The organism is Leptospira sp. B5-022 (assembly GCF_000347035.1).
In the GTDB taxonomy this organism is placed as follows: domain Bacteria; phylum Spirochaetota; class Leptospiria; order Leptospirales; family Leptospiraceae; genus Leptospira_B; species Leptospira_B cinconiae.
On the sequence record NZ_ANIJ01000039.1, the window covers coordinates 1 to 51783 of the forward strand.

General features: G+C 40.3%; 39 protein-coding genes. 22 read left to right on the top strand and 17 right to left on the bottom strand.

The window, feature by feature from the left end:
* The 3 genes from LEP1GSC192_RS15725 to LEP1GSC192_RS19825 all read right to left on the bottom strand — a co-directional run.
* A partial coding sequence (locus LEP1GSC192_RS15725; protein WP_369750235.1) for a SpvB/TcaC N-terminal domain-containing protein occupies positions 1-6286 on the bottom strand: 6286 nt, incomplete at its 3' end.
* A 61-nt stretch (positions 6287-6347) separates the two neighbouring features.
* Positions 6348-10631, bottom strand: coding sequence for an LIC12048 family lipoprotein (locus tag LEP1GSC192_RS15730; protein WP_020770995.1), 4284 nt, complete (start codon positions 10629-10631; stop codon positions 6348-6350).
* Between the two features lie 464 nt (positions 10632-11095).
* Positions 11096-12211 carry a hypothetical protein gene (locus LEP1GSC192_RS19825; protein WP_157186922.1) on the bottom strand — a complete coding sequence of 372 codons (1116 nt, stop codon included), beginning with the start codon at positions 12209-12211 and terminating at the stop codon, positions 11096-11098.
* A 1457-nt stretch (positions 12212-13668) separates the two neighbouring features.
* On the opposite strand from LEP1GSC192_RS19825, the gene LEP1GSC192_RS15740 reads away from it, so the two are divergent.
* On the top strand, positions 13669-15180 hold the full coding sequence (locus LEP1GSC192_RS15740; RefSeq protein WP_020771016.1) for a DUF2079 domain-containing protein: 1512 nt from the start codon (positions 13669-13671) through the stop codon (positions 15178-15180).
* Here LEP1GSC192_RS15740 and LEP1GSC192_RS19830 read toward each other — a convergent pair.
* The 5 genes from LEP1GSC192_RS19830 to LEP1GSC192_RS15765 all read right to left on the bottom strand — a co-directional run bounded on the left by LEP1GSC192_RS19830 (position 15175) and on the right by LEP1GSC192_RS15765 (position 23910).
* The gene (locus tag LEP1GSC192_RS19830) at positions 15175-16731 is read right to left on the bottom strand and encodes a hypothetical protein (RefSeq protein ID WP_157186923.1); all 1557 of its coding nucleotides are present in this window, start codon (positions 16729-16731) and stop codon (positions 15175-15177) included. The two genes, LEP1GSC192_RS15740 and LEP1GSC192_RS19830, sit on opposite strands and share 6 nt — an antisense overlap.
* Positions 16732-17737: 1006 nt before the next feature.
* Positions 17738-18355: a TetR/AcrR family transcriptional regulator gene (locus LEP1GSC192_RS15750; RefSeq protein WP_020771009.1), complete on the bottom strand. Its 618-nt coding sequence runs from the start codon at positions 18353-18355 to the stop codon at positions 17738-17740.
* Positions 18356-18395: 40 nt separating this feature from the next.
* Entirely contained in the window at positions 18396-18995 is a 600-nt protein-coding gene (locus tag LEP1GSC192_RS15755) for a TetR/AcrR family transcriptional regulator (protein ID WP_020770998.1), read from the bottom strand.
* A 5-nt stretch (positions 18996-19000) separates the two neighbouring features.
* Positions 19001-22306 carry an efflux RND transporter permease subunit gene (locus LEP1GSC192_RS15760; RefSeq protein WP_020771013.1) on the bottom strand — a complete coding sequence of 1102 codons (3306 nt, stop codon included), beginning with the start codon at positions 22304-22306 and terminating at the stop codon, positions 19001-19003.
* Positions 22303-23910 carry a TolC family protein gene (locus LEP1GSC192_RS15765; RefSeq protein ID WP_036090581.1) on the bottom strand — a complete coding sequence of 536 codons (1608 nt, stop codon included), beginning with the start codon at positions 23908-23910 and terminating at the stop codon, positions 22303-22305. Before LEP1GSC192_RS15765 ends, LEP1GSC192_RS15760 begins: the two co-directional genes overlap by 4 nt.
* Positions 23911-24011: 101 nt before the next feature.
* Here LEP1GSC192_RS15765 and LEP1GSC192_RS15770 point away from each other — a divergent pair, with 101 nt between their 5' ends.
* From LEP1GSC192_RS15770 to LEP1GSC192_RS15785, 4 genes are all read left to right on the top strand, one after another.
* On the top strand, positions 24012-24197 hold the full coding sequence (locus LEP1GSC192_RS15770) for a hypothetical protein (RefSeq protein WP_020770986.1): 186 nt from the start codon (positions 24012-24014) through the stop codon (positions 24195-24197).
* Positions 24198-24512: 315 nt separating this feature from the next.
* The gene (locus tag LEP1GSC192_RS20100) at positions 24513-24719 is read left to right on the top strand and encodes a response regulator (protein ID WP_020770982.1); all 207 of its coding nucleotides are present in this window, start codon (positions 24513-24515) and stop codon (positions 24717-24719) included.
* Between the two features lie 27 nt (positions 24720-24746).
* Complete coding sequence (locus LEP1GSC192_RS15780) at positions 24747-25718, top strand: YheT family hydrolase (protein ID WP_020771012.1); 972 nt, start codon at positions 24747-24749, stop codon at positions 25716-25718.
* Between the two features lie 113 nt (positions 25719-25831).
* Positions 25832-27043 (top strand): acetyl-CoA C-acetyltransferase, encoded by a 1212-nt coding sequence (locus LEP1GSC192_RS15785; RefSeq protein WP_020770996.1) that lies wholly within the window; start codon positions 25832-25834, stop codon positions 27041-27043.
* Positions 27044-27169: 126 nt separating this feature from the next.
* Here the strand turns inward: LEP1GSC192_RS15785 and LEP1GSC192_RS15790 are convergent, their stop codons facing one another.
* A complete protein-coding gene (locus LEP1GSC192_RS15790) occupies positions 27170-28336 on the bottom strand; it encodes an acyltransferase family protein (protein WP_081603615.1) in 1167 nt (388 codons plus the stop codon).
* Positions 28296-29318 (bottom strand): DUF2804 domain-containing protein, encoded by a 1023-nt coding sequence (locus LEP1GSC192_RS15795; protein WP_020770993.1) that lies wholly within the window; start codon positions 29316-29318, stop codon positions 28296-28298. Before LEP1GSC192_RS15795 ends, LEP1GSC192_RS15790 begins: the two co-directional genes overlap by 41 nt.
* A 138-nt stretch (positions 29319-29456) precedes the next feature.
* Between LEP1GSC192_RS15795 and LEP1GSC192_RS15800 the strand changes: the two genes are divergently transcribed.
* The gene (locus LEP1GSC192_RS15800) at positions 29457-30344 is read left to right on the top strand and encodes a hypothetical protein (RefSeq protein WP_020770988.1); all 888 of its coding nucleotides are present in this window, start codon (positions 29457-29459) and stop codon (positions 30342-30344) included.
* Positions 30345-30384: 40 nt separating this feature from the next.
* Positions 30385-32172, top strand: coding sequence for a transglutaminase family protein (locus LEP1GSC192_RS15805; protein WP_020770992.1), 1788 nt, complete (start codon positions 30385-30387; stop codon positions 32170-32172).
* A 51-nt stretch (positions 32173-32223) separates the two neighbouring features.
* On the opposite strand, the gene LEP1GSC192_RS15810 is transcribed toward LEP1GSC192_RS15805, so the two are convergent.
* On the bottom strand, positions 32224-32817 hold the full coding sequence (locus tag LEP1GSC192_RS15810; RefSeq protein ID WP_020771005.1) for a hypothetical protein: 594 nt from the start codon (positions 32815-32817) through the stop codon (positions 32224-32226).
* A gap of 29 nt (positions 32818-32846) precedes the next feature.
* Here LEP1GSC192_RS15810 and LEP1GSC192_RS15815 point away from each other — a divergent pair, with 29 nt between their 5' ends.
* From LEP1GSC192_RS15815 to LEP1GSC192_RS15845, 7 genes are all read left to right on the top strand, one after another.
* Complete coding sequence (locus LEP1GSC192_RS15815; RefSeq protein ID WP_036090585.1) at positions 32847-34196, top strand: hypothetical protein; 1350 nt, start codon at positions 32847-32849, stop codon at positions 34194-34196.
* A gap of 60 nt (positions 34197-34256) precedes the next feature.
* Positions 34257-35078, top strand: coding sequence for an aldo/keto reductase (locus LEP1GSC192_RS15820; protein WP_036090587.1), 822 nt, complete (start codon positions 34257-34259; stop codon positions 35076-35078).
* A gap of 81 nt (positions 35079-35159) precedes the next feature.
* On the top strand, positions 35160-35609 hold the full coding sequence (locus tag LEP1GSC192_RS15825) for a MarR family winged helix-turn-helix transcriptional regulator (RefSeq protein WP_020771002.1): 450 nt from the start codon (positions 35160-35162) through the stop codon (positions 35607-35609).
* 103 nt (positions 35610-35712) lie between these two features.
* Positions 35713-36150: a DoxX family protein gene (locus LEP1GSC192_RS15830; RefSeq protein WP_020771010.1), complete on the top strand. Its 438-nt coding sequence runs from the start codon at positions 35713-35715 to the stop codon at positions 36148-36150.
* A gap of 324 nt (positions 36151-36474) precedes the next feature.
* Positions 36475-37830 carry a sensor histidine kinase gene (locus LEP1GSC192_RS15835; RefSeq protein ID WP_020771007.1) on the top strand — a complete coding sequence of 452 codons (1356 nt, stop codon included), beginning with the start codon at positions 36475-36477 and terminating at the stop codon, positions 37828-37830.
* A gap of 64 nt (positions 37831-37894) precedes the next feature.
* Complete coding sequence (locus tag LEP1GSC192_RS15840; RefSeq protein ID WP_020770987.1) at positions 37895-38176, top strand: GNAT family N-acetyltransferase; 282 nt, start codon at positions 37895-37897, stop codon at positions 38174-38176.
* Positions 38173-38514, top strand: a complete 342-nt coding sequence (locus LEP1GSC192_RS15845; protein ID WP_020770994.1) for a VOC family protein — start codon at positions 38173-38175, stop codon at positions 38512-38514. The genes LEP1GSC192_RS15840 and LEP1GSC192_RS15845 overlap by 4 nt, the downstream gene beginning before the upstream one ends.
* Here LEP1GSC192_RS15845 and LEP1GSC192_RS15850 read toward each other — a convergent pair.
* Together LEP1GSC192_RS15850 and LEP1GSC192_RS15855 are read right to left on the bottom strand one after the other, a co-directional pair.
* The gene (locus tag LEP1GSC192_RS15850) at positions 38511-39749 is read right to left on the bottom strand and encodes an NAD(P)/FAD-dependent oxidoreductase (protein ID WP_020771000.1); all 1239 of its coding nucleotides are present in this window, start codon (positions 39747-39749) and stop codon (positions 38511-38513) included. The genes LEP1GSC192_RS15845 and LEP1GSC192_RS15850 overlap by 4 nt on opposite strands.
* A gap of 10 nt (positions 39750-39759) precedes the next feature.
* Complete coding sequence (locus tag LEP1GSC192_RS15855; RefSeq protein ID WP_020771018.1) at positions 39760-40626, bottom strand: pirin family protein; 867 nt, start codon at positions 40624-40626, stop codon at positions 39760-39762.
* A gap of 75 nt (positions 40627-40701) precedes the next feature.
* Between LEP1GSC192_RS15855 and LEP1GSC192_RS15860 the strand changes: the two genes are divergently transcribed.
* Together LEP1GSC192_RS15860 and LEP1GSC192_RS15865 are read left to right on the top strand one after the other, a co-directional pair.
* Positions 40702-41172 (top strand): SRPBCC family protein, encoded by a 471-nt coding sequence (locus LEP1GSC192_RS15860; RefSeq protein WP_036090591.1) that lies wholly within the window; start codon positions 40702-40704, stop codon positions 41170-41172.
* Between the two features lie 102 nt (positions 41173-41274).
* The gene (locus LEP1GSC192_RS15865) at positions 41275-42978 is read left to right on the top strand and encodes a response regulator (RefSeq protein WP_020770990.1); all 1704 of its coding nucleotides are present in this window, start codon (positions 41275-41277) and stop codon (positions 42976-42978) included.
* A gap of 58 nt (positions 42979-43036) precedes the next feature.
* Here LEP1GSC192_RS15865 and LEP1GSC192_RS15870 read toward each other — a convergent pair whose 3' ends face one another.
* The 3 genes from LEP1GSC192_RS15870 to ilvB all read right to left on the bottom strand — a co-directional run bounded on the left by LEP1GSC192_RS15870 (position 43037) and on the right by ilvB (position 46980).
* Positions 43037-43627, bottom strand: coding sequence for an aminodeoxychorismate/anthranilate synthase component II (locus LEP1GSC192_RS15870; RefSeq protein WP_020770985.1), 591 nt, complete (start codon positions 43625-43627; stop codon positions 43037-43039).
* A complete protein-coding gene (locus LEP1GSC192_RS15875; protein ID WP_020770991.1) occupies positions 43624-45042 on the bottom strand; it encodes an anthranilate synthase component I family protein in 1419 nt (472 codons plus the stop codon). Before LEP1GSC192_RS15875 ends, LEP1GSC192_RS15870 begins: the two co-directional genes overlap by 4 nt.
* 210 nt (positions 45043-45252) lie before the next feature.
* Complete coding sequence (gene ilvB, locus LEP1GSC192_RS15880) at positions 45253-46980, bottom strand: biosynthetic-type acetolactate synthase large subunit (RefSeq protein WP_020771015.1); 1728 nt, start codon at positions 46978-46980, stop codon at positions 45253-45255.
* 349 nt (positions 46981-47329) lie between these two features.
* On the opposite strand from ilvB, the gene tpx reads away from it, so the two are divergent.
* The 6 genes from tpx (at position 47330) to LEP1GSC192_RS15910 (ending at position 51202) form a co-directional block, all read left to right on the top strand.
* Entirely contained in the window at positions 47330-47845 is a 516-nt protein-coding gene (gene tpx / locus LEP1GSC192_RS15885; RefSeq protein WP_020771011.1) for a thiol peroxidase, read from the top strand.
* Between the two features lie 30 nt (positions 47846-47875).
* Complete coding sequence (locus LEP1GSC192_RS15890) at positions 47876-48532, top strand: SGNH/GDSL hydrolase family protein (RefSeq protein ID WP_157186924.1); 657 nt, start codon at positions 47876-47878, stop codon at positions 48530-48532.
* Positions 48533-48632: 100 nt separating this feature from the next.
* Positions 48633-49349: a hypothetical protein gene (locus tag LEP1GSC192_RS15895; RefSeq protein WP_232421066.1), complete on the top strand. Its 717-nt coding sequence runs from the start codon at positions 48633-48635 to the stop codon at positions 49347-49349.
* A gap of 164 nt (positions 49350-49513) precedes the next feature.
* Positions 49514-50233, top strand: a complete 720-nt coding sequence (locus tag LEP1GSC192_RS15900) for a sterol desaturase family protein (protein ID WP_020770989.1) — start codon at positions 49514-49516, stop codon at positions 50231-50233.
* Positions 50234-50242: 9 nt separating this feature from the next.
* On the top strand, positions 50243-50668 hold the full coding sequence (locus LEP1GSC192_RS15905) for a DUF3995 domain-containing protein (protein ID WP_020771003.1): 426 nt from the start codon (positions 50243-50245) through the stop codon (positions 50666-50668).
* A 105-nt stretch (positions 50669-50773) separates the two neighbouring features.
* A complete protein-coding gene (locus LEP1GSC192_RS15910) occupies positions 50774-51202 on the top strand; it encodes a thioesterase family protein (protein ID WP_020771008.1) in 429 nt (142 codons plus the stop codon).
* Between the two features lie 157 nt (positions 51203-51359).
* On the opposite strand, the gene LEP1GSC192_RS20105 is transcribed toward LEP1GSC192_RS15910, so the two are convergent.
* Positions 51360-51783, bottom strand: a 424-nt coding sequence (locus LEP1GSC192_RS20105) for a hypothetical protein (protein ID WP_036090595.1), incomplete at its 5' end; no start/stop codon positions are given.

Sequence of the window (51783 nt, forward strand, 5' to 3'; positions counted from 1 at the left end):
CACTTTGTGTGGAATCTATATGGGTGACTTGGTGGTTGGAATATTGGTAATTCCACTCGTCTATAAGGGTATTATCGTTAAAGTTATGATTACGCTTCGCGAGAAGGTTTCCATTCTTCGCATAAGCAAAACTTTGGCGGAAAGTTTTCGTATAATTGTCTGCAGATTCTTGGTATTGTCCATCTGCAGCGACAAGCCTATTTAGGCCGTCGTAGCTGTAATTATATGCAGTTGTATATTCGGAAGAATTGTTTGTAATACCTGTAATATTATTTTGGCTATTGAATGCATACACTGCATCTTGTAAGGTTTTTGTGGTCCCATCCACATCACCTACGGAGTTGATCCGAACGAGTCTCTGTTTAACATCATAGGTATAATTTGTTTGGACCCCGTTTCCGAGTCCGAATCCTAAAGTTTGCCCGAATTCGTTATAGGTAATGTTCTCAACAATAGTTTTGCTACAGGATCCGGGGAGAATTCCATTTGTATTCACTTGGACCGAAATCCCTGTGATATAACCCGCAGTTCCATAAGTATAACAAGCCTTCATCCTTGTGTGGCTTACTGGATGTTCCGGATAATCTATGGAGGTGACTCTGCCTAATAGATCATATTTATAATCCGTAATATAGGGTCCGTCTGCCATAGCTATCGTTAGGTTTTTAATATTTCTCGTTTCTTTTTTAGTACGTCCTAGCTTATCATAGCTGAAAGTTTTGACCTGGGCAGAATCTTCCACTCTTACCAATTTACCCAGAGCATTTTCACTTCCAAAGCCGGCATCATAATCAAAATGGACGGTTCCTTCTGGAATATCTTTTGTGATCATTCTTCCCAGAGAATCATATGTGAAACTAGTAGTTATTCCTCTTGCATCGATAGCTTGGGTAGTGTCTCCAAATGCATTATAAGTCGCTGTGCTTACACCGAAATCGGGATCGCTGTTTTTTTTCAGTCTTCCGAAAGCATCATATAACCAATACGCTTGGTTTTTTCCGGAAGTGTCCTTTGCACTGATTCCGCTTGTATCGCAGGACAATGCGCCCCCATCATTCAAATCTGATTTTTTAATCAACTTTCCTGCAAGGTCAAAACAGAAACCGATCTTTGCTTGAGTTCCATCTGAGCCAAAATCTTCAATGTAAAGAACCTGGCCTCTTCCGTCTTTTATTGTTCTTTTACTTGTTCCCCCACTATGAGTTTCCACGGTTTCAAATGGATCGTTATAGATGTTGGTTAAAGTAGTAGCCTCTGTTTCACCCTGTGCGACAGGCAAAATTGCCTTTTTAGTCCTGCCGATCGCATCATATTCAAAATAAGTAGGATTTTTTTCTTGTGTAACTACAGTAAACGTTTCTAACTCACTTGCATTTGCCCAATCCGGTTGTCCCATGCGAGAAACCTGTCCATTCCCATTATAGGCAATCTTTCCGGAGTGAACATACTGTCCGTTGGATGCTGTTTTTACTGTCTGAACAACACGTCCCATTCCGTCTTTGTAAGACCTGTTCGCAAAATCGGGATCTCCATTGCCGGAAGGAAAGACAGTCTTGGCACTTAAAGGAAAATCAGCGGAATAAGAATAAGTAGCTAAAGTTTTAATCCCTGAATCCGTATCTGCGCTAGATTCGACTAGTCTTCCATAATCATCGTAGTCGAAGTAAGCTTTGTTTCCATTTGGATCCGTCGAATCATCTGCAGACCCGAATGCTTTTCCATAATTTGTTGTGTATCTAGTCTTAAGTTGAATAGAACCGCCAAAACTGGTTTTTTCCTTTATGAATTGGTGAAGCTGATCATCGTACGCATAGGATGTCCCACGGGCCGGACTTGCGCTTACATTTCTTTCTTCGGTTCTATTTCCATAAATATCATATTCATATTCTACGATACTTGCTGGGACAGCCGGAAGTCCGCTTCCAGTATATGTTACCGAATTACGGATCAGATTCCCTTGGGAATCATAAGTAAGATTACTTGTGGTTTCATGAGAAGAACCGGATAAAGAAACGGCTTTCTTAGGCCTAGTTTGGTTCGTCGTAGAATCCGTTTCAAAATCGGTTACAGAAGTGAATGTCTGAGAAACATGGGCGGAATCAGCATAATGATCTGTATGTACATCCGTCTTTTTCGTTAAATTATATCCGTTAAAAATTACAGAACTTTCAGATGTTGTAGTAGGCGTTCCATTGATATAATTCTGAGTCTTACTTAAGCGAGCTAAGTAGCTGATCTTGCCCGCAACGGTTTCAATCTGTTGGATTTCGTAAGTTTTTTTAGAGAAGCCGTAATCTTGATTATCAGAACCTATGATATGAACTTCCTTTTCTGCCCCACCTAAAGCGCGATTGTGCATAAAATTAGAATAAGGTTGGCTAAAATAAGAATGAACTGTTCTAGAATGGGTCGCATCCGTTACTGTGAATTCGGTAAATCCGAAAGCATCTGTTTCTTTTTTGCCATTGATAAATGCAGAGAATGACACTCCATTTTTGTAAGAATACTCTTTTGGAATTTTATTCCCAAGTCCGTCATCTAAAGTGATTTTAGTACAAACTCTGTAATTAATGGACAGATCTGGAATATTATCCCCGCCATTATTATCAAACTTTGTAGAATTATCGTATTCTAAAGTATAAGTTCCACCGATCCCGTTCTTGATCTCTTCCACTACATCAGGAACACTTCCGGTCGACATCGCAAAATACCAACTTGGTTCTTTGAGATGTATAATACCTATATCCGTAAGCCCGTCTCCATTATAATCCCCTTGGATCCAATCAAATGGATATACTTTGCTGATTAGATCGGGGCGAGTCAGAGACAAATTGAAAACAGGAGAAGCAACGGAAACGATTTTATTTTGAGAAAGATCAAATATCTTATTTTCTCCATCGGAAATCACAATTGGATTTCCTCGATGATCAAATAGATTAGAAAATCCAACGAGTCCGGGACTATACGTCGTTCGAGTAAATGAATAAGTAGAAGTAATCTTTACCTTGGAAAATATGATAGTAGATATATCGCTTGGATCTTCGAAAACTATAGAATTTCCGACTGTTTCCGGATATAGGGTATATGGAATTCCGGCAGAGTTTATTTTATTATAAACTGCTAAAGTGACAGGAAGATTTACAGTTCCAGGTATAAGTTTAAATGAAATGGAAGAAGTCCCGATGGTTCCCAAATACCATTTATGAGTCGTATTTCTACGATCTACAATTAAGATCTGAGCCTTTCCGCTCCCGATAAAATCTCCCGAAAAGATACTAAAATTATTTCGGTTACTCCTATTCGGAGAATCTCCCGCTATTTGGAAAAGATTCGGAAAATATGCGTCGGATAAATCGGGGGTTGTAGCTACAGATAAATACTTAGTCGATGTCCCACTAGGCCCTGTTAGGAAAAACCTTTGGGAAGGATTACTTGTTTGATCATTTAAAACTAATAAAGATTTAGCACTTGTTGAATCGAAATTATCGATTGCGTACCCGCTGGAATTGATATCAAAATTAACAACTTGAGAATCTGCAACACTTGCAAAATCTGTTCTTTTAAATGCAGTTCCACTATCATGAGTTACTACAAAAAACTTACTAGTAGTTCCGAAATCTCCGAAAAATAAAACTTCATCTCTTGAATTTACGGTATAACGATCGGGCTTTCCATTATTGATAGCTACTATTCCATTAGTTTCCGGATTAAAGCCGGTAAGAACTGCTTCCGTATATGTAGAACCCTTCTTAAAATCAAAAACTCCCGTTTTTCGATCATATAACAAAAGTTCCAGAGAAGAAGAGCAATCATTCTGAGTAAAACATCCTGCATATGGGATCTCTCCCTTTCCTGGGTTAGAGTTTCCATCATATTGGTAATCCAATAAAATTGTTTTGTTTTCTGAAGCAGCGGAGAAGACACCAAAACCTTGAGTTAACTTAACTTCTTCCAAAGGAAGAGGAGTTTGCATAACTCTTCCCTGATCCGGGCCATAGCTCATATCACTATAAATTCTATAGCGGAAACCTTCTGATGTAGCTTCTCCAATCCAAAATTTCCCATCACTCGCAGAGAAAAAACCTATATCAGTTCGACCATCCCCGTTAAAGTCACCTTGTAACCAACGAGTGATTGTCTTGAATTGTGGAACTTTTGACCAAACCTTAAAATTAATGGTTTGATTTTGAGTCGCTCCTAATACCCATTCCCCGGAAGAACGATCGAATAATAAGAAGTCGGAAGTTCCATCTCCGTTAAAATCCCCACTAAACTCATCATTAGAGAATAAAGTTTGTTCCGGGGCAGTAAATGTTTTGTAAAGAACCCAATTGGTTTTAAAATAGATTGGATCCGCTTTATCTGGATTTCTTAGATTTTCCCCAACAATCCATTTTCCGGTTCTAGCATCATAGAGAGAAATATCAGTCAATCCATCGGAATTATAATCTCCGATTAAGAGTTTAACCTTACTTCTATCCTTTCCTTCCGAACTCGTATCATTCGTATTTGCGCTATCTAAATTTCCATTTGGAGAATAATCCCCTCTAAAGACATTTTGAAATTTTTTGCCTATCTTTAAGAATTCGAAACTTCCACCCTTATTTAACATTAAGGTCCAAAGACCTGTAGGTTCGTCGAAGAGTAGAGAATCCGATAATCCGTTTCCGTCATAATCGCCAGGGAACCATTCCATGCGAAATATATCCGGGATTCCGCTCATCAATCGTCCATAATTACGAAATTGGAATACTTGTCCGTTATGTTCTGCTACGATAAGATCTCTTGTTTCAGGAAGATAGAAAGCGATATCGGATCTTCCGTCTCCATTAAAGTCTCCGCTTACATTTCCTTTGAAAAAGCGGATCTTAGAAGGACCATCATAGTTTTTATAACGATTTGCGTAGGTTTTAAAATTATATCCGCCTTCTTTTCTTCCTTCCGCTGCTTTCCAATTTCCTGTTTGAGGATTAAAGAATACGATATCTGAAATCGCATCCCCATTAAAATCTCCTTCAAAATACTGCGTGGATTCAGGAAGAAGTTCCGGCTCGCTGGAAGCTTGGTTTGCAATATTTTGCCAAACTAATACCCTTGAGGTAGAACTATATTTAAATTCAGGCTTAGTCGTATGACGATCCGATTCTACTGTTTTAAGAATTGGTCTGCCAGAATCGAAGGACGTATCATATACAAGAGAATAGGTCCAAAGCTTACCGCCGGTCCAACCTACTTCAATCTTATCTAATAGCCGATCCATAACCATGGTAAAACCGGGAGCTTTACTAACATAAGAATCTCCTCTATTCTTTGTAATAAAACGAACATACTGTTTTGCGGGGACTCCACTCCTGCTATTCCCGGTATATTTTATTTCTTGGATATATAAATTTCGTTTTTCCGAGTATTGTGAAGTATCATAAACCACTTCCATATAATTGCCGTTTCGATCTTCCATTTTAGAAAGATACCAACTATATGTTTTAGAAATTTGACTTGGATCGTAGATCCGTTTATAAGAAGTATCTCCATAAATAGTTTTGGTTCCCGAAGAGTCCAAAACTTCCCAGGTTCCACCAGTTTCTATATTCGTTAATTTTAATAATGCGAAATCTTCTTCAGTGATCTCCGGTCTATAAATTCCGTTTTCATTAGAAGCAGAACCCGAAACTTTAATTAATCTTTTTCCATTCCAAGTAAATGTATCTCTGGCATCGTAAAACAAGGCTCCAAATTCCGGGGTTCTCGTAATTGCCCCAAGTCCTATATTCCAGCCAATCCCGGTCCAACCGTCTCCTCCTGTGGAAGAATAGGATAACGCAAGTGTCGGCTGAATCCCAGCTCTACCGAGTGGGACTTGAATTGGATAGTTCAAAGAAACTGCACCGAAATGGTTTGGTTCTGGAGGGGCTATAAATGCAGCGCCAGATAATGCATCTGCTTTTGTCGCTGGATCGTCAATTGCTTGGCTATAGTTTGTTGAAATAGAAAAAAGATCACTTCCTTCCGGCGCAGGCGCTGACCCTGGAGAAGGAAGTGATATCCCTTGAGGAAAACCTCCGAATAGACCAAATAACTGAGAAAAAGGATTTCCCCCACTGCCGAAACAGGAAGTAAGAAAAAAGAATGAAGAAAGTAATAGTATTCTAATTTTCTTTTTTTGTTTTTTTCTAATCTCAAAAAAACTGATTGCAAAAGATTTAGAACATTTACGTTCAAATTCTCTATCTTTATACAAAAGTCCCTGAGATTGCATGACCGGATTAATCCTTCGTTCGGTTATCATTGATTAAAATGGAGGAGTTCTTTATTTAAAAAAGAACTCCTCTCATTTCAAATTTGTTAGACTAGAAAAGGATTTTACCTTTGACCGTATAATCTCTTTCAATGAGCGGAGCTACAAAGAAATTGTTCAGACCGTATTGGATAGAACCGGGATTCGTTAGATCAAACAAGAAGGATCGGAATCGGGCTCTGTCTGCATCTTGAGATAACCAGACTGCTAATGCCACGTTATTCATTATTTGAATAGTCGATCCTGTCTGATTACCTTGGTTTGTCGTACTCAAGAAAAATTCACCGCTACCCATAGCAGTAAAATTCGAAAAATCAATAATTCTTCCTCGAATTGTCTTGATGGAACCCTCTCCATGTTCCCAGACTGAAATTGCGCTATTTCCGCTTACCGCAGTATAACCGACAGATTTCGATGTTGCAGTCGCGGAAGTATCCAAGAATAATGCGTTTGGTGAAGTGAGGGCACCTGACACGAAGGACAGTCGATTTAGTTTAATACGATTTCCTGCAACATACGAAACCAACGCAACATCACCCGAAGCAGTCACTTTAAAATTTGACAAAGTTGCTCCTGTTGAGAGAGGAATAATAGAAGTCAAGGTACCAGTAATAGCATTCACCCCCCTAGCAAATAACTTATCTAAATAGCCATAAACAATCAGTGCGCTACCATTCGCCACTTTAACAGTAATCTTCCGATCAGCCCAAACAGAGTAAGTATCCACACTTGTAACAGATCCTTTTGTAGCCGTACTAAGCTGATACGTCATTGTGTGAAATTTAAGGCCTATCGCGTGACCTCCAGTCACAGAAGCAATAACAGCAGAATCCCCAGTAGCATCAGCTGCCACAGTCATTCTTCCTGTCGAACCGCTTCCAGCTGAAATAGTATAGAGAGTGGATACAGAGTTTAAACTAGTCCCATCACTATTTTGATATAACCGGCCGCGGAAATTATGAGTACCACAATCATTGCAAGCTACGTTTTCATTCCAAACAATCAAAGTTCTATTATCGCCCATGGCCACGTCCAAACTTAAATCGTTGATGGAAACAATCATGTAACTGCGAGTTGCAACCAGACTTTCTGTTCCAATTAATGCTTTGGTATTCATATCCAAAAAGCGAACATACACTTGCGCTCCATTTTCCCAGGCAACGACCACCTTACCATTCTGCACTTTTGCTACAAAATCTTCGCCAATTGGCTGGGTATTTACTGTTATATCCCCAGGAGTGGTAGATAGAACGCCAGTCGATACATCAAAGAAACGAGCTTTTATAAGCGTTCCTTGTTTCCAGATCATGACCCCATTACTGCCCTCACTCAAAGTAACAGGATTTGCCAATGTAACTGCCGAACCCGGATCATAAAACACACCATCGGAAGAAATAGTCTCAAATCTAAATAAGCGAGATGTGCTCGTCGCAAGGCTTGGCAATCCCGAGGCCAGAAAGCTTAAAAAATAACCACCATCTGACCATGAGTTCCAGCTAATTGCACCTTTATTGTAACTGCCCATCCAATTAATTACATTAAAATCTACAGGGAAACCTAAACATCCATATGGATGAAAAAGATTCGCTCCAGAACAAGTGATCGTACTGCTAGTAACGAGAGGCACAAATTGGTTGGTCGTATATGAAGTAGGGGTTGCAGCGTATTGAGCATTCCAATCCGATATAAAATTATTATCCATCGCTAATCGGATTTCCGACGAAGTAAGCGTTCCTGGAACATAAACTTCAGTTGTTCTATCCGCTGCTTTTCCAATGGCACTTGAAATTGTGATAGTCACAATATTGTTAGCATCCGGAGTTGATGGCGGTAAACTTACGACGTAACCATTACTATCACCAGCTAAATATATAGTATCTCCTTGCTGGATATTCCCGTAAAGACTGTCTATCTTAAGATTAACATCACCTACCTTAGCTTGAACGGCTAACTTAGCTCTCAGTTTGCGGACATTCTGGTAAGGCAAAGGCCAAACAGTATTTCTATATGCAGTATTATATGCGGGACGCAAGAAAACCTTTAATGGAGTCTTACTGATATCGTACAAAGGATGAGCGGAAGGTAATTGTATACATCTCACAAAAACTTGGTTTTGGTAATCCGGGTAACTTCCGCAATCTTGTATTTTTTCAGCATTCCCGGGAGTTAAATCTTTTACTACATGGAACCAATCAGTTCTTAGTCCGGAAAACCCAAAACTTATCTCGAAATCCACCGCCTCTTCCATAGAAAAACGTTTTGTAGATACTGTCCGATTATATCCAAAATCTGTAAAATATTGAAAATTTCCTGAAAGCGCAGGAGATCCGAAAGATGGATTCAAGAACTGAGTTTTTTTCAATGAAATTGCAAGCTCAATTCTTTCACCGAAGGAGGCTTCTCCTAGATAGATTGAATTTATATCTGGGTCATAAGGATTATTCCCTAAAATTTCCTTATCCCATTTGGTATTAATACTAAAGACTTCTCCATTTTCTAGAGGGTTTTTTCCGAATGCTTCCATTTGCGCAAGATAATCTGCAATGGAGTAATATACGATATCAAAGTAATCCCCTGCCCATATTTTCGAATTTGCTCCTTGTAATACGACTGCACCAAGTGGGTCCGCAGGATCGAAAATAATTTTATTACTACCGTTCTTTACATAAGCAGTTGGATCATAATATTTCCCTTTCGAAAATACTACCCATATCCCAGCATTAGCCTTTTCGGCATCAGACCATTGACTGAGTGGTTTTTGTATACATGCAGTCCTTTGCTGACCATCCGAACCGATTTTAGTAGAATACTCGCATGGAACAGTCGAAACCCTACCCGCTACAGACTTGATAGTCCGAATAAATACTTTTGAGTCACCTAACTTCGGAGCTATCTCGGAGAAGTCTAAAACGTAATTGTCGAAGATGATCTCCATATTTGAACCGTTTACCGGCTGAGCACAATTTAAACGTTTCGTTGCATTTTCGAAAGTGATCCCTGGTGATAAATAATTGATATTCGAAGTTGCACAAGGGTCGGAAGATCCTCCTGTAGCTTCAAAGGCCGCAATTCGATACATCTCCCGAATTCCCTGGCCAAAGATCTTTATAAGGGCTGTCCTACTTTTGGCATTTTCCTCGATTATTTTCAAGTTAGAACCGGTAAAATTCAATAAACTAGAAGCGTAGTTTGAATTCGGAACATGCGACATTTCATAATCTACAATGAATATTTTCGGATTGTATCCTGCAGTGATTGCTTGTTCAATTTCAACTCGATTTAAGCCCGTCAATTCTACCACATAAGGACCAAATTCCGATCCCCCATAAACGGAAACTTCAAAGAGACTAAAATCGTCATTCCTCAGTCGAAAACTTTCAACAGGAATTAAATCGCCGGCTGCATTCTCAAACATCAATGAGCAAAGAATATTCGTTAATTTAACGGGCATATTTACGGATTCATTCGTAATATATAATGCAGCTCGCACATAACCAGCATTCGGCTTAATAGTGGTAGACGTAGAAGTTTTCTGCCTCTTATCCGTTCTGTAATTTCTGGAATTTTTGCCAGTAGAATCTGATTTTAAACTAGAAGCATCTCGATCTATATTATTTTTAAAAGGACGAGTGGCCCATTTGGTCACTGTTTGGCCAAGCGCTCCTTGCCAACTATTAGAATTCGTTTGTCCATAATTCAACCCGGCGCCGGAGGTGGCAGCCTGAGCCGGTGATCCTCCAATATTAAATCCACTGGAAGTACTAACCCCTCCTGATATGGAGAAAGAATCCTGGAATTGAACCGTTCTTAAATTGATTTCTTTTTGGTGAATTTTTTCCGTTCCAACATTCTTCGTATTCTCGATATCATCCGCATGAATCTCGCTTACTACATCAGTTACTTCGCCAGACGTTTCATTCAAAATCTCAATTTTCATTGTAACTGGCGGGGCAACTTTTGCGTTAATTTCTGGATAGTCTGCTACCCAAACATTTGTCGTGGTCTCGTTCGAGTTTAGTATACCGTCACCGTCAAAATCGTTTACAATCGTTGTTCCTGTAGAATCAATAGCACCACTAAAAGCAGAAACAGGGATTTTCGCACCAAGTGGTTGATTGAATAAATTACTTACAGGTGTAACAGTCCCACCGCTACCGACAGGAACTCCACCCTTATCCACCACTAATGGGACCTTCTCTGCAACGAGCCATGTGGCTTTTTTCAAATCCACATCTCCACCGCCAAAACCCCAATCGCTTAAACATCCCGCAACGGAAAACACAACCGTAGTTAAAAGAACTTTCCTAACAACAATCCTAACGACCAAATCGAACATCGAACGAACCTCCGGTTTCCCATCACTCAAGAGAACCAAATCCAAAATACAAAACATCCCGGACAAATTTTTCGACATGACTCGACTTTTTTGACTGAGTTCAAATTTTTACTCACAGTTTTGCCAGATTCGCCGCTGAATCAAAACAGAACTTGGACGTTTGAATGGACGTTTCAAAAAAGTTCCCATTTTTGTCTAATTTTTTGCGTGAAACTTAAAAAAAATTATAGAAACGTCGAGAAAATAAGCAGTTCTAAGCGAAAGTGGAACTAACGGAAAGATCTTCTGGAATTTTTTGTCTCAAATGGGATAACGCAGGAAAAATAGAACACATCCCATAACGGATGGATCTTCTCAAACGACTGTACTTCTTATGAACACAGAAATACTTATTGATGCAAGAATGACTAGTCGAGTTCTAAGTCTCTTTATATAACTAAATTACATTTATATTATACTTTGATCTAAAACTTACTTAATTCGATCGAAAGGACGGCCGCTTGAGAATTCTTCGTGACGAAAATCCGAAACTCGATTCTCTTTGATCCTTCTCTTGGTATTTTGAAATTTGAAGAGTAAACATTACCGTCGGCAGTAGTTTCAAGAGCAGGTATCTGAAACTTTCCGTCGTTATAAGTTATATCGAATTTAGCGCGATCCAGATTCCGGCCTTTTATTGTGAGTATATAATTCCCCTCGATTAAGTTTAAATAGGGCCCATACATCAAATAACCAGATTTTTTACCTGCAACCAACGTTCCATCACTCGTAAAAGAACCTTGTCTGGTATATACTCCAGAACCGTAAGGTGTCCAGAAAAGTTTTTTCGGAGAACCGGTGTCATCCAAAGCGATGTTATTTGTATATTGATATAGATAAAAATTATGACTTTTACTGTACAACACGTCCGGAAATGTCTCTATATTTTCGATCGGATATAGTCCATTTAAATTCAAATAAGAATGAAATTTTAACTTTTCCGAATACTTAGTCATTGGATAAGGATCCTGAGAGATAAGATAAACTCTACTCCCTAAACTTTCCACCCTATCGACTCTTTCTAAAAACATATCCACATCGGAAATTAAGTAGGTTTTCCTATCAAATATATAGCTCAATGGGGATGCAATTCGCTTATCCATGGTAAAATAAATGGCATTTTCGGAAGGCATCTTTTTGGATGCTTCGATATAACCGGAAAGATAACCTGATAACATCTTAACGTCATAAAATAGAATCAATTTCACAAAAATCTGATAAATGGCGACGGAGCCTATTCCGAATTTAAAAACAAAACTCAGCCATGTATTTCTATTCCCAATAAATTTTAGAGCCAGGGAAGAAACAACGATCGCAAAAGGAATCGAAAATAATACCCATCTGCGAGTCGCCCAAAAATGGTCCGGTGCGATACTAGGATTAATTAAATATCCTACAAAAAGTGCTATCCCCAGACATAACAATAAATTGTTATAAACAAAACTTCTTTCGAAAAGGAGTTTTGCAAAACCGAATGGAAATAAGAACAAAAGAACGATCGGCACATACCAACTAAATATTACTAAAGAATGTGAAGCCAAATATTCACTATTTCCCGATAAATTTAAACCCGAACCTAATTCCGGCCGAACAAAATACGCAAGTAATCCAGTTACAAAAAATATCGAAGAAAAAATAACCGTAAACTTTGATCTGTATTTTCGAATTATCGATTTTGAATTACTATTTAACCTTTTCCATGTTTTCGAATATGTGAATATCTCAAACAAAAACCAGAAAAAAATAGAAAAGAGACTAAAATAGGAAATATATTTCAAATGCCCCTTTTGCCAATGTACTATTAAATATGCGGTTGATTGGAAAATCGCGTAAAACACACTTAAAAAAGTAACAAATAGAAATCCAAAAAACAAAAATTTCCTTTGGGCGTACCTTCGCCCGCTTATGAAGCGAAGAGAAATCTGAAATAGTACCATTGCCGGTATATATAACAAGCTATCGACTCTATTGAATCCGGAGAGCCCCAACATCGCTCCTATACCAAAGAAAACCAAAGCCTTCCTTTTAAAACTATATGTTTGATATAAATATAATGTTACTAAAATTATCGTCTGCCCTAATAGTTCAGATACAGTGATTCTAACGTTCCAGAGTTGTGCAGGATTTAGAATCAAAGCTAACGTAATCAGATAAGCCCAGAAAATTCCGCAAATTCTCCTACTGATCAAAAAAATAAGTATGGAATTTATCACACCGAATATAGCATTTAACGTAAAAAAGGCGGAAAATCCAAACAAGTCGTAACCGAGAGCAAGGATTGCAGGGAACAAAAAGTAAGATTGAACTGATAGAGCTGAAAATGAATCCGACAATCCTAGTTCATGCTCGGAAAATATTCCTGGGTATCCAATAATCAGGGAGTCTCTGAGGATTTCATTTAACAGATTTAGCATCCAATCGTCAAAATTTATTCCTCCATATCTTGAGATATGACTTGCGGTGACCATATAAACACCAGGGTCCCGAAAACCGTCCAAATATTCCGTTCCGAAAGGAATATAAAGAATAGCTGCAAACAAAGCGATTGAGGCAGGAACAAATGCGGACACAGGAGAAAAAGATATCACTCTCAATTCATTAGATAACGATATATATCTGAACCTCCATATTAAAAACAAAGCCAAGTCGAGAAGTAGCAAAATAGTAACTAGAGAAATTAATGAATAAGAATCGAAGGGAATTAAGAAGACGATAATAATACCGCATAATAAGATTCCAATAATCAAAGAAATAAAATAGGAAATCCAATTTCCGCGTTCTCTTCGGAAATGCAGCAGAGGAGTGAGTAAAAAAACGAAAAGGAAGAATAAAGCAAAAAACGTTATTTTGGGCAACAATTTGGTTTTCCAATTTGCCGCCCAAATTAAAGTAAACTAACTTCAAGTCAAGCCATGATTTAATCCCTCCAAATTGTTTGACCCCCTGACCACATTCAGTAAAAATTCACTATAGTTATAATCAAAGCAGACCACCATATATGAAATTCAAGAAGGATATATTTGCTCTATTTACAATCAGCCTACTTCTGCTTAGCTCTATTTCCTCATTACAATATTTTAATCTATCTTATGAATGGCATGATTCAGGAACAATTCTGTATACTTTAGCTTCGCCCGCTGATATAGGAAATTTTAGGTCTTATGATTACGATATTTCATTTCTAGCCGATCATTTTTCTCCTTTATTTATTCTACTTTCCCCCATATTTCAATTTTATCCATTTCTGGAATTATGGCTGCTTATCCAAATTATAGTAATCAGTACAGGCATTTGTGTAATCTACGCAATATTCCTATACTTTAGTGAAGATCGAGTAAGTTCCTTTGGGGTAAGTATTGCCTTTTTAGTAAATCCGTATGTGATCCATACTCATTTATACCCTCATTACGAAGTATTTTATCTATTGTTCATTCCTTTATTTTTTTATTTTGTTATTAAAGAAAAATTTGAATTATCTATCTTATTTCTAATCGGCATTCTAATAACGAAAGAAGATGGATGGATTTATTCAATTGGAGCCTCCATTATTCTTTTAAGAAGATCTCGTTTAAAGTTTATATTAATCTGCATTAGTGCATCTTTATTATATTTCTTGATTGTAATAAAATTCGGAACAATATATATATTTCCCAATCAAGTTAATTCATTTTCAAATCGATGGGGAAAGACCCAATCCGAATATTTGAACGATTTGGTTTACAATCCGTATAAATATATAAAACTATTATGGTCCGGCCAAGGAAAATATCTACTTCTTAGCGTATTAGGACTTCCTTGGCTGTCCGGCTGGAGATCGCTGCCTGGCTGGGGAGTTTCTATCTTATGGATGAGCTCTGTCACCCTTGATCGAGCCTATCTTTCTTTCTATTACGGTTTACCTAGTATAATTTTATTATACATCTCGCTTCCAAACTCTTTGAGTAATTTGAAAAAAATAATTAGTATTCTTTTGGAATCTAAATTTTTTCCGAGACTTTTAACAAGTTTAAGGAAACTCGAAAATTACAGAATTGATATATCAAAAATAATTTGGACCTTTTCCTACGGATTTCCAACTCTCAGCTTGATCCTGGTGTCGATGACTATAACATTCTGGCCTGGAAATTACTTAACACGCGGTCCAAATGTTCCGCGACTGATCGAAGAATTAGATTCTTGGGACTCAAATAAAGTAAAAGTTTTAACTCTTCGAGAAATACGGGACCAATGCCCTAAAAGTTCTTTTGTTTCATTTTATTATGCACCGTATCTTTATTGTGGGAAAGATCTTCGTTTACCATTTAAAGATTGGGATGCAGTTAAATCGGGATATTTTTTACCGGAATTAGTTATTCTTGCCGATAAAAAAACAGAACCGCTATTACAAACTACTTCTCCAGCCGATATGAAGAATTTTTTCGATTCAAACTCTGCTTATATACGCATTAAAGATCCCCAAGTCAACTTGCACGTATGGCGAAAAAAAGGGAATTTTAATAAAACATTATAAGATTCTCTTTAAACGGATTTTCTGAATTTGAACCTTTGATCTTCCTCCCACGAAGACCCTGAACTCTATATCGTCTATTACAGAAGTGACAATTTGAAAGTTTAGAATTTTAGAATATTCCGAATCTCCCGTTTGCCTTGGACATAGAGCATAACTTCCTTTTTTGTAAACCACATCAAATTCCGCTCTCCTTAGATCATGGCCAATAAATTCGACCATATATTTCCCTTTCGGGAGGGTAAGATAAGGACCATAAACGAGCGAACCTTGGTGACGAGCAGCTGAAATACTCCCGTCTTCCTCCATCTTCCCTATGGCCGACAGAAAGCCATCATGCGATGGATTAAAAGTAATATCTATCGGCTCTAACTCGACAGGGGTTTCGGATCGCATAACTTGAAAAACTTGAAAATTTAGGTTTCTCTTATATAGAAATTCGGGGAACCTATAAACCGACTCGATTGGGAACTTGCCCGTAAGAGAGAGATCCGTAATATATGAAAATTTTAAGTTCGAACTCGCTCCCGAAAATTTCCCGTTCTGGATAATAAAAACCTGAAATCCCGTCGATAAGAGTTTTGGAACTCTATTTATAAATTCGTTCATATTCCTAATTAGAAATATATTTTTCCCATATATATATCGAAGCGGGCTTCCAATTTCACGCTTGGTCGAAAAATAAATTGCCTTTTCATTTGGGCTGGAATCGACAAACTTTTGGTATCCTTCTGGATAGCCGAAAAGCATCGAATGGAACAAAATTAATTTGGATCTCCAAATCGTATAAATCAATCCTGATAAGGCTAAAATGAGGAAGACAACGATCTTCCGTTGTTTTCTAATTTTATTTAAAATCGATCGAATTCCTAAGATTGATCCAAGTATGGCAAACGGAATAGGAAACAATACCCACCGTCGAGTAGCCCAAAAATGATCCGGGCTAATACTAGGTGCAATTAAATACAAGATCAACAAAAAAGAACCGATAAAAAAGACAAAGCAGGAGGCTATATTTTTTCTCTTAAAAATAAAATGATCAAATGTAAATATTACAAAAACAAATAACCATATAGGTACATACCAGAAGAAGATCGATAGGGAATTATTTGTTAAATATGTAGCATTTTTTCCTTCCGGAAGATTTGACAAAAGGTAAGGGCGAAAAAAAAAAGCAAAAAATCCGAGAAACAAGAGAAATAACGAAAAAACGATTCGGATAATTCTCTTTTTATTCGAATAAAAATTTCGAAATTCAATAAGGACATTATTCTTTTCCTTTAGGGCCACTAGAACCAAAACAAAAATCAAGGAAGCTATCCAAACGATCATGGAAAGCCTTAAAAATCCTCGTTCCCATAATCCAATCATATAAATTGTAGAATAAATCGATCCATAGAGAATAGACAACAGAACTGAAAATAAATAAGCAAAAAATAAATAAAGGGAATTCTTGAAGTTTTTTTCAGAGAAGAGCAATAGGAAACCAGAGTATAATGCCAACGCAGGGACATACATGCAAGAATCTACCCGTGTAAAAGAACTAATTCCCAAAATAAATCCGATCCATAGCATTGGAAGGGGGCTTCGGTACTTAAAAAATAACTGAATCAAATACCCAACTAAGAATATTATAAATTGCGAAAGTATTTCGGATAATGTAGACCTGACCGTCCATAACTGAGCCACATTGAATACGTAGAGGAAAAGAACGAAAAATGATTCTACGGAATTCAACATTCTCCTGGATATTAAATATAAGTAAAATATTGATAGAAATGCGAAAATAGAATTGACCCTGAACAAACCCTCCATTTCGAACAGATCATAACCAATCGCTAAATATGCCGGTAACATGTGATAAAAACCGGGAGATCGATAAGTCTCCGAATTTGACAGTCCTTTAATGTAGGTCGAATTAATTGAAGGATAATCCACCAGTACCGAATCTTCAAATATCTCACGGATCAGTTTTGTATCCGGCACTTCTAAGTTTAAACCGCCGGTCTTGGAGATCACTATACCGAATGTCGCGTACTGTCCTTGGTCCCTTCCCCCATCCAAATACCAGGTAGGAAATCCTGCATATAGATACAAAGCCGCTAAAGAGAATAAAATTAAAAATACAAGTTCGTATTTTCGGATCTCGAGTCGGATCGATTTACGGACCTCTACTTTTCTTAAGGAAAATACACAAACGGCAGAAAGAACAAAAAAAATATATAAAGAAAGAATGATCTTCTCTATGCTATAGATCCCAAGCATAGTAAGTAGAAAGGAAACGATCCCCATCCATACTAAAGGGGCAGTTACGGATAGAAGTACGGTACCTATTCTACCTGGTCCTTTCAATCGTAAGAAAAGAAAGTATACAAAAACGGACGAGAGGATCCATCCGAGAAAAAAAAGGATTATGCTCATTGGAAAAAAATATCCGAAACCGCCTTTGACGGAAATCGGTTATAACGGGTAAGATCCGAAAAATGGTGAAACTAAGCGAATCTTTTTAGGAAAAAAAGAAACGTTTCGAACGTAAATTATGAAATCGAAATGTAAAATCCTAGAGATCGTCTCTTTTTACGATCCCGTAAAAGATAATATTGTCCAGCTCTTGGACCAGGTCTCGGATAGAATAGGGAGTCTGTGCTAAGAAGTTAGGATCGAACATTGCTTCGGAGGCTGCTGAATGGATGAGGAGCACAATATCCGGATTCACATCGGAACGAATTTCCCCGTTCTTGATGCCGGTCTCGATCATCTTTCTCATCGTTCTGTTGATGTTTTTTTCTTTTAGAGACTGTATTTGTTTCCAAATGTCAGGAGCTTGGTCACGGATCTCTCTTAGAAATTCATTCATTCCGTGAGGGATCTCAGAGGAAAGACAACCTCTCATCGACTGGATCTTTTCTTTAATGGATTTTTCCGGGTCCTGAAAGATCCCTTCGATACGTCCGTGAATTCTGAGGTGTTTATCAGTCATCACTTCTTTTAACAATTCATGTTTATTGGCGAAGTGTTTATAAAGTGTTTTGCGACTGATCCTAAGAGTTCGGGCGATCTCTTCCATTCGAGTTTTCGCAAAACCGTATCGTAAAAATAGCTCGAACGATTTTTCGAATATTCTCTGACGGACTTCGTCCTTCTCTTGGGTTAGTTCCTGTTCCACGGCGCTATGCACTTTATTATCCCCCTTTCGCTTAGGAAACGATTTTTCAATCTCAAGACGATTTTAACGTCTTCTTTCCTCTGCGTATTATGCCATAAAGAAAAATATTGTCCAGTTCGGTTATATTGGCCCGACGCTCGGTCGGGCTTTGTTCCCACTTATAAATCGCGTCCGAACAGGCGATTAATGCCATGATGAACAAGTCGGGCCTCAAGTCCGCTCTGAATTCTCCTAATTTCTTACCCTCGTCCAATAAGCTTTCAATCTCTCTATCTATGATTTGGACTCTTTTTGCCTTCACCATTCTCCATATTTCCGGAATTTGATCCTGCAATTCCTTCCATAACTCGAATTGGCTAGGCTTACAAACATCCAATAACTCCTTTCTCATCCTTACGAATCGTTTGGAGAAGTCCAGAGCTTGATTGTTTCGAATTCTTTTCAATTTACAGGCGGCCCTTGTTTGACGATAATCGGCAACAGCCTTTAAAACTTCTTCTTTGTTCGGATAATATTCAACTAATGTCTTTTTTGCAATTTTCGACTCTTCTACGAAGTCCTCCATTCTCGTTTTCGCATAACCTCTCCGCTGAAAGACCCGAGATGCCCCGAGTAATACTCGGAGCCTATCTTTTTTCTCGGAGAAATTCATGATATTTATCGTGCATCCGGATCCGGAGAATTTCTACGGACCAACTGGTTCAGCTTCTCTATATAAGAAAACGCCGCTGGAACCACTACTAACGTTAGTATCGTAGAAGAGATCAATCCGCCTATGATCGCAACTCCCATACTCGTCCTTTGTTTGGACGCTTCGTTTAATCCGATCGCGATAGGAGCCATTCCCGCAATCAAAGCGAACGAGGTCATTAAGATCGGACGAAGACGTTCTCTTCCCGCTTCTATGATCGCTTCTTTCATTTCCACTCCCCTTTGGATGAGCTGATTCGTGAAGTCCACGAGTAAGATCGAGTTTTTGGTAGCCACCCCGATGAGCATGATTAGCCCGATCATAGAGAAAATATCCAAAGACTTTTGCGTTATAAATAGAGCGATAAACGCGCCACAAAGTGCTAGAGGAAGCACCAACATGATCGCGATAGGTGTGATAAAACTTTCATACAAGGAAGCAAGTACCATGTAGATGAATAACACTCCGAGGCCCATAGCGATCCCAAGAGAAGTTCCCATCTCCTTAAAGTTCTCCGCCTGTCCTGTGTATCCGATACGAACTCCAGGAGGAAGAGGCAAATCCGTTTGGGTAAGTTTTGCAACTTCTTCCATGGCTCCCCCCATTCCAGGTCCGTCGGGATTAACGTCCGCATAGATCTCCACGGACTGGTTTCTGTTCATTCGGTTGATCGTTGCAAGACCTGTGGTCTCTTCCGCTTTTGCAACGTTCTGGATCGGGATCATCATATTATTGAAGTTTGGCACGAAAGAATTGTAGAAGTTATCCTTTAGATCTCTCTGCCCTTCTTTCAATCGAACACGAATATCGTATTCCACTCCGTTCTCACGATAAACGGCAGGAGTCGTTCCTTCCACGAGAGTCCGCAACTCCGTTCCGATCACAGTACCGGGGATACCGAGTAGAACTTCTCTCTGACGATCCGGCACAACTCTAAATTCCGGTGCGCCCGTTCTGTAACTTGTGTCCACGTCCAAAAGTGCTTTAGATTCTCTTAATCTTTCGAAAAGTTTTCTGGAATATTCTTCCACCACTTTTCCGTTCTGTCCGCTGACTACCAAAGTGAACGGTCTTTGTCCTCCGCCCACGTTATCCACATCCTTAACGATCGGATTTGCATAGGAGAATGATTCCAATTCCTTACGAAGAAGGTCCTTGAATTGGGATGTGTTCATATTCCTTTCTTTTGCCGGGATCATTTCCACGAACATGGTGGTTGTCCTGTTCGTATTGAACATCGCTACCAATTTTACTTCTTTATGAGAAGAGATCTCTTTGTAAGCATCCTGAGCGATCTCCGCCATTTTTTGTACGGAAGTACCAGGCGGCATGTCCAAAGTAACTTGGAATTTTCCTTGGTCTTGCGCAGGTAAGAATGTTTTAGGAATGTACTTAGTCAGCATCAAGCTAGCAACAAAGATCAATACCGCTCCGCTTAAGATGAACACCGGACGTTTTAAAGTGAATTTTAAAACTCCTGCATATACGTTCTCCAACCAAGTTTGGAATACGTTAAATCCGGATAATACGGAATCTAATCCTTTTTCGATAGGGGAAAGAATTCTTCCTAAAACTCCGAAGACCAATTTCAAGAGTTCGAATAAAGCGGAGAATATTCTGGATACAAATCCTTTCGGAGCCTCTTGCGCTCTGATCTTGGAGAATGCAATCTCTTCCAAAGTTGTAGTAGCGACGTTTTTTTTCTTTTTCTTTCCTTCTGTGGGAACACTCAAGAATTCCGGAGAAGCGGAAGAATTCCCATGAGCGGTATGTGCATGAGATCCCGAAATTTTTCCGCCAAAGTAAGCGGATAACATCGGAGCGATTGTAAGAGCGTCATATAGAGAGATCAAAAGAGCAAAACATACTGTCAGTCCGAATTCTCTTAAGAACTGCCCTACTACACCGCTTACGAATGCGATCGGTAAGAATACCGCGATCACAGTCATAGTGGTCGCTATTACCGCCAATGTTACTTCTTTTGTTCCTTCTGTAGAAGCTTCTCTTGCGGTTTTACCCATCTCCCTATGTCGAAAAATATTCTCCCGAACTACGATTGCGTCGTCTATGAGAAGTCCAACAGCCAAACTTAATGCCAGGAGTGTCATCACGTTAACCGTAAATCCGGCCACCGCCATCAAAATGAACGCGCCTAAAAGCGAGTTAGGCAATGCAAGTCCTGTGATGATCGTGGATCTTACGCTTCCCAAAAATAACAGAACTACTAAAATCGTAAGTGCGATACCAATGATGATCGTTTCTTTTACGTCGTAGATATTGTCGTCGATCTGAATGGAGTTATCGTTTGCGATGGAAAGAACAGCTCCGCCTTCTCTTCTGGCGAGCTCTTTGTTCAGATCATCGATCCTCTTTTTCACTTCTTGAGCGACCGCAACTGTGTTCGAACCGGATTGTTTGAACACCAGCAAAAAGACTGCCTTCTTACCGTTAAAGTACGCGCGAGTGCTTTCGTCCTCTAAAGTATCCACTACTTCTCCCAATTGTCCGATCTTAACCGGAACCTCGTTCCCGAATAAGGAAATTGGAGTGTCTCTGATCTCTTGCGGAGATTTGAATTCGTTGATGGTCCTATATACCAACTCGGAATCAGCTTTACTCACCTTACCTGCAGGGATATTTGTCCCGCCGGAAGCCAAACGATTGGAAACCACGGAGGCAGGGATCATATGTTGTCTTAATTTTTGCCTATCCAATTCGACATGGATCTCTCTTTTTCTCCCGCCATAGATCGTGATATTTCCTACGTCCTTTGCGGTTAAAAGATTTTGTTTGATCTCTTCGTTCGCTATATCGTAGATCTGTGCCTCGCTTAGGTTCGCATTTAATGCGAGAATGATGATAGGCTGATCGGCAGGATCTATCCTTCTGATCACAGGTTCTTTAATATCGTTAGGCAATTTAGGTTTTACCGCGGACACCTTATCTCTCACCTGTTGTTCCGCGTATTTTACGTCGGTTTCCAAAGTAAACTCGAGGATAATGGTTCCGGATCCTTCACTACAAGTAGAGCGGATCCTTTTTACTCCGGAGATCGTGGAAAGTTCGTCTTCCACAGGTTTTGCGATCAGAGTTTCTATCTCGTTGGGGGCCGCTCCCGGATAAGGCACAGTCACAGTGACTACCGGAATGGTTACGTTAGGAAAAAGGTCCACACCTAATTTGTTTAAGGAAAGATATCCTGAAACAAGAATGATGAGAACCGTACAGGTAATAAATATCGGTCTTTTGATCGATAGCTCTGCAAAATTCATTTTTGATCTCCGATGGATTGGTTCAGAACTTCTTCGGCATCCATTCCGTATTTGCGAAATAGTGTACCTTTAGAGAGCTCGTATTGTACGAGCGCCGAGTTATAATTCACTTTAGCCTGCATCAGTCCGTATCTAGCCTGAGCTACTAGGTCCAATGCGTTCTTAACGTTTACGGATGTGGCCCTTCCGTATCGGTATCTGGGCAGAATGCCCGAGTAAAACTTCTCCGCTTGAACGAGATTTTTCTTGGACTCTTCCAAGATCTCGTAAGTGGTACCGATTTTCTGCAATCCTTGTCTTACATCCGTCTTGACCTGCTCTTTTGTTTGTTCCAAGAGTAGGTCCAACTTTCTGCTTTGTGTTAAGGAATTCTTATATTCCGCCCTTGCAGTATCGTTCCCAAGAGGATAATCCATCTTGATCTCTGCGGAATTTTGGGTAAATCTTCCGGCGCCAATACCGTCAAAACTCTGCGGAAAATTACGATCATATTCGCGAGAATTATAAGTACCACTCACATAAAGAGAAGGTAATAATCCGTTTTTAGAGATCTCAAGAGCGGACCCCGCATTCTGTTTTTGTAATGCGATACTTTTGAAATCGTATCGATGTTGAAATGCTTCCTCCGTTTCGGAATCTTCAGCTCCCAAAGAAGGAAGAGAATCATCCAGCACCAAGGAAAAATTCACTTTAGTTTCCGGATCTTTTCCGAGAGAGACCAATAAGTCCCTGCGAACTCTATCCTTCTCCAGTTTCGCTTGTCTGAGTTGATTTTCCGCAGTAATTAAAAGTGCGTTCCATTGCCCGGACTCATAATCTTCCGCCACTCCCATACGCACTTTGGAGGTGGTAATGTCCTTTACATTCTTCACACTCTTGACCAGTAACTCTGCGGTTTTGAGATTTTCGTCCGCCAAGGACAAATTCCAAAAAGATAATAGAGATTGGACCACGGACCTGGACAGATTATTCATCGCATCCAATCTTCTGACTGCGGAATTTCTCCTACTGATCTCTAAGGATCTTCTTTGCTGGTATCCGAAAATATTCTTCAATAATTCCTGCTTCAAAGAGAAACCAAGATTCGCAAAGTGAAGGCTTGGTTGCGCGAATTGTTGGGCGATCGTTCCTTGTTGTTCCGGTCTTTTCCCCGCGTCTGTTTCGTAACGGTTATCGGACACCGTTACACTCGCGGTGGTTCCTGTATTAAAAACTTTTGATAGACCAGCGGAGATCGTATTGCTTGTAATCTCTCTACCTTGCAGAGTGTATTGAGGAAGCGGTAAGTTATTCGTCTTTTGAGTATTGGCGGTTAAGGTCCCGATAAAATTATATTTACCGTTCTCCTTCTCCCAATCATACTCCGAGTTTTCCAAATCGAGTCGGCTCATTTTTGCCTGCACTGAATTCTCTAAAGAATAACGGATCAGAGAAGTGGTGGTCCAAACTCCTTCCTTCTCCAAATCGTCCCTTGTATCTCCGGAGATAGAAAGAGCGCTTAAGAAAATGCCTAAGCTTAACATGTTATGAATGGTCGATCGTTTCTGTCTTTGTTGCATAAATCCCAAAAGGAAACATTTATAGTGTATTTTGTTTCCAACCATAGGAAACAAAATCTCTTTTTATTGTTTCCTATGTCAACAGAAAAATTTTCAAAAGGAAAAGATTTTATTGATACTGAGTCTCATTATTGGAAAATCTGGATATGAGCATACGTGGAGCTTCTTCCCTTCGTGACCCCTTCCTGGACCTATGTAAAAAGCTGGAATCCAGGCAAAAAGAGTCGGAAATTTTAGAAACCTATTCTTCAAGATCGGAAATTTGGGAACGAACCCTTCAAAATCCTGAAAATGAATTCTTAAACTTCGGAACTGAGGAAGAGATTCCCTGATCGAAGTATTTTTCACTTTCTCTTACGGTAAAAAATTTCTGTTCCAACTTTCCTTTTTCAAGTATATCCCCAGTTTTCTCTACGGATTTAGTATCTTCTAATAGAGAACTAGGGTCCTTTTCCGGATCTTCGTTATCCTAAATGATTTAAAGTCCTTATTGCGAAGATGAACGAGATCAATGTGAAGATCCTATCGAAACATTTGAGTAAAACATCAAAACCGACTTAGCCTTATGCGCTAGAGAAGCAAAAAAATAATTAGATACGAACGATAAAAAATACGACTTGATCCTATAGGATCTACAAAAGCCGGAGATGGACCGATATCATACGGCGGAAGCGACAGACGCTTTAAATTCTTCTAATACAAAAACGTCTATCTTCGCAGTTACCGTTAGTTCCTTGTCCAAAGCTTATGAAAAATGTACTCAACATGGAAAAGAAGGTTTTATCAGTAAACCATTCCAACCGAAACAATTGTACAAAGTTCTTTCCGATTTTCTCCGACGAATGCTTGTCTAACAAGAACTGATCCGTAAAATTGTCGACATGGACACACTTCGTCCCTTTAAACCTCCGATCCATCTCAGGCATCCTTTTGTTCAAACCGTTCTCGCTTCCTTAATGAGGCAGAATATTCCTGACCATCCCATGGATAAGGCCGCCTCTCCGGTGGTTATAGATGCGGGGAAAGGTGTTCGTTTATTAGGTCATTATTCCAAGTCTATACATAATAGAGCATTACTCGTACTTATACATGGTTGGGAAGGCAGTATGGATTCCAATTATATCCAAAGGACTTCCAGAAGATTTTACGACAAGGGAATTTCGATCTTCCGGTTGAACTTAAGAGATCATGGGAATACTCATCATCTGAATCCGGAACCATTTAATGGAAGTTTAATACGAGAGACATACGAAGCGATCCGCAAAGTTGCCAAAGAATTCGGACCTAAACTTCCCGTTTACCTGGGCGGATTTTCTATGGGGGGTAATTTTACAATTCGGGTCGCACGAGAACATTCCAGAAACAAACAAAGTATCCCGAATTTAAAACATTGTATAGCAGTGAGCCCTCCGCTTCATCCGAAGTCCGCGACGGAAATGATGGATTCTAAGCTGATTATAGGAAAGTATTTCTTGGATAAATGGAGACAATCTCTGGCGAAAAAGAACGTTCATTTCCCCGATCTACATCCTTATCAAAATATCATGCAGGGGAAAACAGTTATGGAAATGACGGATCGAATTGTTGCATCCTCCTCTGAGTTTAAAAATTCAGACGACTATTTTAATTCCTATACATTGGGACCAAAAGATTTCGAAAAACTTAAAGTGGATCTAACTATAGTTACATCCGCCGACGATCCTATCATACGCCCCGACGAATTCAGGGAACTACCTAAAAGTTCCAAGCTTAGGATATATATCCAAAAGTACGGTGGTCATAACGGATTTTATGAAAACTTAAAAGGAGACTGCTGGTATTTTCGGGTCTTTGATAAAGTAATCTTCGGATAAAAAGAAGTAGCTTGCTTTTCCCTCCTTTCTTCTAAACTAAAGCTGGAAGCATATTTCGTTTTTGAACATAAGTTCAAGAATAACCGAACGGCTTTCGTTATAGGAGAAATACTATGTCCAACGCATACGTAATCGATGCGGTTCGCACCCCGAGAGGGAAAGGTAAAAAAAGGGGAACACTTGCCTCGGTTCACCCGCAAGAATTATCGGCCTCTACTTTAAAAGCAATCCAAGAGAGAAACGGATTAAAGCCGGAAATCGTAGAAGAAGTTGTCTTAGGTTGTGTCTCTCAAGTGGACGATCAAGCAGCATGTATAGCTCGTTATGCGGTTATGGCTGCGCAATGGCCTAATTCCGTTCCGGGATATACGGTAAATCGTTTCTGCGGATCCGGATTACAAGCCGTAAACAATATCGCAAACCATGTCCAATCAGGAGCAATTCCCGTGGGGTTAGGCGGTGGAGTAGAATCCATGAGCCGTGTAAAAATGGGAGCGGACCTAGGGGACCGGGATTTTAATATAGGAAATCCTAATATACAAAAACATTATAATCTTGTTCCTCAAGGAATTTCTGCGGACCTGATCGCAACCAAATACGATATCAGCAGGGAAGAAGCGGACAAATTCGCGGAATCTTCCCAGCTGAAAGCGGACAAAGCGATAAAAGAAGGCGCATTCAAAAAATCGATCATTCCTATTAAATTAGAAGATGGAACAGTAGTAGATACCGATGAGAATCCTCGTATCGAATCGGACTACACATTCCTCTCGGGCTTAGGAGCGGTTTTCAAAACTATCGGAGAAAAAGAATTAGATGCGATCGCATTAAGATCCTATCCTGAGGTAGGAAAGATCAATCATATTCATACGCTAGGAAATTCTTCCGGGATCGTGGACGGTGCAGCCTCCGTTTTGATCGCTAACGACGAAGGGATCAAAAAATACGGGTTAAAACCGAGGGCAAAGATACTCTCCACAGTTGCAACGGGAGAGGACCCGACCATCATGTTAACCGGACCTGTTTCCGCTTCCAAAAAAGCTCTACAAATGGCGGGTCTTAAAGTAGAAGATATCGATCTTTGGGAGATCAACGAAGCATTCGCTTCCGTTGTGCTTTATACCCAAAAAACTCTCGGAATCCCTCTGGAAAAGATCAACGTAAACGGAGGAGCGATCGCTTTGGGACATCCTTTAGGAGCAACCGGTGCTATTCTTCTCGGGACCGCACTAGACGAATTAGAAAGAAGGAATAAACGTTACGCACTCATTACGCTCTGTATAGGCGGAGGAATGGGGATCGCAACCGTAATCGAAAAGATCTAATTTCTAATTTTTCGAATTTTATAAGCGCCGTTTTTCCTTGGGGAAGCGGCGTTTTTATTTTTATTATCAAATTTCAACTTTTAACAACAAAGACCTTCTTGCCGAGGTAAAACACTCGGTCGGTCCTTAAATTCTCCAGTATAATCTCTTTTTATCCAAAAGGAAAAGGATCAAAAACCATAAGACCAGCACGGTAACCGAATATAGGAAAGAACTCAACTCGGGAGATTCTATCCAACTTTTATAATATTCTTGGTAAATCATGTTCTTCAATGGAATTTTTTTTCCTTCCGGAGAAGTGACCATGATGATATTCAAACTTCTGGCAAATATCCCCGAACCGAAAAATACCAATAAAGCGTTCTTACCGAATGGAAGTAAAAAACTTTGTAGGCTACCAAATCCAAATATATTATATTTTTCTAAAACTGTAAATAGAGAAATAACGACCAGAGCCCAGCCCGCGGTCCAAAGAGAATAAGTCCCTGTCCATAAACTTTTGTTGATCGGATAATATATTCCCCAGATCCCACCTACCAGTAATAAGATAAACCCGCCTAACGCTATTTTCCCGGACACAGAAAGCGGAGATTCTTTCCTCTCCGAAGAGACTTTTACGAATTCGCCAGTAAAGATCCCGCAGAAGACCGATACGATAGACGCGAAGGAAGTTAAAAGTCCTTCCGGATCCCAGACTTTACCGAATTTCCACAAATGTGCTTGGCCGAATAATTGTCTGTCTATCCAAGCCCCCCAGTCTTTTCCTTCTTTCATACTGGGTTCTGAGGCTCCGGGAGGAGGTACAAATTCCAATAAATACCAATACGCGACCAATAATGATAAAAATAGAAAGATCCTGACTTTTAGATTTTTCTCTCCGTATAAAACAGCCCCGAAAAAATAGGCAAATCCTATTCTTTGCAAAACTCCCGGAAATCTAAGATTGGAAAAACTCCATTCACCGAAAAAATTCAAGACCAACCCAAGAAAGACCAGAATGAATGCACGCTTTAGTATTTTAGGAAATTCTTGTATTCCATTTGATATGGAAAAAGGAATGGAAGCGCCTACTGCGAAAAGAAAAAAAGGAAACACCAGATCCGTAGGCGTACATCCGTCCCATTTTGCATGTTTGAGAGGCCAATACATATTGGACCAAGTCCCGGGATTGTTCACTAGGATCATTCCGGCAACAGTCAAACCCCGCAAAAGATCTATGGATAGAATACGGAGCGATTTCAAATTTCGAATACTACCAAAGGGATCTATGGAATTCCGTAAAACCCCAGACATCCTTAATCTGGACTTCCCTTCCCTTATCCGGCCTGAAACTTCCTGAAAATTTTCCCACAAATTGCCTGAAGTACAATTTAGTCCAGATCAGGTTCACTTTTTCCCTTCTCTCCCCCTTGGGTTCGAATTCCAAACGGATCCGTCCGTCTTCGTCCCAAAGTCTCCACGGTTTATAAGGATCTTTATGAGAAAAATCGAATATACATCTGCTCACTCTTTGTCTTTCGGAATCGATCCAGTAGGCATTTTCGGGAAAAAAACTTTCGTTTACTAAGGCAGCGAAATTAGCTCCGATCTTTGTCCTGTCGGGAAGAACCGAAGAGAAAGCGGCCCAGTACCAATTTGTCTCTCTTCTCAAATAACCGCCGGACCAGTCATAGACCATTGTAGTCCTGGAAGGATCTTGGACCAGTTCCTTCTTCTCATATTTGACACTGATACGATCAGGAACTAAAGGAGAACATTTTTCAGTAAAAGTCCAACGACTAGGCTCGGACGGATTTAACACTCTCAGAGGATTATGAGTGCTAAGAGAGTAAGGAAATTCTCCGGAGATCTCCAGTTTATTTCCAAAGTTTGCATCGAGTAGAAGTTTCCCTTCCGAATGGGACTTTCGGATATTCAAGAAGGACTTTCCCTTTTTGAAAGAGATTGTATATTCATCCGGATTGGCTGGGAATTTTAAGGCAAGACCTAAGTCGGGTCCTTTTACGTCGAATTCGTAAACCTTACCCTGATCGAATTTATACAGGTAGGCAAACACGTTATACGCATAGCCTAGGCTTACAGCCGCGATCCCGACCAAACAATCTTCCATCAAGATCCCTAGATAATTGAAAGAATGGAACGCGAACTTCTTTTTAAGCCCTTTGATCTCTTTCCCGAAAAAATCCAGAAGACTAAAATCAAGATGATTGAATTCGATCGGACCATCCCACACTCCATAGTGAACTTGATTTTCGGGTCCGATAATTTTTTGCATAGATTTCGCTCGATTTTCGAACGCTCGGATGAAAAATCAATGGGATTTCTACCCTATCAATCAAATCTGCTTTACAATTAACTTTTTCGTACCAAGATCGACCTAACAATCGTTCGGGAAAGTCGGCATAACCATTTTATGGGAGAAATCCAGAGCAAGCATGCAGGAAGTAGAGAAAATCTCGAAACTTCCGACTTAAAAACTCTGAAAGATAAAAAAACTTCCCGAGAGATCTCAGTTCTTCTCTATCGAGTATTGTTTCGAAGTGAAGAAGTTCGGGGAGGCGCGGTCAAAGTAGTTAAAGAGACATTTATTCGTACCCATTCCAATCACCCGGAACTTTTCCCGATTCTAGACAGAACAAAGTTTGTTCGGGACATGATCTCCGTATTCAAAACTTCTACCGTCCTTAGCCCGGAAAAGTTAGAACCGTTCTTTGCTTCTATTCATGCAGCTTTTCAAAATGAGATCCGATATTTATTAGGTAAGTCCACTCAGTTTACTTTCGATATCATGTTCCAAGTGATAGAGTCTATCCTTCAAGAGATGAGTCATCCGGAAGACCAAAGAACGGTGGATGTAAAAGATAGGGAACTGATCTTAAAACACTTTAGAGCTTATAACGACCTTTCCAAATACTTCAATAAGATGGGGACTTCCAAGGCAGTGATAGATAAAAAGGACGATATCATCACTGAGATCTCGATCAATCATAGAGAGATCACGATCGTCTCCATCGAGAATATGTTCCGAAATATTTTGGCCCAAATCCTTCTTTCCAGAAAGTACAACTGCGGGACCCTGATCGATAAATGGTCTACCGAATACGGCTTTGGTCCGGAACAGGCTCAGTCTATGCGAAATTACATCCAAGACACTGCGACTCTGACCGATTTCAGGACACAGTATGCAAACGCATTACGTGCCATCGGGACGGAGAATGATATGGACCTCATGTTCCTCAGAACATTATCCAACTATTATGCTTCCTGGGTGACCCAGGTTTCCGAACAGATCCCTGCTTAAGCCGGTTTGATTTTATACCTGAAATCCGTCCAAAGAACGGATGAACTGCTTACGACTTCCTCTTTTTTCGATCCCCCTATTCCTTTGTTTATTCGTTGTTGAATTGGCTTCCGAACCCGCTTATTCTTCCATGAAATGGGAAGCCGCAATTCCTGAAATATTCTCACCTTCTCCCTTAGCTCCCGAAGAAAAGATCAAATCCGTTCAAGGAAGTTTACTGATAGGAGAAGAACTTTTTTTACCCGCCAATTTTCCGGATACGAACGGAAAGAACACGGGAGGTTTGATCATCCGAAACATTAAGAGTGGAACTACAAATCGGTTGGATCTAAAGGAAACGGTTAGAGGTCTTGCATTCGATAAGGAAGAAGGGCAAATTTACGTAAGACTTAAAAAAGAAATCATCATATTGCAGAACGGCTCGTTCGAAATTAAGAAAAAGATCCCTTTTTACCAAACAGGAGTCGCTTGGGGAAATATAGGCTTTCTCCAAGGAAAACTTTTCGAGATCCGAGAAAATAAACTCATTCTGTATGATAAGGAAACCGGAACGGAGATAGAACAAAAGGATTTGCCTCTTCCTAAAGTACCCTTTGCATTCGATTGTTCCGGAAAAGAGATTTTCTTTTGGTATTCCAAGGATGGTACAAATCTTCATTCTTATGATCCGATTTTGAACCGGATCAAAAACAGTTTTACGGTCCATTTGGGATCAAAAGAAGCCGGAAAACTATCCTGTTTTAAAAACGATCTAGTGGTTCTCAGTCCGGAATCGGGAGTTTATCAAAATCTAATACGGATCGGTAACGATTATTATTCCGGAAAAGAGGAAAATCTCGTATTAAAAGGAAATTTAAGCTATCGATTCTCGCCAAGCAGAGATATGGTACGTTTCAATTTAAAGATCACTCCGAAAGAAAATTCTCCGGAAACGGAAATTGCCGTAGCTATTCCGCCTCAGGAAACTTCTTCCCAAGTGCTGAACGATGAAAAATTCTATCCGAACGGAAAATTAACCGAAGACAAACAGAATAATCGCACCTTGATTATTCCGATCCCCGCCTTAAGTTCGGGACAAACCTGGGAAGAAACCGTATATTCAGCTAAATTAGTAAGATATAATATAGATTCAGGCCTCTCTCGCTTTCAAACTCCTTGGGAAGATTGGAAAGTACCGAACGAATGGAAACAGTATCTTGAAGATGCTTCCGTTTATAAGATCTCCGATCCTGAGATCGTTCGGATCAAAGAAGAACTCAAGTCTACCGCCCCGAATGTGGAGGAATATATCCAAGCGGTGTATAAATACATCCGTAAGAATATGGTATATAAACAGGATGGAAAATTTGATCCTGCACCTACAGTTCTTCAAAACGGTCACGGCTCTTGTACGGAGCATAGTTATGCTCAAATCTCCCTACTAAGAAGCGCCGGGATACCGGCGAGAATGGCTTGGAACTGGCTCCCTGTAGGAGAAAAAGTAGAGCTAAATCATAAGATCGCGGAAGTATGGCATCCTTCCTTCGGATGGATCCCTATGGAGCCTTTAGCTCCTCCCAGAAGCAGAGCCGGACTAACATATGCAAAACATATAATATTTGCCGTGCTCAATCAACCTAATCACACGATCATCAAAGGAGGGGATACCTTGGCCAATTTTACAAAGCCGGCCGCAGGAGCAACCAGATCGATCTCGATAGAATTGCTCCCTGAAATTTCCCATAGATCCTCAAAACAAAATGATACCGGAACTGAGGAAATTTATCCGAAATCGAATTCGGTAAAAAATCGTATATTAGAAAAATCCGAAGAAAGGATCGTAGAATAAAAAGGTGGGCAAACGCCGCGGCCGAATACAACTTTGCGGCGTTTTCGAATATTATCCGATCCTTTTTAAAGAATAACCTAAACAATAAGAGGCGGCAGCTAATCCGTAATGAAAGAGATCCACTCTAGGGAGTCCTGCAATCGTTCCAACGGTTCCGATCACAAGTCCGGATAGAATGAATAGAAGCGCTCCTGCAATCCCATACAATGCGGTCGTTTTATTAGATCCTTTGTATTTTTGGATACATACCACTAAAACAGCGATCAACGCAATCGCTCCGATCAAAGTGGAATACAAACCTAATGGATAAAGATAACTTAATATAGCTAAAACTAATAGGATCAGGCTAAGCAGATTCCAAGTTTTTCCGTCTATCTTTCCGAAGCCGGCATGGAAAAAAGCGATCCCGATCCATGGAACTCCGACCACACCTGCAATATGAACGATTGGTCTGTAGATGGGGCTGATCCAATTTCCTCCTAAGAAAAAAACCACGCCAAGAAGAGCTCCTAAACCGATCAAAAAAAGACCGTAGGCTCCTCCTTTTTTAGAAACGTTTCCTTTAGCGGAAGACTGGACGGAAAGACCGGCCCATGCGGCAAAGATTGCCAATACTAAATCCGAAATAGCAGTACTAATTTGCATGACGAACAAAGAATCCGATCCGAACCAAAATGCAAGAAGGATTCGTTTTAAAATTGATTTTCCTAGAGTCTTCCCTAATCTCAGGTCTTTTTATTATGAGCTTGGACTCTTGGATATCCGAATCGGATAGAATTCGTAAAGAAACCAAAAACCCCTATTCGAGCGGATGTATATTCACTATCGGGATCTTAACTTTCGGCGTATTCGGAAGTATTGCTTCCTTTTTTTTCGGTGTGCTATTCCTCACAGCAGAAGATAAGATCTTCCCCGGATTCGGATTCTTTTTCTGTATTTCGCTCGTTACTATTTTTATCATTACGATGAGAAGTTACAGAAAAGCATCTCATATAATAAGAACCATAGAGATCCAAACGGATACTTATTTACTTTCCGTAAGAGAGACTGGTAAATCCGATGTAGAACTTCCTCTTTCCGAATTTATCTCTTATATGATATTGTTCAGAATGGAAAGATCTTCCTCTTCCGGTAGCAGCTCTTCTACCGGCAGCACTTGGAAATACTGGGACTTGTATTTGTTACATAGAGACGGAGGGTGTATCTTGTTGGAAACTTTCCGAGATGCGGACTCTCTTAAAAAAGGATTAGAATTTTTTAAAACAAAACTTCCGCTTCCGATTTGGGACAGATCCGAACTACTCCTCACCGATCCGGAAACAAAAGATATACCTAAAAGGCAAGATCCAAAAATAATTGAACCTTCTCCATGGGTGAAAACGGAATCTAAAGACCAAGGAACTAAGATCGAAATTATAGAACCTAAATCTGCAGGAAAAACTTTCATTACCATCCTAGTTCCGTTATTGTTTTACGGAGCATGGTTCGCGATCTTACATTCTTTCCTTGGAAATTCCGAAAATCTGATCTTTCTCATCTTCTTTATTCCGTTTTCGGCGATCTTTTTGGGGGTCGTTACCGTGATGACTATTTTTATTTTATTCAAAAAAACGGAAATAATCGCAAATTCATTCGAATTAAAGTTACGTTACTCCACCAGGATCCCCATTTTAAGCAGTTTATTATACAAGGAAAGAAGTATCCCTATTACTTACATTAGAAACGTACGCACGATCCGAATGGAAAAAGATAATCAGATCCTATGTGTCGCATTAAAATCTTCTAATGGACTCAGGCAAAGGAACTTTTTGGATATTCTTTACAATGTCCAAGCCGTAAATATTTCCGCAAAACAACTCCCGGGAGATGCGGAACTTCTGGGAATTATAACCTTGGGCTCCTGGTTACCAAAAGGTCCGGGGTATAACGATCTGGTATTTGCGGAGAATGTTCTGGAGTCCGTCATGAACTTAAGAGAAGAATCCCTGACATTCTCGGAATTAGCTTCTTCCCCCAAAAAATAAATCACATAGTTTCGGGATAAGGATCACCCGATCTTTCTTTTCAGGAGTCTAAAAAAACAAATGCAAAATTTAGTATTAGATCAATCCGTCCGGCTTAACAACGGAGTTGAGATGCCGGTCTTAGGGCTGGGAGTTTGGAAAACAAGATCCGGAAAAGAATGTATAGATTCTGTTTTAAATGCACTTGAATTCGGATATAGGCATATAGATACCGCAAAAATTTACGGGAACGAATCCGATGTGGGAGAAGCGATCAAGAAGAGCGGAGTCCCCAGAAAGGAATTATTCATCACAACAAAGTTATGGAATAGCGACCAAAAAAATCCGCGAAAATATTTGGATGAATCTTTAAAGACCTTAGGTCTGGACACGATCGATCTATACCTAATTCATTTTCCGGTTGCAGGTACCAGAAAACAAGCCTGGATAGAATTAGAAAAAGCATATAAAGAAGGTTTGGTCCGAGCGATAGGAGTAAGCAACTATACCGTTCCACATTTACAGGAACTATTCCGATATGCGGAGATCGTTCCCGCAGTGAACCAAGTAGAATACCATCCATTCCTAAATCAAAACGAACTATTGAACACATGCAAAATAAATAATATAATGCTGGAAGCTTATAGCCCCCTCGCCCATGGCAAAAAAATTTCCGACCCTAAACTCGCTGCGCTCGCATCAAAATACGGAAAAACTCCCGCGCAAGTCCTAATCCGATGGGCAATCGACAAAGGCCTGGTAGTTATCCCTAAATCGGTCAAAAAAGAAAGGATCTTGGAAAATTCCCAAGTATTCGATTTTAAGCTCAGTGAGCCGGATCTGATTGAAATGGAAACCTGGAATGAAGACTTCCGGACCTGTTGGGACCCCACTGGGGCGTAATCGACCGGGTTAATCTTCTTTTTTTGTTGACTTTTTTCTTTCTGGGATGTCTATACATTAATAGTTCAATCTTAAAGTATTATGGCCACTCATTATAAAGGAAAACCAAGGGATGTAAAGGTGCTCGATGCCTACATCAAATTGAGTCGTTGTGCGGATTCTATCCGCACAATGGAGGAAAAATTCCTCAGCCAATACAATCTGACAAGCGGCCAATTCGGATGTTTGGAAACTCTTTACCATCTGGGCCCGATGTGCCAAAAAGAGATCGGTCAAAAAATATTTTCCTGCGAGGGAAATATCACGCAGATCATAGACAATTTGGAAAAAAGAAATTTAGTACTCCGAGTTAGAAGCGAAGAGGACAGACGTTATTTTATTATCAATCTTACCGACAAAGGAAAGGAGCTCATCGGGACTTCTTTCCCTGATTATTTGGAACAGCTGAAGGGCAAGATGTCCTGCCTCAGCGATGAAGAACTCAAAAATTTAGGACAGATCTGTAAGACTGTCGGACTCAAAACCGCGTAATAATTAGGAGGGATCTATGTTTTTTGGATTTTTCGGCCCATTACTTTAATAATAAACTATTAACCAATAGACTATATGAACACGAATCATTTAGGAGGTGAGCATGATTCAGAATATTCTCAAAACGGACGCGGATATAACATCGTTAATCCTAAGAGTGACTCTCGCAGTTGTGATGTTCCCACATGGAGCACAAAAGGTACTAGGTTGGTACGGCGGATACGGATTCTCCGGAACATACGCATACTTAACCGGTGCAGGATTTCCGGGTTTTTTAGTAATACTTTTATTTATCGCAGAATTTTTGGGGCCAATCGGATTACTTTCCGGTCTTCTAACAAGAGTTGCCGCAGCAGGGATCGGAGTCGCAATGACGGTAGCAATACTACCTCACGCAGAATACGGTTTCTTTATGAACTGGGCAGGAAGCCAAAAAGGAGAAGGTTTCGAATTCCATCTACTGATGGTAGCGATCTCCTTAGCATTAGTGATCAAGGGAGGAGGAAAACTTTCCTTGGACGGAGCGATTTCTAAAAAATAAGTCATACCAATTATACCTAACTACCAACTTGAAAGAGGTCCTCGGGCCTCTTTTTTTTATCCTAAGAATCGCTCAGTCTTTCGAATAACGTGCAATTTTCACGACGAAAAATTGTTTTAAAAAACGATCTAGATGACTGAAAAATCAAAAGCCTAACCATAAGGGTCTAATATTCATTCGATTTCCACCTATTACTTAAAGAAGAGAAAAAGGATCTTACATAATTCATTATGAAAATAGAAACAATTAAAATTCTCTACCGCTTTTTATTCGAACTAGAGTATCATTGTTTTGATAGATTCCAGTAGTCTATTCATAACAAATATGGAAAAAGGACAAAAGTCCGGTCCACTTGATCGGATTTTCAAATCGATCCAAGGATATCTAACTCCAAAAGCTCCGGTCTCTTCCGGACTTTCCTTTTGGAGAGAACTCATCTTAACTTCTATCTTATTCACTATGACAATACTTGGGACAGTGGTGTATTTTCCGAGCGTGTATCTCGCATGGAAGGAAGGTAAGACGGAAGTATTGTGGATAGATTCGTTCTCACTTGGATTGGTTTACCTTCTTCTATTGGTTAAAGGAATAAATTTTTCCGTTAAAGCTACCTTAGTCCTTACGATGAATTATTGTTTAGGACTATCTCTTTTGATATTTGTAGGACCGGAAGGTGGAGGATTACTTTGGTTGTTTCCCTTTCCGGTACTTGCAGGAGTTTTATTCGGTTTGAGCCCTTCTCTACTCGGTCTTTTGGCGAATATGATCGCGGTCTTTATTGCATCCAGAGCGCAATTTTACATGAACCTTCCTTGGCACATGGCTCCGGAAAGATTATATGTCGTTGGTTTGAACTTTCTAATAGCAAATACCATCGTATGTGTTCCCCTTACTATTCTAATGAGAGGATTACAGGAAAGTGTACAAAGAAGACACGAATACCTTACCAATCTTAGATTACGAAAAGCTCATATATACAGATCTAAGCGTATTCTAGAAAAAGAGATCGCAACAAGGATTGAAATAGAAAGGACCTTGGAGGAAAATTTAAGGGAAAAAGAAGTATTACTTCACGAGATCCACCATAGGGTCAAAAATAATCTACAGATCGTTTCCGGAATGCTGAACTTACAAAACATGTATTCCGGCGAATCGGCTACTTCCGAAATTCTGTCCAAGGCACAGAATAGGATTACTGCAATGGCGATGATCCATGATCATCTCTACAAGCAGGACAAATTTGCGAATGTGGACATGAAGACATATTTGGAATCCCTTTTAAGACACCTAGTTACTTCTTATTTTCCGTCCGGGAATCGGATCGGCTTCGATGCGGATCTAGATCCAGTTAGACTTTCTATGGAAAAGGCGATCCCTTGCGGTTTGATCGTAACCGAGTTGATGTCAAACTCCCTAAAACATGCATTCCCGAGCGAAGCCAAAGGGAATATTTTCGTTCAGCTAAAGGTAAAGGAGAATAAGATCCATCTTACCGTGAAAGACGACGGTGTAGGAATGCCTGGCATCCAAGAATGGTTCGGCCAGACTTCTTCCAAAAAATACGACCAGGATTCCTCATTGGGATTAATGATCATTCGTTCTTTATGCAACCAACTTAAGGCCGAGCTTGATCTGAAAAATATCGGCGGAACCTCCGTTTGCTTGATTTTTAAAACTTGATCGATTTATATTGTTTTAGCTCTGCAAAGCTTACCCGAAGAGAGTCGAATCCATAGAGGGCAAAATGAACTCAGTCCAACACGATGTCGCCGGCAAAAAATTCCTGATCCTACAAGACGGAAGAGAAGCTCACCTAGTTTATAGGGAGATAGGCTCCCATGTTTGGGACCTGTATCATACCTTTGTTCCGACCGATTTTAGAGGGAAAGGGATCGCTTCCCAGCTTGCGGAAGCTGCTCTAAAGACTGCAAGGGCCGAAACGAAAAAAGTTATCCCGAATTGTTCTTTTGTACAAACCTATCTGAAGCGGCACCCAGAATATTCGGATCTGGTGATTATGGAATGATCCATCATATCGCGATCTCCACTCAAAACCCTGAAACATTAAAAAATTTTTATATATCCATCCCGGGATTATCCTTCGAAAAAGATCATTTTTACCGGGAGGGTGGACTTAGATCTTCTTGGTTTTTAGCGGGAACCGTCCGTATCATGATCGAAAAGGAAGAAATATCCAAAGCTCCCCATGCTTTGATCTTCTCCGCCACAAAAAAGGAAGAAAGAGATCTGATAGATTCCTTATTCGGAAATTCATTTATAGAAAAAACGGATTTTACGAAGTATCTTAAGGATCCCGACGGAAATCGATTAGGGTTTAGTTCTTATCCGGACCCTTGGAACTAAATATCAGCCATAGCTTTTGCCGCAATATAAGAAGTGGTCCACGCATTTTGGAAATTGAATCCGCCCGTAATCCCATCTATATCCAATACTTCTCCCGCAAAATAAAGCCCTGGATGGAGTCTACTTTCCATTTTGGAAAAATCCACCTCTCTGCGGCGAACTCCTCCGCAAGTCACAAACTCTTCTTTAAAAACTCCCTTGCCGGAAACTTTCAAGACGGTTCTCTTTAAAATTTCTTCCGCTTGGTGTAATTCTTTGGAAGAGATTTCGGACCATCTTTTTTCGGGACCGCAGGACTTCTCCCAGACCCTTTCCCAAAATCGGGACGGGAGATCGAACTCGGAACGACTTGCTGGTTTTTTGGCAGGACTATCCTTTTTTTTCTCCAAAAATATCTCCCTCAATTTTTGTCTAGAGAGATTAGGCACCCAATCTACGAGCAGTTCCGCTTTATAATCGGTATCAAATAATTCACGTGCCGCCCAAGCGGAAAGTTTTAGGACCGCAGGACCGCTTAATCCCCAATGAGTAAAAAGGATCGGTCCTTTTTGTTTTAGTTTAGAATTTCTGAATATGATTTCTACGTCCTGAACTGTCAGTCCCTGGAATCCGTCCAATAACGGATCTGATATCTCGAATGTGAATAAAGAAGGGACCGGGGATTCTATAGTGTGTCCCATATTTTCCAGCCATCCCCACACTTTACGAGAAGAACCGCTTGCGACCAGAACGAAATCGAAATATTCCTCTCCTTCCTCGGTTTGTATCCTGAACCTTTTACCGTTCGGATCTTCATTTTTATAAATTCCTAATATAGAAATTTTAGTACGTATCTTGACTCCGGATCTTTTCGCTTCTTCCAATAAACAATTGATGATGGTTTCGGAATTATCGGTGACGGGGAACATCCTACCGTCACTTTCCGTTTTTAATTTTACTCCCCTGGATTCGAAAAAACGGATCGTGTCCTTGGGCTGGAACATCTCGAATGCTCTTTTGAGTTCCTTCTCCCCTCTTGGATAACGTTTGGACAATTCTTCCGGATCGAAACAGGAATGGGTGACATTACATCGTCCTCCTCCGGAAATTTTCACTTTGGATAATACGTTAGGGGATTTTTCGTATAGTTGGACAGATATTCGTTCTTTCGAAAGAATTTTAGTCTGGATGGCTCCGAAAAAACCGGCGGCGCCGCCGCCGATCACTGCTAATTTTTTGGTTTGGGTTTCTTCCATGAATGGGGAATTATATTGTCCCCATTTTTCCAGCCGAATAATCTTCGAAGGCTTGTTGTATCTCTTGAGGAGTGCTCATCACGAAAGGGCCATAACGTGCCACAGGTTCGTTCAAAGGTTGTCCTCCAAGGATCAAAATTTCCCAGGCATAATTTTCAGGAGCTCTTAGGCCTATACTACCTTCTCCCCCTTGGTAGAAGACTGTTTCCCCTTCTACGAGATCGACTTCGGCATCCGTATCAATAACAGTACCTTCCCCCACGAAAGGATATACCAGAATATTATAATCTTTTGGTACAGGCACTTCGGCATAGGAACCCGGAGAAAGTTTCAAATGGAAGAACGTAATCGGTGTCTGAGTTTGGATCACTGCATTCGTTCCCCAAAGTTCTCCTGCGATCACCTTTGCCCAAACACCGTCTTTTTCTGCCACAGGCAACTCGGAAGAATCCACTTCCTGGTATTTCGGGGAAATAAGTTTTTTATCCCTTGGGAGATTGACCCATATCTGGAATCCGTGCATTCTTCCGCCTCTGGATTGAAAATCAGCCGAAGGAAGTTCCGAATGCACAAGGCCTGCCCCCGCAGTCATCCATTGAATTCCACCTTCTTTTAATTTTCCGGCATGTCCCCAGGAATCTCTGTGTTCCATTTCTCCGGACAATAGATACGTAACGGTCTCAAAACCTCTATGAGGATGATCGGGAGCTCCGATCGCTTTACCAGGTTCATAAACAACCGGTCCCATTTCGTCCAAAAGCAAAAAAGGATCCCAATAAGAAAATTGCGGAACTGGAAAAGGTCTGCGGACTGGAAATCCTCCACCCTCGATAGTTTTTTCGGCGATTCTTGTTCCGGTTATTCGTCTAAAACCCATATTTCCTCCCTATATTACATTGGACTCAAAAAAGAGTCTTAAGGGAATTCTTTTTAAGGTAAGAGAGAAGTTTCCATGGCGACGACAACGATTGCTTTTACTGTGCCGATCTCTTTAAGTAGAGCGTTCGATTACGTTTCTAATTTCGAACGTTTTCCGGACTGGTCTGGAAACATCCTCTCTTTTAAGAAGAATGAAAGTACTTCCGGTTTTCAAGTAAAAGTTAGATTTTGGTTTTTCCCGTGTAAGTTCGAATACAGGATTATAGAATCAAAATATCCTAGTAGATTGGTATTCCGGATCAAAAGTAGATTTTCGGATCAGACCGAGACATTCTCCTTCTACCCTGACCCAAAAGGTTCCGATACGGATACTAAGATCCTCTTTACAAGTCAAATGGAGTTGTCCGGATTATATAAAATTTTCGGATCCTGGATCTTCTGCAAGATATTCAAAAATACGAGACGGGATATTCGAAAATTGCAGGAGATCCTTTCCCAAGGTAAAATCTTAGGAATTCGTAATTTTCAAGTGATACATGATTAACCTTAAGTATAAATTATTGATCGGATAAATGCTTGTGTTTTTACTTTTAAAAGTAGATTATACTACATTATTTTTTCGTCCTAAAGAGTATCGTATTTGGTTATGGAAAATCTTCCTTATAGCGTCGCTCCCTTACCCAAAAACGAAGACGAAAGGGTACATGCATTAAAACGTTATAGAATTCTGGATACTCTGCCCGAGGAAAAATACGACGGTATTATCAAGGCTGCCTCCCTAATTTGTGGAACACCTATTGCATTGGTTTCCCTCATCGATTCAGAAAGGCAATGGTTCAAGGCTAGAATGGGTCTAAATGTCGAAGAGACTCCTCGCCAAATTTCCTTTTGTCAATTTGCCGTTTACGAAAATAAAGTTTTGGTTGTCGAAGACGCTTTAAACGATGATAGATTCCGGGAAAATCCCCTTGTTTTAAATGAACCGAATATTAGATTCTATGCCGGCGCTCCATTAAGAACCCCTGATGGTTACGTTCTGGGCACCTTATGTGTATTAGATACACAACCTAAAAAAATATCCGAGGTGGAAATACAAGCTTTAGAAGCGCTGGCAAATTCAGTGGTTTCTTTCATGGAGTTAGATGCAAAAACTCAGTCGCTGATCCAACTACAGGCTGTGGCATTAGAATTACAAAAAGCGAAAGAACAATTCTTTATCAATATGAACCATGAACTCAGGACACCTGTACATGGTATCCTCGGAATGGTCGATCTACTACATCAAACTGAGGATCCGGAACTTCATAAGGAATATTTAAATTCCTTAACGGAGAGTTCCGAACATCTGATCCGATTGATCAATGACGTAATTGATTTCAGCAAAGCCGAATCCGGTTCCTTACATTTTAGTTTTAAAGAATTCGACATGATCTCTCTTCTGGAAAGATATGCGGAAGAAGCCTCCGACAAGGCATTTAAGAAAGGATTGGCATTTAAAACGATCTTTCCCCCTGCAAGGGAAAGTATTGACGTAAAATCGGATTCCATACGGATCAGACAGATTCTTTCCAATTTAGTTTCCAACGCTTTGAAGTTCACGGAAAAAGGTGGGATTACCGTAGAATTGGAGTTAAGATCCGAAAGCGAGATCGATATTACAGTTTCTTTAAGTGTAAAAGATACCGGTATAGGCATTGAAACAAATAGGATGGAGGCCTTATTCGAAGCATTTTCTCAAACCGATATTTCCACTTCCCGAAAATACGGTGGCACAGGTTTAGGGCTTTCTTTGTGTAAAAGGATCTGTAAGGCATTGGATTGGAATATATTCGCGGAAAGTGAATTAGGGAGAGGTTCCAGATTCGTTTTAGAAATGACCCTTCCAAAAGCGGATCTTTCGGAAAAAATTAAAATAGCAGAATCTAAAAATCGAAGTAATTTCGATTTTTCCGAACATAGGGAACTGAAAGTACTTGTCGCGGAAGACAATCCCGTAAACCAAAAGTTAATCCAAAAAATGCTGGAGAAGTTAGGATTACAATGTACGATTGTTTCCAACGGAATAGACGCCTTGGCTTATTGGGAGGAGAAAGATGTGGATCTTCTTCTTTTAGATATCCAAATGCCGGAATTGAGCGGATTAGAAACTGCAAGGATCCTAAAGAAGAAACCCGGCGCCAAAAAGGTTCCTTGGATCATTGCAGTCACTGCCCATGATAGCCCGGAAGACAGAAAAGCATGTGCAGAAGCCGGCATGGACGATTATTTAGGAAAACCTTTCCGTTTAGAGGACCTCGGAGAAAAGATCCGAGAATTTTTGAAAAATTTTCCTTCCACTATTGCTTCCTAAAGTCTTATTCAGTCCTCAAACTTAGGGGATCGATATGCAGCCCATTTCGGATGGACTGTTATATTAAAAAATTCGAAAGCATCTTCCTTCCTCCTTCCGTAGCGAATGACTCAGGATGGAATTGTACACCCTCCATTCTTTTTTTTAGATTCCGTATACCCATCAGTTCGTTATCTGCATAGGCGGTCCTTTCCCATTCTTTTCCAAGAGAGTTCTCATCCACGACTAAAGAATGATACCTCATCACTTTGAGATTCGTAGGAAGATCCCGATAAACTCCTTTACCGTCCGTTTTGATCTCGGAAATCTTTCCATGCAAAGGATATTCCGCTTTTATAATATTTGCTCCAGCAAAATAAGCCATCCCTTGCATTCCGAGACAAACTCCTAAGATAGGAATTTCTCCTCCTAATTGTTTTAAGATCTCCATGGAACAGCCGAAATATTCAGGTTCTTCCGGAGTTCCGGGTCCTGGAGAAAGTAGAATTCTATCGTACCTTTCCTTTAAAACTTTAGAAACATCCGTCTCATTTTGACGGATCACATCCAATCTAAATCTGTATGGGAACTCTTCTTCTAAAATTTCTCCGACGAGTTGAAATAAATTATAGGAAAATGAATCGTGATGGTCCACTATCAAAACTTTCATCGGATTGCCTCCATCGCTTTCAAAACAGCTCCTAATTTATGACCGATCTCTTCGTATTCCGCGTCCGGATCCGAATCCAATACGATCCCACCTGAGGCTCGGACAACTGCCTCTTCTTCCTTTCTGAAATAACTTCGGATCGGAATACAAAAGGAACAATTTCCATCGAAGCCGAACTTTCCTACGGCCCCTCCATAAGGACCTCTCGGATCGTTTTCTATCCTATGGATGATCTTCATGGATTCTATCTTTGGAGCACCGCTTAACGTTCCGGTAGGGAAAGAAGAAGCCAATCCGGAAAACATATCCTGACCGACTCTTAGAATTCCTGAAACTTCCGTAGAGAGGTGCTGCACATGGCTAAACCTTTTGAGAGCGAAGGAATCTCTCACTTTTACGGTTCCGAATTTGGAAACTCTTCCCAGGTCATTTCGATGCAGATCCACTAACATATTATGTTCTGCGATCTCTTTCGGATCGGAAAGAAGTTGTAACGCAAACTTTCGGTCTTCTTCTTCGTCAGCTCCCCTTCGAATGGTTCCGGCCAAGGGAAAACTTTCCGCAAGTCCATCTTTTAAACGAAATAAAAGTTCGGGACTCGCTCCGAGATGAACTTCTCCCGGAAAACTCATAAAAAACATAAAAGGGGAAGGATTAATTTTTCGCACCGATTTGTATAATTCGAAATCACCTCTTCTTCTGGATACGGCAGTCTCGCCATCTCCTACCAAAAATGTTTTTCGAAAGCCCACTTGGCATTGGAAGGTATTTCCTTTTCGGATCTCTTCTAAAACTTCATCCACCATCATCCTGTGTTCCGCCTTTGTTTTAGAAAAACCTAAATCGACTGATAGGAATTTTCCTTTTTCGGGGTTTTTCTTTTCAAAAATCCCTTCGAACAAAGAGTATCGATCCGTTCCGTAATGAAAATATTTGGATTCTCCCGTCCTTCTATCCAAGAGGATGCCGTCTTCCATCCAAACAAAACAGAACTTAGGAAATTTGGGATGTTCTTTGAGAAGGAGACTTGGCTCCATATCGTTAGCAGCCTCATAGGAAAGATAACCGTAGAGACCTCCCCCGCCCGCTTCCGTACATTCTAAGAAAGATTTTCGGGGAGGAAAAATTTCGGAAAACAACCGGTATGGATTTCCTTTACCGATCTCTTCTCCGTTACATTCCAATCGGTCTCCCTTTGCTTTGAAGATCCTCTTAGGAAAGCCCGAAATAAAACTGTATCTGGAATTATCCGATTCCGGTCCCAAACTTTCGAATAAGATTGCAACCTCGGTTTCCTCCATTAGTTTTCGGAAATATTCCATGACACCTTGTTCCTTCAAGGGGAATGGCCGGAGAATAGGTCTTGGAAAAAGTGAACTTGCTTCTTTTCTGATATTTTGTATCTCTATGGACATAGTCGTCTCCTTAATATTAGGCCCGAAAGGCCTTGCAACACATTAGAAAAAAGGAATATTAAAGTACGATTTGGCCCGGGCGGGGCCACCAAGAGATACTAAAAGTAAAGATAGACGGAACGGACGAAAATAAAGGATCTCCTGATTTCTCGACCGAAATTTCGACCGAGAAATCATTTTGTAAATAAAACCGTATGTAAACGGAGTTTTTCAACCTAAGAGCATCTCCAGATTACTTTTTCCGGGAGGAACCATTGGAAGAACTTGAAGATCCTGATCGATCGGGACAACGATCAGCCCGGGACCCTTCTCTTTCAGGAAATCCTCCAGGTCTTCTAAACTTTTTCCGGCCTCTCCCAGATCTAAACTAGGGATTCCGAAAGCGTTTGCGATTTTGGAAAACTTGGAATGGGGAGGATAGGAACTCCCGTTATACCTGCTACCGTAAAACAAATTCTGCTGTTGACGAACGAGTCCCAAATTACGATTATCAAATATTATAATTTTAATATTCGATTTCAACTCGCTCAGAGTATCCAATTCCTGGATATTCATCAGGATAGAGCCGTCTCCTGAAAAACAAACGATCATAGAATTGGGATCCGCAAGAGAAGCCCCGATTGCCGCAGGCAGACCAAAACCCATAGTGCCTAGTCCGCCGGAAGTTAAAAAGGTTCCGCTTTTACGGAAAGGATAATATTGGGCTACCCACATTTGGTGTTGTCCAACATCCGTGCTGACCCTTGCATTCGGACCTAAGGATCTTGAAACGGACAAAATAATATCCTGAGGAGAAAAACCTTTCGAATTAGGAATCGAATTTAAAGGATACAATTCCTTATAAGAACGGATTTGCTCTCTCCATTCTTCTCTTTTATGGGTGGGGAAATCTCCCATATTCTCCAAAAAATATTTTAGGTCGGAACAGAATCCGAAATCCGGCTTTCTTAACTTTCCGATTTCTTTATAATCGATGTCCACATGGATCACTTTTGCGTTCGGACAGAATGTTTCCAACTTTCCTGTGGCTCGATCGTCAAAACGAACCCCGAACGCCAAAAGAAGATCCGACTCCGATAATAATCGATTCGTATAAGGAGCGCCATGCATACCAAGCATTCCCAAAGACAATTCATGAGTTTGAGGAAAGGAGTCCAAACCCATCAAAGTGCAAACTACAGGAATATCCTGGGTCTTAGCCAATTTCGAGATCAGATCTTCTGCGCCGGAGCTCTTGACTCCCCCGCCGATATATAAAACAGGTTTTTTAGAATTTTCTAATAGAGAATAAAACCTGAGTATGTCCGCTTCCGAGATAAAGATATTAGGAGGATTTGTTTCTTCCTGAGAACTCCAAATAGATTCTATCTGGGACATAGAAAGCGAAATAGGAGAAGCTTGTACATCCTTGGGTACATCTATCCAAACAGGACCAGGCCTGGGACCTTCCGCAATTTGGAAAGCTTCCGGCAGTATACGAATGAGTTCCGATACGGAACGAACTAAATAAGTCTTTTTAGTAATTGGTACTGATAATCCATAAGTATCGATCTCTTGAAAAGCGTCCGTTCCAATGAGAGATAAAGGCACCTGGCCCGTAATTGCGACTAACGGTATTGAATCCGATTTCGCATCAGCAATCGCCGTAATCAGATTTGTAACTCCCGGGCCGGAGGAAGCCAGACATACTGCGGGTTTTTTAGTGATCCTGGCTTCTCCCTGAGCCATAAATCCTCCACCCTGTTCATGCCTGGCAAGGATATGACGTATTCCGCTATTATGAAGCGCATCGTATAACGGTAGATTGGCGCCTCCCGGGATCCCATATACGTTATGGATCCTTCTTCTTTTTAAATAGGTAACGATCAGTTCCGCTCCATTCTGCGGGATCTTATCTTCTCTAAGCCAGGCCTTGTTTTTTTCAGTAATCGTTTCCATTTTTGCCTCACAATGTAGAAATAAAAAAAGCCCCCCTCGGCTTTACGCCGAGAGGGGCTTTTCGAGGATTGCTGCCTACAAAAGAACCTTAGGGCGTAAAGGATAACCAGGGTAGCGTGACCACTACCACCATCCAGAGGACGACCCAAAGGGTTTGGTTAGACTGTAGACCTAATGTATTCATTTTGTAGAAAATGACGGATAAACCGCTGAAGATATTCACGATTTACTCATAAAAATTTGCAAGAACTTTTTAATATCTCACCTTAGTCCGAAAAGGAAGTCCAAAAAAGGATTTTCGTTGCTCTAATCGGCTTTCGACATATCATCCCATCTCAAGGAAATAAAAATGGCAAGCGTCACTCTTAAAGGTAACCCAGTTCAACTCGAAGGAAAATTAGTAGAAGTAGGAGCAAAGGCTCCCGATTTTAACGGAACGGCAAAAGACCTAAGCTCCAAGTCTCTCAAAGATTATAACGGAAAAGTGAAAATCTTAGTTTCAGTCCCAAGTTTAGATACATCCGTATGCGCCATGGAAACCAAAAAGTTCCATGAAAGAGCGACTAAGCTGGATGGGATCGTAACCTTGGTTGTCTCAGGAGATCTACCCTTTGCAATGAATCGTTTTTGCACTATGGAAGGATTGGATTCTCCGAATCTAGTCACACTTTCTCAATTCAGGGATTTTTCTTTTTCTAAAGCGTACGGAACTCATATTGCGGATGGAGGTTTAAAAGGACTTTCTGCAAGAGCCGTATTCGTTGTGGATAAGGACGATACTATCCAATATGTGGAGTTAGTTCCGGAAATCGCAAGCGAGCCGAATTATGAAGCTGCAATCGGAGCGGCAAAAAAATTAGTTTAATCAAAACATTCTATTTAAAAAGAATGTTTTATGCGGAAGCGGAAAGGTTTTGGTAGAAGGTTGCAAACAATCTCAAACCTGACCTTGCTTCTGCTTTTAATATCCCTCTTCAATAATTGCGACAAAGAACCTTCTTCTAATACGGAAGAACTAGTCTCTTATCTTTCAAAACCCTCTTTGGCAATGTATGGGAACAGTATCGTGGCCTCCTGGCCAGTACAAGAACAACTCTCGGATTTTAATACAGTCAAGTTCGCTTTTCCCGGGATAGACACCGCAGAAATCCATTCTTCCGTGGAGAACGATAAGAATCGTTACAATGCATGTCTCTATGAAGGAGGGATCAACGATTTTTTAGGAAATTATTCTCCCACCCAAAGCCAGGTAGATGCGACCATAGATCGACAGATCCAAAGTATACAAATCCTTGTAACAAGATGTGAACATGTAGTTGCATTAAATCTTTGGAATGTAGAATTTCCATGGCCTACACTCGCGGTCGCAATGATCAATGCAGGAATGAAAGAAAGAATTATTTTTGTCCCAAGAATAGACACGGAACTATTGATCCAAAACGATATGCTGAGCGATGGAAATCATCCGAATAAAAACGGATATTATGTTCTCTCCAAAGCCGTAAGAGAGCAGTTAAAACCCTTCTTTCCAATCCTTTATCTAAACGAATAAAGCCATAATAATGAGAATAAAAAGCCTTAAAGTCTGGATTTTCATATATTCCGTTTTTATAATTCCAGTTTTATCCGCTCCAGGAAATGAAGAAAGACCGGTGCATCCAAACCTCAACCAGGAATTGGCAGTATATAATAAAATTTACGTATCCGGAACAGCCACAGACAGAACCCCCCGACAAGAAGATGGATACGAAAGAGATCGAAAACTCTCCGCCGCAGGAGAAATAAAATTTACGGATTCATTTTCAGTTACTGCAAGTTACGGATACGTTGATCATTATGCCACAACCAGAAAGATCTGGAGCGGTTGGGATCGTTGGGCGGTAGGCGTAAAATATTATGTAAAAACGGATCTTGCATCCTTCGGGGGCGGGGTCCAATTTTTCGGGCCTTCCGTTTCTCAACCAAAGGAAGCGGATATCAACCCGGATCTATTCTTGATCCGGGCGTATTTCGGAGCCTTAAAAAGATTCGGCGCATTCTCCATCCAAACGACCGCGAACTTCGAATCCGAAACCAATTCCTCCGGAAAAGAAACCGCGGAAGAGAATTTTAAAAGATTCTTATATTCAGGGCTCACTCTTTCTTATAGTCTAACGTCCAAGACGAATCTACTTTTAGAATTTAGTCATAGGACTACCGTCTCGAATACGATTACGCCGTACTCGGATTATTTTGTGGTCGCACCGGGAGTCCAATATCCAATAAACCAAAACGGATATCTAACTTTTTCCTTGCTATGGCAAACAAGGACAGATTCGAATATAGACCGCGGATTTAAAATTGGATATTTGCACTTTTTCGGGGATTAGCTCCTAATCCGTAGTAAGAAATCGTTTAGACGATTTTCGTTCTTTCAATCTTTAAAAAATAAATCCCTCATATAAAAATTTTCCGATATTTTTCGGGACCCGATTTTTCCGACCAAGTTCTTATCCTCAAAATATACCAGAGGCAAATAACGTAAGAATAAAGTATGTTAGTTGAAATATTTATTATAGCTGGGATATGCCTAGCAATCGAACGAATCATCCCCGGCTGGAAATTGCCTTATGTAAAAACTTGGCCGATCCGAGTCGTCTTAGTAAATTTTATCCAATTAGTGATAGTGGTATTAGCCGGTTTCACTTGGGAAAAATGGTTTTATGGAAATTCAATATTTCATATATCAAAATTTCTGAATCCAGCAATGGGTGGACTCTTTGCTTATTTTATCGCCACTTTCATTTTTTATTGGTGGCATAGATGGAGACACACGTTTGATTTTCTTTGGAGAGGATTTCACCAAATCCATCATAGTCCTCAAAGACTCGAAGTAATCACTTCCTTCTACAAACATCCGGGAGAAATGATTCTTAATTCTATCATAGGAAGTATCTTAATTTACGTGATTTTAGGATTAAGCTATGAAGCGGGAGCAGTTTATACTTTCTGCACCGCCATTGGAGAATTCTTTTATCATACAAATATCAAAACTCCACGCTGGATCGGATATTTTTTCCAAAGACCGGAGATGCACAGAATACATCACCAATACGGAAGACATAAAAACAATTACGGAGATATAGTTTGGTGGGATATGCTTTTCGGGACCTACGAAAATCCTAAAACTTTCGATTATACCTGCGGTTTTGATCCGGAAAAAGAAGAAAGATTGCTGGACATGCTTCTATATCGGGACGTACATAAAGAGTAGAGGTTCCAAATGCAGATAGAGAAATTGATCGGTTTGTTCACAGGAGGAATTCTATTTTTTTTATCTGCATTACATGTCTACTGGGCATTCGGTGGAAAATTAACATCAGTCGCGGTCATTCCGGAAACCAACGGCAAACCTACATTTGTTCCGGGAAGAGGATTAACCTTACTTGTTGCGCTTGTTCTTTTCGCATTCGGAGCAGTAGCTCTTTGGGTCTCCGGTAATATTTTCTCGCCAAATAGAACGAGTGCAATCTTCTCCCTATTAATCTCACTCATTTTTATAGGAAGAGCCATCGGAGATTTTCGACTAGTTGGCTACTTTAAAAAAATCAAAAATACTAAATTCGCAAAATACGATTATCTTCTATATTCACCCGTTTGTATCCTTTTGGGAGCATCTTATCTATATTTGGGTTGGAGAAGTTTTTAGCACTATACTTTGTTTTTCCAACCAATAAATAATTTTATATAAAACAATATTTTCCCCTTTTCTAAATCCTTTCTATTTCAAGTTTAGGAAGAACAGGAGAAGGATATGCAAATCTCTAAATCATTCATTTATGAAATCCCGGTCCTTTGGAGCCAATGTGATCCGAACGGACATTTGAATGTCGGAAACTTCCAAGTATTTCTTCATGAAGGAAGAATGGTCGCTTTAGAAGAAGCAGGCCTCTCCTTTTCCCAAATGAAATCCGAAAACATAGGACCGATGATCCTAAGAGGAGAAACGGATTACAAAGCGGAAATCCGCTATCCCGATACCGCGCTAATCGAAACTCAGTTCGGTGAGATCTCTGGCTCGAGATGTAAGGCATTTCAAAAATTGATACGAAAATCCGACGGCAAAGTTTCCTGCGAATCCGTCTCTCATTGTATCATGTTCGATTTCGGTAAGAAAAGACCATGGAAATACACGGACAAATTCCTGGAAGGTTTAGGACTTTTGGGGCGGCTCCCTCGCTAAGCTCGGGCCGCGCTGCTACGGGCTACGCTTTCGCTTCGGTCCTTCGGACTTCCCCTGCGCATCGCTGCCGCGGTTACATTCACTAAGTCAAGAAAATTCCTTTCGCGTGACAATGTTGGAACTCCTACAAATTCAGCCGCAAATGTAGTTGTATATTTTAAGATTTTATGATATAGGAGAAATCAACTTCTCCCACGAGCCCTCCTCCACCACCCGAACCAGGGTGGGGGCCATTTTTCAACCCAGGTAGGAACTCCGACGAAAGAACCTTTTCCTCTTTGCCGGTTCGTGTGCAATTCAACAATCGCTGCGGATATATGCTGTGCGGTGATTTTAGGTAAGCTTTCGATTCAAACTTTTGGTTTTGATTTAACTCTTCGCTCGTTTGGCCTTCGGCCACCGACTCGCTTCGAATAAACTTGGGGTGCTCTCGATTACGCCTCCGTCTATCTCGAGCTTGCTCGCTCTCTACGGATCGCTCGCAAGGTCGCTGCGGATAAATGCTGTGCGGTGATTTTAGGTAAGCTTTCGATTCAAACTTTTGGTTTTGATTTAACTCTTCGCTCGTTTGGCCTTCGGCC

What these genes read in the sequence shown, in the direction of transcription:
- LEP1GSC192_RS15730 (WP_020770995.1), bottom strand. Translation starts at nt 10,631, where the DNA reads ATGTTCGATTTGGTCGTTAGGATTGTTGTTAGGAAAGTTCTTTTAACT.
- LEP1GSC192_RS15740 (WP_020771016.1), top strand. Translation starts at nt 13,669, where the DNA reads ATGAAATTCAAGAAGGATATATTTGCTCTATTTACAATCAGCCTACTT.
- LEP1GSC192_RS15755 (WP_020770998.1), bottom strand. Translation starts at nt 18,995, where the DNA reads ATGAATTTCTCCGAGAAAAAAGATAGGCTCCGAGTATTACTCGGGGCA.
- LEP1GSC192_RS15760 (WP_020771013.1), bottom strand. Translation starts at nt 22,306, where the DNA reads ATGAATTTTGCAGAGCTATCGATCAAAAGACCGATATTTATTACCTGT.
- LEP1GSC192_RS15765 (WP_036090581.1), bottom strand. Translation starts at nt 23,910, where the DNA reads ATGGTTGGAAACAAAATACACTATAAATGTTTCCTTTTGGGATTTATG.
- LEP1GSC192_RS15770 (WP_020770986.1), top strand. Translation starts at nt 24,012, where the DNA reads ATGAGCATACGTGGAGCTTCTTCCCTTCGTGACCCCTTCCTGGACCTA.
- LEP1GSC192_RS20100 (WP_020770982.1), top strand. Translation starts at nt 24,513, where the DNA reads ATGGACCGATATCATACGGCGGAAGCGACAGACGCTTTAAATTCTTCT.
- LEP1GSC192_RS15780 (WP_020771012.1), top strand. Translation starts at nt 24,747, where the DNA reads ATGGACACACTTCGTCCCTTTAAACCTCCGATCCATCTCAGGCATCCT.
- LEP1GSC192_RS15785 (WP_020770996.1), top strand. Translation starts at nt 25,832, where the DNA reads ATGTCCAACGCATACGTAATCGATGCGGTTCGCACCCCGAGAGGGAAA.
- LEP1GSC192_RS15790 (WP_081603615.1), bottom strand. Translation starts at nt 28,336, where the DNA reads ATGTCTGGGGTTTTACGGAATTCCATAGATCCCTTTGGTAGTATTCGA.
- LEP1GSC192_RS15795 (WP_020770993.1), bottom strand. Translation starts at nt 29,318, where the DNA reads ATGCAAAAAATTATCGGACCCGAAAATCAAGTTCACTATGGAGTGTGG.
- LEP1GSC192_RS15800 (WP_020770988.1), top strand. Translation starts at nt 29,457, where the DNA reads ATGGGAGAAATCCAGAGCAAGCATGCAGGAAGTAGAGAAAATCTCGAA.
- LEP1GSC192_RS15805 (WP_020770992.1), top strand. Translation starts at nt 30,385, where the DNA reads ATGAACTGCTTACGACTTCCTCTTTTTTCGATCCCCCTATTCCTTTGT.
- LEP1GSC192_RS15810 (WP_020771005.1), bottom strand. Translation starts at nt 32,817, where the DNA reads ATGCAAATTAGTACTGCTATTTCGGATTTAGTATTGGCAATCTTTGCC.
- LEP1GSC192_RS15815 (WP_036090585.1), top strand. Translation starts at nt 32,847, where the DNA reads ATGCAAGAAGGATTCGTTTTAAAATTGATTTTCCTAGAGTCTTCCCTA.
- LEP1GSC192_RS15820 (WP_036090587.1), top strand. Translation starts at nt 34,257, where the DNA reads ATGCAAAATTTAGTATTAGATCAATCCGTCCGGCTTAACAACGGAGTT.
- LEP1GSC192_RS15825 (WP_020771002.1), top strand. Translation starts at nt 35,160, where the DNA reads ATGGCCACTCATTATAAAGGAAAACCAAGGGATGTAAAGGTGCTCGAT.
- LEP1GSC192_RS15830 (WP_020771010.1), top strand. Translation starts at nt 35,713, where the DNA reads ATGATTCAGAATATTCTCAAAACGGACGCGGATATAACATCGTTAATC.
- LEP1GSC192_RS15835 (WP_020771007.1), top strand. Translation starts at nt 36,475, where the DNA reads ATGGAAAAAGGACAAAAGTCCGGTCCACTTGATCGGATTTTCAAATCG.
- LEP1GSC192_RS15840 (WP_020770987.1), top strand. Translation starts at nt 37,895, where the DNA reads ATGAACTCAGTCCAACACGATGTCGCCGGCAAAAAATTCCTGATCCTA.
- LEP1GSC192_RS15845 (WP_020770994.1), top strand. Translation starts at nt 38,173, where the DNA reads ATGATCCATCATATCGCGATCTCCACTCAAAACCCTGAAACATTAAAA.
- LEP1GSC192_RS15850 (WP_020771000.1), bottom strand. Translation starts at nt 39,749, where the DNA reads ATGGAAGAAACCCAAACCAAAAAATTAGCAGTGATCGGCGGCGGCGCC.
- LEP1GSC192_RS15855 (WP_020771018.1), bottom strand. Translation starts at nt 40,626, where the DNA reads ATGGGTTTTAGACGAATAACCGGAACAAGAATCGCCGAAAAAACTATC.
- LEP1GSC192_RS15860 (WP_036090591.1), top strand. Translation starts at nt 40,702, where the DNA reads ATGGCGACGACAACGATTGCTTTTACTGTGCCGATCTCTTTAAGTAGA.
- LEP1GSC192_RS15865 (WP_020770990.1), top strand. Translation starts at nt 41,275, where the DNA reads ATGGAAAATCTTCCTTATAGCGTCGCTCCCTTACCCAAAAACGAAGAC.
- LEP1GSC192_RS15870 (WP_020770985.1), bottom strand. Translation starts at nt 43,627, where the DNA reads ATGAAAGTTTTGATAGTGGACCATCACGATTCATTTTCCTATAATTTA.
- LEP1GSC192_RS15875 (WP_020770991.1), bottom strand. Translation starts at nt 45,042, where the DNA reads ATGTCCATAGAGATACAAAATATCAGAAAAGAAGCAAGTTCACTTTTT.
- ilvB (WP_020771015.1), bottom strand. Translation starts at nt 46,980, where the DNA reads ATGGAAACGATTACTGAAAAAAACAAGGCCTGGCTTAGAGAAGATAAG.
- tpx (WP_020771011.1), top strand. Translation starts at nt 47,330, where the DNA reads ATGGCAAGCGTCACTCTTAAAGGTAACCCAGTTCAACTCGAAGGAAAA.
- LEP1GSC192_RS15890 (WP_157186924.1), top strand. Translation starts at nt 47,876, where the DNA reads ATGCGGAAGCGGAAAGGTTTTGGTAGAAGGTTGCAAACAATCTCAAAC.
- LEP1GSC192_RS15900 (WP_020770989.1), top strand. Translation starts at nt 49,514, where the DNA reads ATGTTAGTTGAAATATTTATTATAGCTGGGATATGCCTAGCAATCGAA.
- LEP1GSC192_RS15905 (WP_020771003.1), top strand. Translation starts at nt 50,243, where the DNA reads ATGCAGATAGAGAAATTGATCGGTTTGTTCACAGGAGGAATTCTATTT.
- LEP1GSC192_RS15910 (WP_020771008.1), top strand. Translation starts at nt 50,774, where the DNA reads ATGCAAATCTCTAAATCATTCATTTATGAAATCCCGGTCCTTTGGAGC.